Genomic DNA, 54002 nt, shown 5'->3' with positions numbered 1-54002 from the left:
CTTGCAGCAATTGGACAAGTTTCATCTTTCATAGCTCATGAGCTAAAAAATCCTCTTTCAGCTGCAGGTAATGCTTTATTTTTACTGGAGAAAAAAACACATATGTTACCAGAACTCCAAAAATATATTCATATTGCCCGTGATGAATTGCAATCTTGTTTTGCTGTAATCAACAGTGTTTTGCAACTTAATCGTGTTCGAGATCCTGTTATGAGTCAATTTGACTTGGCTCTTTTATTGAACAATATTTTGGAGAGATATTTTAAGCATTTACCTGTTGAACTCTCGTATGAGTTTAATCCTGATCCATTTTTTATTCAAGCCGATCAGGAACAATTTAATATGGTTTTTCAAAACCTTATCAAAAATAGCATTGAAAGCAACCCTTCAGGCGTACGAATTACGGTCAAAGGTTGGGTGGAAGAGGGAAAGTATAAAGTTTTATTTTGTGATGATGGGGTAGGTATCCCGGAAGAATATCACTCCCATATATTTGACCCACTTTTTACTTCCAAAGGTTTCGGTACTGGCTTGGGGCTGACTCTTTGCAAAGCTATCTTACAAAGGCATGATGGAGATATTCGATTGTTGCCTCAGGTAAAAGGATGTTGCTTTGAATTGGTGTGGACAGTAAAAAAAATTAAAATATGACGTCATATATTCTTATTGTCGATGATGAGCCCAATTTAAGTGAAACGCTTAAAGACATCCTCATGGAAGAAGGCTATCATTGTTTGATTGCTCCCAATGGTACTACTGCAATAGAACTTGTTAAAAAACATGATGTAAGAGTTATCCTATTGGATGTTTGCTTGCCTGACATAGATGGAGTAGAAGTTTTTCGGCAACTGCTTGAAATCAAGCCTGGACTTCGCATTATTTTTATGAGTGCCTATACAGTAGAGGATCTTAAGTATAGAGCGCTCGATCAGGGGGCTATTGCCTTTTTTGAAAAACCTATTGATATTCCTCTGGTATTACAAATCGTTCGTGAAAGCTACAACACAGCTATTTTGTTCATAGGAGGCGATGATCCTTTTTATGAAGATCTAATGGAAAATTTGAAAAAAAATAATATTCATGCTGTGTTGGTTCATTCTTCTCATGATGCTATTGAACTTGTGCGTCAAATTCGTTTTGATATTGTTTTTGTTGACTTAACCTTACCACATATGAATGGAATAGATGTGTATCTAGCAATAAAAAAGATTACACCTACTACGGTTGCAATTATGATCGCCGGACAAGAAGAAGAGTTTATTAGAATTGCTCAGGAAGCCGTCAATCGTAATGCATATACATATCTAAAAAAACCACTCGACATTAAGCAAACCATTCGTTTAATTGAACAAGCACTTTGTCGTTTCACAAGCAAAGATTTTAGAAAATGGAAACCTTAATAGATAACACAACTTTTACTATTTTACTCATAGATGATGATCCACACATCAGAGAAACAGTTACAGAAGTTCTCAAAGGTGCTGGTTTTCATCCCATAAGTTTCGATAATTTTAAGGATGCTATCTCATACTTAAGTAATCATCGAGTTGATGTTGTTATAGTTGATTTGTTTTTTTACGGTGTTTTTCAGGAAAGTCTTTTTAAAGAACTTTCCTCGTATGCTATGGAAATTCCTATTATTGTGTACACGGCTTTTTCTTCCTTACAAACTGCAAAACAGGCATTAGAAGCAAGATTTTTTGCTTACGTTGAAAAGGAAGCTAATCCAGACCAATTATTAAAAGAAATCCACCGAGCTATTTATTATAAGCATAAAGTAGAAAAGGATTACCTAGAATCTCTTCTAAAAAAACGTACTCGTGAATTGGAAGTAGAAGTAACCAGAAGAAGAGAAAGTGAAAAAACCCTTCGGCTAAGCGAAGAAAAATACAGATTGATGGTTAAGGCTATGCCAGCCGTTGTTTTCCTGACTGATGCGAAGGGTAATCTACAATACATGTCACCCTATGCAACCATTCTGACAGGCTATTCACTTCAAGATCTGACTTTAGAAAAGATGTTAAAATTATTACCCTCTCATTTATATCATAAAATTTTGTTTCAACTAAAAAAAATGATTTTATGGACCTCAAAAGGTTATTTTTTTGAAATAAAAGAAACCGTTTCTTTTGTCTCGGCCCATGGTGAGAAAAAATATGCTGAATTGGTAGTAAAGCCAATATTTGATAAAGGAAAATGCATTGCTTTTCATGGTATACTCCGGGATATTACTTCGGAAATGGTTTCTAAATTAGGCTTAGAAGAAACGTTGCTAGAACTTTCGACTTTATATGAATCTATTTCAGACTACATATTTATCTTGGATAAAGAATACCGGATTTATCGTTTAAATGCTCCTGCTCTTGAATTTTTAAGAAAACATCATTCAGATTTAGGTGAGGTTTACCAGAAAAAGTGGGGAGAGGTTATTCGATGCATCAATGATTTATTATCTTCAGAGGGGTGTGGCACCCATGAAGAATGTGAAAATTGTTCCATCCGTAATTTTCTGAATAGAGTTGACAATGCAGGAATTAGGGAAAAGATAGAATTTGTTTTTTCATCAGAAAAGCAACATTATCTATTTTATTTTATTGCTTTTGGACGTCTCATAAGGATTAAGGAAAAAGAGTTTATTTTTCTAAGTTTAACGGATATCACTGAACTTCAAAAAACGAACGATCAATTACAGCGACTACATCAACAGTTTCAATCTTTAGTGGACAACATCCAGGAAGGTCTACTGCTTCTGGATCTGAATACGAACCAAGTGTTGTTCTCCAACGAAAAGTTATATGAGCTTTTTGAGATAAATAGAAAGAAAATACACTTAGACCCTTTCACTTGGTTGACCAAAGTTCGAGGAAAACCAAACTTAAAAGATGAAATAAAGATTTTTTTCGAAAATCATGAAATAACATTGCAATCAACTTTTGAATACTTAAATAAAAATTGTTTAAAATCTATTTTACTCACTGCAATCAAAATGACTTTCGAAGAGAGAAAACAGGTCATGTTCATTTTCTCCGATGTATCACATATTAAAAAAGATGTTATTAAGGACATGAGAATATGGGCAGAGGCAGAATTAGCAGAGCGAAAAAAACTTGCAAGAAAAATACACGACGAAATTAGTCCTATAGTAGGGCTATTAACTTCCAGTTGTTCGGTTATAGAAGGTTCCATCCAGGAGAAACACAAAGAACTGTTCTTACGATTTAAAAGAAACCTACAAGTATTGCATAAAAGCTTATACGATATTTCCCATCAACTTGAGGAACAATGGGAAGCATTCTCATTAAAAGAAGCTTTAGATCAATATGTAGACGAATTGACACAAACTAAAGCTATTAGAGTGCATATTGACATAAAGACAGACATTGATTCTCTTTTGTATAAAAAGAATCTATATGCTCTTACCCTGGAATTAATACACAATACCCTAAAACATGCTCAAGCAGGAAATATTTATATTGAATTGTTACCTTTCGAAAATTTTATCTTATATCGTTATCGAGATGATGGTATAGGTTTTGAGTTTGATAAGGTTAAGAAATCTGGAAAAGGTCTTGGCCTAAAACATATAGAGGAACGTGTTCGAGAAATGGGGGGAACACTAGAGTTCGTTACTTCGCCAGGTCAAGGCATAGAATTGAATGTTTATTTACTTAAGGATACATAATCATCCAAATTATCTAAAAGTCGTAGTTTTGTTAATGATATGCTGTTTGATGCTATTGTTTTGATCGTTGTAGGCATGGTGGTTAGTTTTGTGAATACCATAGCAGGAAGTGGTTCTTTTTTGTCGTTACCTGTATTAATGATGTTGGGTCTTTCTCCTCAGGAAGCTAATGCAACCAATCGTCTTGGCATTTTTTTTCAAACTCTCGTAGGTGTTATTGGTTACGATAGAGCACAACAATTAGACAGAAAACTATCACTTCGTTATGGTCTGGTAGTCATTCCTGGAGCCATCCTAGGAAGCTTCCTCATTATAAAAGTACCAGAACATTTGTTAAATGCTCTGCTTGCAGCTTTTATGTTATTTTTTGCTTTTTTATCTGTCTATAAGCCCGATTTTGGAAAAGGTGAAGGAACCCTAAAACCTCATTTTATTCATGATATTCTTTTTTTTCTCATGGGCGTGTATGGAGGTGCTATTCAAGCAGGTGTTGGTATCTTTTTTCTTTTTGGTGCTACTCTTCTTTTAAAAATGCCTTTGTTCAAAGCTAATGCTTTGAAGCTTGTGTTGACTTTTCTTTTCACTCCTTTTTCTATACTGATTTTTATGTGGAATCATCAAATAGATTGGTTGTATGGTTTATTTTTGGCCGTAGGATCAGTTTTGGGAGCCTGGTTTTCTGTTCGCATTTCTCTCAACAAAGGCGAAAAATTTTTTCGCTGGTTTTTGTTTGCCATTCTTGTAATATCTTCAGGAGTTATGATTTATAAAATATTTGCATGATTGAGTTAGGTGGGTCGAAGATTTAGAAGAAATTTATGATTTTCAAATTCTCAAAAACTTAATTTTTTTAAAAACGATATAGTTTTTTGTGATATAAATGATTTGAGAAAAAATTTGAAAAAAATTTCGTGATTTTTTTTTGCATTTTAAAAAATACGTGTATTATTGCACACAGCAATGATAAGTAAGTTCGTATTTTGGTGGGTAGGTGTGATTTTTCGCTTTTTAAATATAAAAGAGCGGGACAGGTATTGATTTTTTCGAAAATTTTATAAAACAACTAGCATATGAAACCATTACCATTTGCGGAAATGTATAAGATTAAAATGGTTGAACTTATTCGACCCTCCACTCGAGAGGAGAGGGAACAATGGATAAAAGAAGCTCATTATAATCTTTTTAATCTCTCAGCAGATAAGGTCTTTATCGATTTACTCACCGACAGTGGAACTGGAGCCATGAGTGATAGACAATGGGCAGCCCTCATGTTGGGTGATGAAAGCTATGCCGGAAGCAGATCTTATTACCGTCTCAAGGATACTATTGAAGACATTTTCGGATTTCCTTATTTTATGCCTACCCATCAGGGTCGTGCAGCAGAAAACGTACTTTTCTCCACACTCATTAAACCTGGAGATATCATTCCTGGCAATTCTCATTTCGACACAACCAAAGGGCATATTATGTTTCGTAAAGCTAGAGCAATTGATTGTACGATAGACGAAGCTTTCGATACTGATTCACTTCATCCGTTCAAGGGAAATGTTGACATAAATAAACTGGAAAAGGTATTTCGGGATTATCCCCACGATCGCATTCCATTTATTATTGTAACTATTACGAACAACACTGCAGGAGGTCAACCTGTTAGCATGGAAAACATCAAGCAAATTAGTGATTTTGCTAAAGAAGTGCGAAAACCTCTTTTAATTGATAGTGCTCGTTTTGCAGAGAACGCTTATTTTATTAAACAACGTGAGCCTGGCTATGAAGATTGGAGTATCAAGGATATTGTAAGAGAAATTTATAGTCATGCCAATATGATGACTATGAGCTCTAAAAAAGATGGGCATGTGAACATAGGTGGTTTTATAGCCATGCGAGACGAAAAACTATGGCGAGATGTGAGTTTTTACAATATTATGTTTGAAGGTTTCGTAACGTATGGAGGTATGGCAGGTCGTGATATGGAAGCTTTAGCTGTTGGACTTCAGGAAGCAATCGATTATAACTACCTCCAGACTCGAATTGCACAAGTACGGTACCTTGGTCAAAAACTCATTGATGCAGGTATTCCTGTGCAAAAACCTATTGGAGGGCATGCTGTTTTTGTAGATGCATTGAAATTTTTACCACACATACCGCGCGAACAATTTGTAGCTCAAACTTTAGCTGTGGAGTTATACTTGGAAGCAGGAGTTCGTGGTGTGGAAATCGGTACTCTCTTAGCTGATCGAGATCCTGATACGAGAGAAAACATTTATCCGAACTTGGAACTTGTTCGTCTTTCTATACCAAGACGGGTCTACACGAATAACCACATGGATGTAGTTGCTGTGGCATTGGAAAATCTCTATGAACGACGCAATGAGATACGTAAAGGATTCGAAATTATTTGGGAAGCTCCTTTGATGCGACATTTCACCGTGAAATTGAAACGATCTGAATAATAAGCATACACAAAATTTTAATTAGTTTATTATTTTACGTTATTAGTAGGAATTAGCATATTGTTAAGGCTAGGATTTGCCAAAAGAAGATACGGTTTTTCTGTTTATTTTTGAAAAAACACCATGAAGGCAATTTTTCTTTTTCTGTTGACGTTTTTATTCTACTTTGTTCATAGTCAGGATACGATATCCATTATGACCTACAACGTCCTGCAATATGGCGTAAGTTATGGAGGGTGCAATTCAACCAACAACAACATAGATAACAAAGACAATTACCTCAAACAAATCATGGCTTTTACTCTCCCAGATATTTTGAGTGTCAATGAGCTTTCAAGCAACGTAAGCTACCATGATCGTTTTCTTTCTCAGGTGATGAACGCAGACGGGAGAAATTATTATGCTCGGGGTGGATGGTCGAATCTTTCTGGAAGCGACATTACTAGCAATGTATTTTACAATACTCAAAAATTAGGCCTTAAAGGTCAAACATCATTGGCCACGGATTACAGGGATATTGTTTTATTTACTTTTTATGTAAAAAATACAGCACTTCAACTGGGCGATACAATTTTTTTGACGATCATTTCCATGCATCTAAAGGCTGGGAGTTATGCTTCTGACATCACAGATCGAGAAAACATGGTAAATATTCTAATGAATTATCTCAATGCACGCAATATTCCAGGAAATTATTTCGTTTTAGGAGACTTTAATTTTTATAATGCTAGCGAGGCTGGTTTTCAAAAGCTTATCAACCATCCCAATACCAACATTCGCTTTTATGATCCAGTTAATAAGATAGGTGACTGGCACGATAATAGCTTGTATGCTCCCTATCACACACAATCGACTCATGCAAGTGACAACAACTGTCATGCACCGGGAGGAATGGATGATAGATTTGATTTTATTCTTTTTACGTTACCTGTGTTTTCGGGGTCTAAAAAGGTAAAATACATTCCAGGTTCATATGAAACGATAGCTCAGGATGGAAATCATTTTAATAAATCCCTCTTGGATGCACCAAATCCACCGGGAATACCATTGAATGTGTTGAATGCTCTTTACAACAATAGTGATCATTTGCCTGTCCGACTTAAGGTAATTGCAGGTAATGATGTTTCCACTGAAGAACTTAAAAATATTTCCTTCAACTGCTGGTATGATCATCAAACAGCATCATTTTACTTAAGTACTGAGAAAGAAGGGATTTATACATTTATTCTTTATTCTCTAACAGGACAGAAAATATTTGAAAAGACCGATTTTTATTCTCCTGGGATCTATCGTTTGTCACTTTCATTCCCTGTAGAAAAAGGTTTCTTTATTTTGGGTGTTTTCGATCAGGATGCTCACTCATTATGGCTGAAATTTTTTAAATAAAAAAACCTCCCCACATGGGAAGGTTGTTGAAAAATCAAGCAATGAACTTAATTATTTTTTAAACCTTTAAAATAAGTAGGTTCGCCAGCTTCTTTTTGAGAGCCTTTGCATTTTTCATGTTTAAAAGGAGGTTTGTGCGTGGAAAACCACCAATCTTTTTGTTCGTTATTGAGCAGATTAGCAATGGCAAAATGATGAGAGATGCGTTCTTTTTCCATGTTTAGCTCAATAGCATGCATTTCTTCTGCTAGTTTTAATGCTTTCTTTTCATCAGCAGTACTTCCCGACATAGCTGAATGAAGCTGGGCTTTTTTTTCAAACAATGAGTTTCTAAGGTCGGTCATGATTTTTTCATGTTTAATTTGAAGCTGTTGGAGTTTGGACCGTTGTTCTTCTGTGAGATTGGGAATTTTTTCCCACCGATACCCGGCTTTCTCAGGGTTTACCTGTGATTTTAACAACCCTGTTGCCAACAGGATGATGGATACGACAATGATTGATTTTTTCATTTTCATATGGTTTTGAGATTTAGAATTTTCGACCATGGTAATGTAATCCGCATCCTTTACCAGGTTTTAATGCCCACCGATTTCGGAAATGGTCAAAAAATATTTTTTGTTGTTCGGGGGTTAGAATTTTTTTCACTTGAAGGGCATGATTGATAAAAGCAAACTGAAGTTTATATTCAAAAAGATTGATCTTTTGTACTAGTCTATGGACAGTTGAACTGTCGGGTTGTTTTTTCTCGAGTTCATCTAGTAAAATGAGCCGATAATGGTAAAGTGAATCATGTAGAATTTCGACTTCTTGCCAGTGAATACTTCTTAATTTTTCAAAAGTTGAGATCTGTTCGGAGGTCAACTGCAATTTTTCGTACAGCATATTCTTTTTGAAAGGTGAGTGAGTGCAACACTGTTTACGATACCAAAAATCCCAGTCTGGCCTTATCAGAAAAAAAGTAATGATGGCAGTCAGAAGTATGGTCACAAGGATACTTAAAATCCAAATGATGACATTTTTATTCATGATGGGCAGTATTTGCATGATACGATTCAATTAACAAAACATCGGTAAATTGATATGTCTTTTCAGATAAATCGTTGTTTGAGTTTACAAAATAATATTGCAATAAAAGTCCGAAAAAGAGACCCAATAATATGGATGCTGCAATACTAACGATTTTCATGATACGAGTTTTTATTTTGTTTTTTTCTAATTGGTATAAAATTTCATGTTTTAAGTCTACTGGGGGAAAGAGCTCAAGCTGGGAAGGGTGATCTGTAAAATAATAAAAGCTAGCGAAGGATGAGCAGACTTGGCAGGTAGAAAGATGTTCTTTAACCTTTTGAGGTAACTCATTGGGTGAATTTTGCTTGAGGATTTGTTGAATTTCATCACAACTCATGAAGTGCATTTTATTATTTTGATTCATTTGATTGAATTTTCTTGCTTTTCTTTTGAATTTCTTCGATATAGGGCATAAGTTTTTTCTTTAAGTTTTGTTTAGCTCTGAAAATCAGTGATTCAATGCTCGAGAAAGATTTGTTCATGATATGAGCAATTTCCTGATAGGAAAAACCTTCATAGTGGTGAAGTAGAAAAGCAGTGCGCTGAGGAATAGGTATACTGTCCAATGCATGCCAGAGTAAGTCTCTTATTTCTTTTTGTTCTATTCTGAATTCGGAAGCATATTCTTGGGGGGAAATCAAAGATATTCCCATGTTTTTTTCTGTTTCTTCTGTGGTTACTTCATATTCTTCAGCAAGGACAGAGATGTTCAAACGTTTATGCTTTTTGAGTACATTCAGGGCATGATTGTAAGTTATCCGATAAATCCAGGTAGACATCTCTGCTTCACCACGGAAGTCATCCAGATGAGCGTAAGATTTCAGAAAAACATCCTGGGTTACATCTTTTGCTTCTTCAACGTTTCGTAAAATGGAATACGCCAAATTGAACACCTTTTGTTGGTGAGTTTCTATGAGGCGTGTAAAAGCATCATCTTTTAGAAGGAATTTCGTTGCCAAGTTTTTTTGTTTTTGACAAGCCAATGTTAAAAATCTTGCTGCGATGATAGTTCAACATGATGTAATTTAATCTGAATTTTGTCCTGAAACGAGTCTTTTAGTTTTTTAGCCATAACGGAAGCACAATACACACTACGATGTTTGCCACCGGTGCAGCCAAAGCCGGCACTAAGATAAGTAAACCCCCTCGAGAGGTAGTTTGAAACAGCATGACTTAACATATCATATGCGTAATGGATAAAATCGGTTACTTCAGGTATTTGCTGGAGGTATTCGATAACAGGTTCATCAGCACCAGTATATTTTTCAAGTTCGGGTATTTGCCCAGGGTTAGGCAGGGAACGGCAATCAAAAACAAAGCCCCCTCCGTGTTCAGGGTGGGGTAAAGGATAACCCTTCTTGAGTGAAAAACTGAAAATTTTCACTTGCAATTTATCAGGCTTTTCAGACTTTTCAGAATATGAATGCACATATTTATCAATAATTTCCTGAAAAACATTTTGTAGGGAGGGAAAGTTCTTTTTGAGAAAGGGTGTTTCAATAAAATGAGTAAGGTTCTGAGCTGCAAACTGAATGGATTCAATAAAATGGATTTTTCTTTCATATAAACCACGGAATCCATAGGCACCAAAGGCTTGCATAATACGTGTAAGTGCAACGTATGGAAAATAGTGGAAAAAATCTTTTTTTGATAATAGTCCTTTACTTTCAAGTTTTTTAGCATAGAGTTCACAAAGTTCTTGCCTCTGATATTCAGTCAAATTGAGCTTTGCATCGTATAACAGAGAAGCTACATCGTACAAAAGGTTACCGCGTCGACCTCCTTGGTAATCAATGTAATAGAACTGATCTTCATGAAGCATGATATTTCTGCTTTGAAAATCACGATACATAAAATAATGACGCGGAAGTTTGTTTATTTCTCTGATCCAGGAAGAAAATTCTTTTTCTAATTCATATTCATCAAAGGTTATATGAGCAAGCTTTAAAAATAGATATTTAAAATAGTTTAAATCCCACCTGATACTTTGTTCGTCGAATTCAGCTATGGGATATGCATACTCATAAGGTATATCAGGACAAGTCTGAAAACAAAAAAGATCACTTAATGCTTGCCATATAAGATCTTTAATGGCATTTTGGTCCAAATTATTCTGTCGAATCCACTGAAAAAGTGTGGTGTCGCCAAGATCAGATTGAAAGTAGATTTTTTCATCTTTGGAGACATGCAAGATATTGGGTACGGGCAATGAAAATTTCCTGAAAGTCAAGGTGAAATGAATAAAGGCTCGGTTTTCTTTGATATCGTCGTTATGACAAGCAATGAAGCTTGTTCCATCTGTAAGACTAATTCTGTAATATCTTCGCTGCGATCCTGAAAATGGTAATAAAAAGATCTGAAAATGATCAGTATTAATGAATCGTTTTATTTCTTCGAACAATTGATTGATTGGATCAGAATATAGATTTATCATGAGGATGTACGCTCAGAACTGGTATGGGGCTTGTGTTAACCACCTGTTGAGCAGATTCACCAAGCATTATAAGAGTCTGCTGATTGTATTGTTCGGTACTGATAGATAAAAAATCGCATTTTTCTTCTTCGATAACGCGAAGGATATCGGCGGTCAAATTTGTCACAATTAGCTCTCGGATACTATAACTTAAATTTGTTTTTTCGATGTCTTTGATGACACTTTCGGCTGTGGTGTTGACTCTTTTTTTCAATGTTGAAAGATTGGTCGTAAACAGTTTTAGAAGAACGATGTGGGAATTAAATTTTTGTGCAAGAGGTAAAACGATGGGCACTTTAAGAGTTGTATCAGGAGTTCTATCGATGGGAAGTAAAATTCTTTGGACGATTGAGTCGTTGAAGGTAAAAGTTTGACGAATAGTAATGACGGGGCATGGAGCGGTAGAAACGATCCGATTGGCGTTGCTCCCTATCCAGAGTTCTTCGAAACCACTAATACCATGAGTGCCAACCACTATTAGAGAAGCATTTTGTAATCTGGCCTGAACAGCTATTTCTTCATAAACTTTACCAGTTCGGACCTTATATTTAATGTGATCCCCTATCATTGGTCTATAGTAAGACATTAGTTCCTCAAAGCGAGAATGAATCTCGTCACGATAAGATGAGTCTTCACGGTATATGCTTTGAGGGTTATGTGGTTTATCAACATAAAGCATAGTTATCCCTGTACCAATTTTTTCAGCAATGTACACAGCATATTTTAGAGCATTCAACGAACCATCAGAAAAATCAACTCCTACAATGATATCTGCCATAGGTTATTTGTTTAAAAGCAAAAATACAATTTTTTTGTATGCTAGTTTAAGAATAGTTTTCATTCAAACCTGAATTCTTTAAATGTTTTTATAATGTCATCTCTTACACTTCTATAGATATGGAGAATTTCTTCATGTGATCCTGTAGCTTCGGCAGGATCTGGAAAACCAATATGTAAACGTTTACGAATTTTACCTTGAATTACGGGACATTTTTCTTTAGCACTATCGCATACGGTGATGACATAGTCAAAACTCTCGTGGATGAATTTTTCAACTGATTTAGGAAATTGGTGTGAGATGTCGATACCAATCTCTTTCATAACTTCGACGGCGTAAGGATTAACTTCTTTCTCGGGATTCGTGCCAGCAGACAAAACGTCCACATGGGGGTGGAATAAGCGAATAATGGCTTCAGCCATCTGACTTCGACAACTGTTACCCGTGCATACTATGAGAACTTTCATTTTTTGGTCTGAAATTATAAAAACTTTTATTTTTGATTGACTATTGGTGCAGAATGAGTAAAAAAGTACTTTTTATCACCACTCATCGCTTGAACAGGGCTCCTAATCAACGGTTTCGTTTTGAACAATATCTATCTTACCTCCAATCCAATGGTTTTGAATGGACGATTTCGAATCTTTTAAATGAAAATGATGATAGAATTTTTTATTCAAAAGGCAGGTTTTTATCAAAGCTATGGATTCTGATCAAGGCTTTTTGTAAAAGATGGCGTGATATACGACGCATTAAGAATCGAGAATATGATTTAATCTTTATCAGTCGTGAAGCTTTTTTCATCGGACCTCCTTTTTTTGAAAGGCTCATTGCACGTTTTGGAGTACCCTACGTTTATGATTTTGACGACGCCGTTTGGTTGGAAAATGTTTCAGACAGCAATCGAATCTTTAAGCGATTGAAATATTTTTCTAAAGTAGGCGAAATTATTCAAAAAGCAAAGCTTGTTCTAGCAGGTAATGAATATTTAGCAAATTATGCTCGACAGTTTAATTCTCAGACCAGAGTTGTTCCAACCACCATTGATACTTCATATCACATTCCGAAAGTAGAGACAAAAGAAAAAAAAACAATAACCATTGGTTGGACTGGTAGTTCAACTACGTTACCGTATTTACAAGAATTAGATTCTGTTTTATGTGACCTATGGCTCTTGTATGGTAACAGGATCGAGATCGTTGTTATTGGAGCGACTGATTTTAAACTTGACGGCTGTCAAGTCCGAGCATTACCATGGAGAAAGGAAACTGAAATTATAGATCTCCATCAGTTGGATATTGGAATTATGCCTTTACCAGATAATGAATGGACTCGTGGTAAATGTGGTCTAAAACTATTGCAATATATGGCTCTTGGCTTGCCTGTAGTGGCTTCTCCTGTCGGAGTTAATACGGACATAGTAGATCATGGGAAAAACGGTTTTTTTGCTTCTACTCCAGAAGAATGGAAAAAATATTTATCTATATTAATTGAAGATCCGATCCTTAGGCGACGTTTCGGTCAAGAAGGTAGAAAAAAAATTGAACAATTCTACTCTGTTGAAGCTTGGAAAGACACCTATCTTGAAGTTTTTCGTTTGTGTACGAGAAAATAAACAACGAGAAAGTTAAATAAGAGATACATTATCTCATTCTACTTTTTATGTTTCACTCAAATGATGTAATATTTCCCTTAGAAGAAAAGATTTTTTCAGGAACGTAATGAAGAAGATCCATATAAACCCCCATTGAATATTTTCTCTTTTTAAAGTAGTGTCGCAAGACAGTATCATCGTAAATGTTTTTAATGAGAAATTCTTAGAGAGTTCGGTCAAGCTTTTCCAGTGGTTTGGATCTTTTTCAATTGGGGGGATTATTTCTTGGATTACGAGTACGATTCCATCATGAAGTTTTCTTTAAAATGGACATTCACGATTCTCCCAGAACATTGTAAGGAAATAAAGAAATATTTATTTATCGCTCAATACGATAAGAGGAAGTGTACGATGTTTTGAAGTACTTTGTAAAACGACAAAGTAATTACCTGCTGGGATATGATCTAGATAAAGTTTGAATTCATTCATGCCTTCGGAAGCATGAACAGTTTTCTCGAAAATACTAATTCCGTTGATAGAATATAATTTAATGTTAACTTTAGTTTCTGCTAAAACATTGAAAACAAGAGAGAGATCACTTTTTGATGGAACAGGACATGGAAATAGAAAGCATGTCTGAAAATCATCTTTAGAGCAAGTTACATCGTTCTGTTTGTTGAGATAAAATGGTATGGATAAGAAGTAATTACCATTGTAATCGATTTGCTTAAGGCGATAGATAAATATATTTTCATTGCTGTTTAGAAGATCTTTATCAAAAAAATGATATGTTCGGATTTCGCGAGAATTTCCAGAACCTTGTACGAATCCAATTTCAGTAAATTTGCCATCGATCATTCTTTCAATAAAAAAACCTTGATTGTTGTTTTCCGTTGCAGTGACCCATTCGATTACGCCAGTTTGATTATCCCAGTATGCATGTATATTAAGATAAACCACGGGTAATAAATCTATAGTTGTATATTTGATAACGAAAACATCACCATTCCCACTGTATAAGGAATGAAAGCTGTTCTCAGGTAAACTAAAATCTTCTGAATACGTAAAACCTGTAACGTAAATTTCGTTGTTGTTATCGATAGCAAGAGCATGACACCATTCATCATCCGAGCCACCTATAAATGTAGAGTAAATTATTAAAGATCCAGATGAATTAATCATGGACAAAAATGCATCACAATATCCTCCACCAAATATGAGTTGAATCGTGTCTCCGAGTGTTGGAAAGTCGGTTGAAGATGTCATGCCCGTGATAACAATATTCTTTGATTTGTCGAGAGCAATATCCTGTGCACATTCAAATCCATTTCCTCCTAGAAGTGTTGAAAAGATAAGGAAGTTGCCTTCAGGATTAAGTTTTAGTATGAATGCATCCCCATTGCCATCATATGTGGGCTGGATTGTGCTTGATGTTGTCGGAAAATCGACGGAGTAGGTGTAACCCACTACATATGCATTTCCTTCCTCATCTGTAGCAATTTTTTTTGCATAATCATCGTTTTCAGATCCAACATAAGTAGAGTAAATTAACTGTGATCCTGTTGGATCTATTTTTGTTATGAACCCATCCATCATTCCACCATAAGAAGTTTGAAAAGTATTGGTTGTGATATCAAAATCATGCGAAAAAGTGATACCGGTGATATATATAAAACGATTATTATCTATAGCTATGCCGTTTGGAATATCATCAGCACATCCTCCAAGCAGAGTAGAAAAATCCATTTTCATTTCATGAGCGCTGAACCTAATGACAAATACATCCGATCCACCGTCGTTTGTTTGTTGAAAAGCATTTTCAGTAATGGGAAAATTATCTGAAAAGGTAAAACCTGTAACGTATACATTATATTTGTTGTCGATGGCAAGGTCTGTTGCAATATCATTACCTGTTCCACCCGTAAAAGTCGAATAAATTAAGGAATTTCCAAGCATATTTAATTTGACCATAAAGAGATTAATGTTGCCCGTAAGGTTGTTTTGAAAAGCATGAGATGTAGAAGGAAAATCTTCTGAAGAAGTTTCTCCTACTATAAAAATATTATGGTCTGCATCGACACAAAGTCCATATGCACTTTCGCATTTACTTCCACCAATGTAAGTACTAAAGATCATTTCAGTTCCAGTAGAATTAAATTTGGTAACAAAAGCATTAGCATCATCTTGAGAATTTATTTGAAATACACCAGGTGTAATATCGTAATTTGGAGAACAAGTTTGACCTGTAATGTAAACGTTTTTCATCTCATCAACGGCAATGTCATAACTTTCGTCGTAACCACTTCCACCAACATAGGCAGAAAAAATAACTGGATCTATGATTAAAGTCCTAGTTTTATCATATGGACCTGTTTTAATAAAAAATAAATTATTTTCTTTAACAAATTTTGATGAGATGGTTTCTTCTTCTTGGTAAGATCTTAAATCATTGATTGAACATTCTCCGAGGATGGTTGAAAATGTAATTTGATTATTTACAAAGACCAATTTATCATGACCTTCTAGTGTAAAACAAATCTGATCTAGGTTGGCCCCGGCATGGACTATAAAATCAAAACGCAAAAAACCGCGATCAAAATAATATCGAATGTCAATACCTTGGTATATCTCTTTCATGACGATTTCTCTGTATAGTGCAATCTGGCTTTTGTGTTTTTGTGGATCATTTCCAAGAAAATAATTATGATAACTTTGAAGTTTGAGTTTCCCTGTATGGTGAATTTCTGAGTTTTGGTGAAGGAATTTCAAGATAACCCTTTGCCCTTTAAGATGACCTTCTCCTGATGGTTTTTGAAAAGAAAGTGAATTTTTTCTTATTATGGCCTGGTTGTTTCGAGCTTCTATAAACGTTAGAACCATTCCATCCTTGGTTATCCAAACATCCATTTCTTTTGTCCGGCATAGATAAAGGACGTTTTCATCCCATTGCCCCTTATTCTCAATAAAGTAAGGCTCTTTTAATGAAAATTTTTTCAGGAAATTTTTTTCGATTCCATTCAAAGGAAGTATTACGAAAATTAAGAATATTATGGATATCTTCATAAACTTCGTTTGAATAGAATAAAATTAGATATTGATCGTCGCAACAGTAACAGTGAAATTAGATAATTTTATTTGATGATTTTATCTAATTTTTCACGGGAAAAATCTACATTCTAATTTGAAGATATATAAAGCTAACTAAGGGTTTTCTCATAGGTTAATGTTTGAGAAAATAATGTGTTTTATGGTAGGAAAATGACTGATAATTTTACCGAAGAACAATCGATCATTTTATAAATGTCCTGGATTAATTTATAATGAGTCATTTTTTTGTTAAAAATAGCATGGTAGAAAAAAATTCATGTGTAACAAAGTCATATCATAATTCGAGATAGTTGTAATTTTAAAAAAAATGAAAAAAACAACATTATTTTTCCTGTTTGTTGTTGTGTGGCTTGGTCTGAAAGCTCAAGTTTGCCTGAATGGTCAACTCGATAATACTGATGAGATGCGCGAAATTAGAACCATACAGATACCTACGAAGGATGGAATTTTGTTGTCAACAGATATCTATTTGCCCATATTGCAAGATTGTGTTTTGGTACCTGTAGATATAAATGGACAGAGCTACATGATCGAGCTGATTGCAAGAGGAACCCAGTACGTTGTTTATGATACGGTAACTGAAATTTCATCTTTTCAGCTTCCTGTCATTTTAAGTCGAACGCCATATGATAAATCTTCCGACAAGGTGATGGGAAGCATTTTTTCCATCTTTGGCTATGCTTTTATTTATCAAGATATGCGAGGAAGGTATGCAAGTGAGGGTATGTATTTTCCTATGTATAGCGATGGATGGGAGAAATATTCTTACCATCCTCAGCTAACTTTACCCATGGATCCATATCCAATTTCTGATCCATCCAATACCTTGCATCATACTGATGGTCGTGATGTGTTGTTTTACATTCGAGATAGCCTTAAAAGAGAATATGATATAAACAACGATGGTCTTAAAGAATCTTTTCTAATCAGCAATGGGAAGATCGGAATGTTTGGTGCATCGGCTTTGGGTAATTCACAGTTTCAGGCGGCTGCATCTATTCCATTTACTCAACAAAACCCATTATCTTGTCTGATGCCCCTTGTTGCAACGGGTGAACATTTTAATACGACTTTGTTTAATAATGGAGTGTTTAGATATTCTTTAGTGGATGGTTGGCTTCGTGGTCAATTGTCGGTCCTAGATGAAAGCATGAATGATCTTGATACTTCTTATAGTAATACTATTCATACACCAAAGGATTATGGTTATCAGAATTTCCAAGAATTAACTGACAGTTTGCTTTCTTTTATGTTGGAGAAAAAAAACGGATTTATGTTTTCAGGATCATATCCAACAAGTTTTCTCGCAAAAGACTTGGATATTTCAAAGGCACCAATTAATAATAATGGAGAAAGTGACTCTTCTGGTACTATTAGTCGTTATTATAATATGAATGTACCTGTTTACCACCTGACAGGATGGTGGGATATTTTTATAGATGGGCAAATAGAAACGTTTAACCGTATAAGGGCTACTTATCCTCATTTAAAGCATGTTCTTGTTATTGGTCCATGGGCTCATCAGACCATTACTACTAGAAAAACTGGTGATATTACCTATCCTGAAAACGTAACTTATTTGCTCAAAGTAAGTTTCGATGAATTTGAGCAAGGACAACTGCCATTGGATCGGATTTATAGTTCTGAGCTTTTGGGGTGGTTTCGCACACACTTGGGGGGTGAACCTTATTTCTTTATTCCAGCATCGACTCGATGGCAAGATCTTGGAGGTATCCTGATCAGAATACCATCAAGAAATTATTATACGCCGTATTATCGCTTTTTGAATTTTCTTGGAGGTAAGGAAGCTTTGCCGAATATTCCTTGTGAATTGAAGTTAGGAAGTAATATCATTGAGACATATGTTCCTATAAATCAGCTTGAAAATCCTATTTTTCAGTTCGATCATTCTATTGTTCCGTTCAATCCTACACGTTTTGATTCATTACCTCCAGTGCGTTTATATATTACGGGACCAGATAATGATCCATATAATCAAAAAGTCGGAAATTATTGGGTTGGAGTTGATTCCTTTCCTTTAAAGCAGGGTGTTAGTTTTATGTATTTATATTTACATGGTAATCGATATATATCGACATTACCTCCTTTCGCAGAGGAGGGTGTGTTGAGTTATAATAGCAATCCTCATGATCCTGTAATTACCGTAGGTGGAAATAACATGATTCCAGAAGTGCCAGGAGGCGGAAAAAAATCTCAAGGCTCCATCAATCTAGCAAATCCACAATATGCTCCTTATACCATGAATCGAAACGATGTTCTAGCTTTTGAAACATCTCCATTGCTTGATACCTTGGTGGTCGTAGGTTTTCCTGAGGCTGCAGTCTATGTTAAAGGTTATCATGGAGTTTCATCCTATATTAATTTCGATGTCATGATGCGAATTATTGATGTTTATCCAGATGGTAGAGAGATGTTTGTTACAGAAGGAACTGTTAACGTTAGAGCAAGGGATTATGCTCAGGCAATAGTAGATCATGGTGATCCGGATCAAGCAGTTTTTTCCAATGCCCTGCAAGATACTTATTATTACTTAAAATTTAGACTTCTCCCGATGGGACATATTTTTGGGAGAAATCACAAAATCAAAATATTGCTCAGTAGCAGTAATTATCCTAGATATCAGTCCAATCCACACATTCCCCTTAATTCGGGAGAATTTTTTCTTTGGAAACCTGGTGATACATCAGGTTATGTGTTTCAAGGAATACGTTACCACGCTTTGCCAGCACAAATAACATATCGATTTTCACCTGATTACCCATCCTACATCCGTTTGCCTATAGTGAATAATTTTACCACCATCTTGTCTCAGCGAAACGATCAAAGTCTTAGGCGTGTTCAGGTATACCCTAATCCTGTTAAAGATAAGTTATTTGTCATAGCTGAACAATCTGAAGTCGAACTTCAGTCAATTGATGGAAAATTGATTTATCGAAGTTTTTCAGAGGATAAAGTTGAGCTTTCTCTGGCAGGCCTGAGTAAAGGTGTCTATGTTTTGAAAATAAAAAAATTACCCACCTCCGCCATAGAAGTTTTTAAAATTATTAAAAACTAAAGAATTACCTAGTCGACGTTGTTGTGTAGGAAAGAATTATTTTCTTTGAGAGTTATGTTCTTGTTTTCGTCTATGTTTAGAGTGAAACTACTTATGGATACCATATCCGAAGGTATTTCTTTGTTAAGAGTGATACCTTTTCTCAGATATGCAGGAACATCTTCAAGCTCAGATATGTTTATATTTTTAAGAAGTGGTGAATTGAAATTTTTCAATCTTTTTTCTATGGTTTTTTCCTTGAGTAGTTTTTCTTCCTCTTTGGTTTGATTCTGAATTGGAGTATTAGATAATGGAGCAGGGGGTAAGGTAACATCGATTGAGGTTTTGTTGGAGGTATGTGAGGTTGAATTTAGATTTTCACTTTCTGAATGAGTCGATTGTTGATTTTTAGTGGTTATGACAAATGGTTCTTGTTCAGTTTGCTCTAAATTATTCCTTTCGTTAAGAGATATAATTTGAGAAGATGCAGAGGAATACAGCTGTTCATGTTGAAATTGGGTAGCTATGATGGTTACTGATAGAGCTTTGCCAAGAGAGGAGTCATAACCGTTACCCCAAATGATGTCGGCAATATTGCCTGTTGCGTACTGAATATAGTCTGTAATGTCTTTAATTTCGTCCATGGTAAGCTCTTCTTCACTGGTCGAGATATAGAGAAGAATCTTTTGAGCTCCTTGTAAATCGATGTCGTCCAGAAGTGGTGAGTGAATTGCAGCTTCTACAGCTTTTTGAGCTCTATTTTGGCCTTCTGCGATACCGGTTCCCATAATAGCCATGCCACTTCCTTTCATGACGGTTTTAACATCTTCAAAGTCCACGTTAACGTAGCCTGGTACGGTAATAATTTCTGCTATGCCTTTGGCAGCTATAGTGAGAATATTATCGGCATTTGCAAAGGCTTCTGAAAACTTAAGATTACCAAAATGATCTCTAATTTTATCGTTGCTGATGATAATTAACGAGTCGCAATGTTTTTTCAGTTCTTCAATGCCTTCTTCGGCGTGTTTTTTTCTTAGTTTGCCTTCAAACGAAAATGGACGAGTTACGATCCCAACCGTAAGTATTCCCATTTCTTGTGCAAGTTTTGCAATAACAGGAGCAGCGCCTGTGCCGGTTCCACCACCCATACCTGCAGCAATAAAAAGCATTTGCGTGTTTCGTTCGAGCACGGCCCGAATTTCGTCCAAGTTTTCCATGGCTGCTTCGCGACCTTTCATGGGGTCATTTCCTGCTCCCCTACCACGTGTGAGTTTTTTGCCAATTTGGATTTTAATGGGTACAGGGCTAATACTTAAAGCTTGATTATCAGTATTTACCACGACAAATTCAACTCCATAGATTCCTTGTTTGAACATGTGATTAACGGCATTACTACCACCTCCTCCCACGCCCATTACTTTAATAATGGGGTTGGTTGCATCTTCATCTACAATCTGAATATTCGTCAACATATTTTCCATATTTTTCATTTTTAATTATTCAATGTCATCTTCAAAAAATTTTGAACTTTTTTGAATGAGTTTTCTGAAAAATCCTTTTACTTCACGACCGCCTTGATTGGGAGTGTTCTCATTGACGGAAACATTTTCTTCCATATAAACTTCATGCAGGATAAGTCCTATGGATGTAGAATACATGGGCTGATGTAGCTCTTTAGATACGGAATTACCCAAATGTTCGGTAGGGTAACCTATGCGAGTTTCCATTCCGGTAACGAATTGACACAATTGAGCAATATTTTTCAACTGAGATCCACCTCCTGTTAAAACAATACCTGCGATGAGTTTCCTATGAAAACCAGCATTTTTGATTTCGTTATATATAAATTCTAGAATTTCTTCAGTTCTTGCATGAATTATTAGTGAAAGGTTTTTCATGGATATTTCTTTAGGAGATCTTCCTTTTAATCCAGGTATGGAAATGTAGACATCATCTTTTACTTCGTCTGGAAGTGCATTTCCGAATTTTATTTTAAGTGCTTCAGCGTGATTTCGCAAAATAGAAAGTCCCACCTTGATATCTTCAGTGATAATATCACCACCGAAGGGAATCACTGCAGAATGGACGAGAATACCATCTACAAATATGGCTAGATCTGTAGTGCCTCCACCAATGTCGATCAATGCAACACCAGCTTCTTTCTCTTCTTCACTCAAGACTGCATAACTGCTAGCCAATGGTTCTAGAATCAGATCGTTGATGTGAAGTCCGGCTTTATTGACAGATTTCTGAATGTTAGCAATGGCAGACATGGAACCAGTAATGATATGAAATTTTACGTCCATCGATGAACCGATCATACCTACTGGATCTTTGATATCATGTTCGCCGTTTACTATATATTCTTCAGGAATGACATGAATAATTTCTTCACCCGGATTGAGGTTGAGTCTATACATGTTTTTAATCAGATCATTGATTTCTTGTTGTGAAATTTCTTCTTCTGGATTATTCCTTATGACACTTTGAATCTGATGTAAACTACGAATATGTTGGCCAGCTATACCAACATTGACTTGATGGATTTCTGTTCTGCTTTGTCGTTCTGCTATCTCAACTGCTGTCCTAATAGCTTCAACGGTCTTATCAATGTTGTGTATGACTCCTCTCTTTACTCCGGGCGATTCTACGACGGCATGCCCTAATACGTTGAGCTTTTTGAAATCATTTAATTGACCAACTATGACAGCGATTTTGGTTGTTCCGATATCAAGCCCTACTAAAAAATCATTTTTATTTTTCATATGACTATTATTTTCTAATTCCAACGACTTGGTTTATATATTGAAAATGAAAACTTGCATATTTCTCTATGTCAATTTGGGGAATACCATATTTGAAAAAGTAGCGAATGTTGGTAAACTTTGTTTTCAGATCATCGATATCCCCTAACATCAAAGGTTGTTGGGTTATAAAAGTGATGAGTTCAAATTGATTCGGACTTTTGATGTACACTTGTGAAATGAGTTCACGCATGAGAGTGTCATTTTCGATATGATATGTAAGCGTGTATAATTTAGATAAAACACTAAGTTTTTGCAAGCTGTCGTAAGGAATATGATCGATCAAACTTAATTTTAGACCAGGAATGTAAGATGGTATGTTTTTACCATTAACAACAAGTGTTTTAAAGACAGGTTTGTCGGGACTAGGTAATACGTAACCTTCATCGTCTAGAAAATAAAATCTTCCCTGACTATCGAATAGCCTTGCTATTGGATTTCTAATGCCTAGTTCGATGTATAATGTTTGGTTTTTAAGGTAAATTTTAATGTTTTTAAACCATGGATGTTTACTTAATGTTGACAATAAATCCATGGTATTGATTTCTTTAATTTTTCTCGTAAGTAGATTGCCGTGTTTCTGGGTGAGAATGCTAAGAATGTCTTCCTCCTGATACGTGATTTTTTGAGAAGGATTTTGAATACTGACGTGAATGTTTTGAATATATTCATTGGAGTAGGTTTGATTAACAAACCACATGAGCCATCCTGATAAAATAGCAAGAATGAGAGCTATCATTAAAAATAGTTTTTTCTTCCTCATTTTTCAATGATTTTTTTTACAATATCAGGGATGAGCAAATCCACATTGCCAGCTCCTATAGTAAGCAAAATTCCTGAGATATTTCTTGCTTCTTGAGGGATAGAACCGTAAGGGACATAGCGTTTAAGTGGGTTTTTCATAAGAGAAAGCAAAAATTCATGGTCGATACCGGGTATTGGTTTTTCTCGTGCTGGGTAAATATCTGTGATAAGAGGTTCGTCAATCAAATCTAGTACGGCAGCAAAATCTTGTGCCAGATCTCTCGTTCTGGAGTAGAGATGAGGTTGAAAAATACCTTTTATATATTTTCTAGGATATGATGTACGAATAGCTTCGATCAATGATTTGATTTCTGTTGGATGGTGTGCGTAGTCGTCGATGTAAACTACATGTTCGGTTTCTATAATTATATCGAAACGTCGCTTGATACCCGGAAATGTTTCTATACCATTTTTGATTTGTGAAGCAGAAAGCCCAATTTTTGATAACATAATAGTAGCTGCAAGGGCATTTTTTATTTGGTAGGTGCCAGGAAATGGTAATTGAATGCTTTTTATAAAAGGTTGTTCATTCATGTAGACGTCAAATTCTGTTTTACCATTATTTATGGAGATGTTTCTAGCTTGAACATGTCCTTGTTCTATGCCATATGTGCAAAATGATCGAGATACGTCTAGCTTGTTTAAGCGTACATCATGTGAGATACATACTTCCCCTTGCGGATGAGTTTTGTTAATGAATGTAGAAAAAGCTGAAAAAAGTTTTTCTTCATTTTCGTAAACATCTAAGTGATCTGCTTCAATGGCATTGATGATAGCATGGCGTGGGGATAATTTAAGGAAAGAACGATCATACTCATCAGCTTCAACGACAGCCCATTGTGGCATTTTGTCGTAGAACAGGTTGGTGTCATATTTTTTGACTATACCTCCGATGAAACTAAGTTGGGGTATGCGAACTTGTTTTAATGTATGTGCTATGAGGGCAGAAACGGTTGTTTTTCCGTGAGTACCAGCTACTGCAATAACTGGTATATCGGCTACAAGCTGGCCAATGAAGTCAATACGTTTTAAAATGGGAATTTGTAATTTTTTTATTGTAGTCCACTCTTCAAAATCGTCAGGAATAGCAGGAGTAAAGATGACCACGTCAATATTTTGAGGGATGGATTCTGGATCTGGTTCATAGTGTATTTTTGCACCCATTTGCTGAAGTTTTTCAGTCAAAGGGGTGCATGCAGCGTCGAAGCCATAAACCTCATGTCCCTCAAGCAGCAAAAATTCAGCAATAGCACTCATACCTATACCGCCAATTCCAAGTAAGTAATACGTTTTACTCATGCTTACTTATTTTTTTTAGTTCAGCGATTTCCATGATGAGATGTGCAATTTTATTTGTTGCATCGGGATTGGCCATTTTTTTAAGTTCGCTTGCAAGTCTTTGCCTCAGTTCAGCATTGTTGAGAAGTTCTTCAATGGTTGGTAATAGTTTGTTATTTATTTCGCTATCATGGAGAAGAATGATAGCATTTCGTTGATAGAGTTTACGTGCATTTTTAGTTTGGTGATCATTGGTAACGTGAGGGGAAGGAATTACAATCGAAGGTTTCCCCACCACTTGCAGTTCAGCTAATGTTAAGGCGCCAGCTCTAGCAATGATAATATCTGCTGCTGCATAGGCTCGTGGCATATCTTCGATGAACTCTTCTACGATACATCCTTTCAATTCACGAGAAATGACGAAATTTCTAGCACTCACATAATAATGTTTACCAGTTTGCCATATAACCTGAATATTCTTTCTATTGAGTTCGCAAAGAATCTGTAACATGGCATGATTGATACTTCTTGAACCTAAAGTACCACCAAGAACGAGAAGAACTGGTAATTCATGATTAAGTCCAAGTTGACGAATGGCTTCTTCTCTGGAGTATACGTTATTGATGATATCTTCCCTAACTGGATTTCCTGTATGTATGATTTTGCTTGCATCGAAATATTTATCCATCCCATCAAAACCGGTGAAAATAAAGTTGGCTTTATGTGCAAGAAGCCTGTTTGTTAAACCAGGTATGGCATTTTGCTCTTGAATAACAACTGGTATATTAAAACAGATAGCTTTTTTGAGTACAGGCCCTGTGATGTAGCCACCAAAACCCACCACAATATCAGGTTTATATTCTTTAAGAATTTTTTTCATTTCTCTCAAGCTCTGAAAAGTTTGTCGGAGAACTTTAAAGTTGTGTAAGGATAGATTTCTTTTTAGACCGCTTCGAAGGCTTAAACCCACAATTGGAAAACCATGATGGGGAACGATTTCCATCTCTTTTCGTTCTTTAGAGCCAACAAAAAGTATCTCTGTTTCAGGAAAATGATTTTTGATATACTTAGCAACGGCAAGAGCTGGGAAAATATGTCCACCAGTGCCTCCTGCAGAAAAAAGAAGCTTAGTTTTGCGATGATGGGATTTCATAATGTTCTTCATTTTGTTGTTCTTGTTGATTTTGTTGACTAATGTTAAGGATAATTCCAAGAGAAAGACAGGTGAACCAAATAGACGTTCCACCCATACTGACAAGGGGTAAAGGTTGTCCAGTCACAGGGAAAATTCCTACCGAGACTCCCATGTTAATCATAGCTTGAAGGAACAACATGAAACCTATACCCAATGACATATAAATTCCAAAACGTCCTTCATTTTTTCTAGCAATTACGATAGTTCTGTATAGCAAAATAAGATAAAGAACAAGAATAATCATAGGTCCCCAAATGCCATATTCTTCTGCAATGAATGCGTAGATGAAGTCAGAAAAAGGATTAGGAAGAAAGCTTTTCTGAGAAGAATTACCAGGCATTTTTCCAAACATGCCCCCAGAGGCAATAGCTATTTTAGCCTGTAAGGACTGGTAGTTTTTCTCAAGGTCATCTTTGTACTTAACGAACGATTCAATTCTGCTTTTCCAAGTTTCTACACGACCTTTATTAGGCAAAGCATATAGAATAAGGATAGCTATTAAAAGAGTTGCAAGAAGCAGACCTGACGTATAAAAAAAGTTTTTGAGCGGTATGGTAGATGTGAAAATAACTAACATACACACTACAAGGATGAGAGCAGCTGTGGAAAAATTACTAGGCAAAATGAGCAATGAAACAACAACGACAGGAAGAATAAACTTTTTTAAGAAAAATTGATAATTTGTAATCTGATTTTCATACACAGCAAGATTTTTTGCAAGATATACGATGAGTGAAAATTTGGCTACATCTGAAGCTTGAAAACTGATATTTATTCCAGGAATGGTAAGCCATCGTAAGGCTTCATTATAAGAAGTACCTCTAAAAATTGTTATAACAAGAAGGACGATGGAGGTATAAAATAGCAGGTTGCTTATGCGTGAGAAAAAACTATAAGGAATGTTGTGAACAACATACATAATAATAAAGCCACTGAGAAGAATGAGGACATGTTTTATTACAAAATATTCAGTATTACCACCTTTGTATTTGAAAGCTAAAGTTCCGGTAGAACTATAAACAGCTAAAATAGAAATAAGGGATAACAAGATACTGATTATCCACAAAACACGGTCACCTTTCAAAAAGCCAGGCCATCCTCTCATAGTTCAAGTACAATTTTCTTAAATAAAGTACCTCTTTCCTTGTAATTTTTAAATAAATCGAAACTTGGGCAAGCAGGAGAAAGCAATACTATTTCTCCAGGTGAAGCCAACTTATAAGCCAACAAGACTGCTTCTTTCATTTCAGAGGTTTCATAAGTAGTTATTGAGATATCCTTAATTGCATCTTTCAGAAGATGATTGTTTTTTCCGAGCAAAATGATGGTCTTTACCTTTTTTCTAATGGGTTGAACAAGGATGTCGTAGTTTTGCCGAATATTGACACCACCAGCAATCCAGATGATACCAGGTGGTAAAGATTCCAGGGCATACCATGTAGCATGTACATTGGTAGCCAGGCTATCATTGATGTAGGATACATTTTTAATTTTTACCACATATTCTATTCGATGTTCTGTAAATGAAAGAGGAGAGAAATTAAGTTTTAAAAATTCCTTTCTGCTGTGTTCGAGAATTTCGTTAATAATGCTAGCCAAACTATGTGCTGAATTTTGATGTGACCATGTTTTTGACGGGATGTTCATGTTTATCGAAGTTTTAATGTAACAATGGTTAAAATGCCTAAAATGATGGAAACAATCACAAACCGATTAACAATTTTTACTTCGTGAAACCCTTTTTTCTGATAGTGATGATGAAGAGGTGTCATTAGAAAAACACGATGTGAAGATGCATAATCGTATCCATAACGTTTTTTTCGATACTTAAAAACAGACACTTGAATCATAACCGAGAGAGATTCGATAAGGAAAATGCCACAAAGGATAGGAATAAGCAGCTCTTTACGAATCAGTACTGCGAACGTTGCTATAATACCACCTATAGTTAAACTTCCCGTATCTCCCATAAAGACTTGAGCTGGATAGGAGTTGTACCAAAGGAAACCAATAAGAGCACCCACAAATGCTGCAATAAAGATGGTCAGTTCGCCAGATCCTGGAATGTACATAATGTTAAGATAATTAGCCATAATGAAATTACCCGATACCCAAGCAAAAAGCCCTAAAACTAATCCTATTACTGAAGAGGTACCTGCTGCCAGCCCATCGAGACCATCAGTCAGATTAGCACCATTTGACACGGCAACAATGATAAACGTAACTATTATGGCAAATACCAACCACTCAAAGTATTTCTGAAATTTTCCCATCCACGAGGTAAGGACACCATAGTTGAACTCATTGTTTTTCAAAAAAGGAATGGTTGTTTTCAAAGATCTGCTTTCTTCTTTGTAGAAATCCGAAGCTTCCTTTAGGCATTTTTTCTGATATTGAATGGCAATTTCCTGACTGCTATATTTTTCTCGAATAACAATTTGAGGATGAAAGTACATCATTAGGCCTACGAATAATCCAATAGCGATTTGGCCAAATATTTTAAAAAGAGGTTTGAGTCCTTTTTTATTTTTTCTAAATATTTTGATATAGTCATCTATAAAGCCAATCATGCCTAACCATACTGTGGCAACTGTCATAATAATCACATAAATATTATCGAGTTTTGAAAACAATAAGGTGGGAACAATGGTGGAAATGATAATGATAATACCACCCATGGTAGGAGTATTCCTTTTTTGTTCCTCTCCATTTAACCCTAGGTTTCTTATTTCTTCGCCAATCTGATGCTTTTTGAGCCATTTAATAATTCTTTTTCCTATGAGTAATGCAATAAGTAAGGAGGTAATGGCAGACATAGCAGCTCTGAACGAGATGTACTGAAATACGCCAGTACCAGGTATATCGTAAGTTTTGTCAAGAAATTCGAAAACATAATAAAACATACCTATGTTCTTTTGCTTAAATTTTCTGCTATAATTTCATAATCGTTGAAAGGATACTTTATTCCTTGGATTTCCTGGTAAGGCTCGTGACCTTTTCCGACGATCAGAATTACATCGTTGGGTTTTGCCATTCGGCAAGCAAATTCTATAGCTTGTCTCCGGTCAATCATCTGGAAAATTTTTTTTCTATTGTCTGAACTGACACCTTCAAACATGTCTTGGATAATTCTTTCAGGATTTTCAAAACGAGGATTATCGCTAGTTAAGATAACTTTGTCGGCGTAGCTAGCCATGATTTCTCCCATGATGGGTCGTTTCGTTTTGTCTCTGTTTCCGCCAGCTCCTCCAACCACCCATAGTTCTCCAGAAATGTTCAATTCTTTGATCGTTGTAAGTAGTTTTTCTAATGCATCAGGTGTGTGGGCGTAATCCACAATAGCATAAACACCGTCCGCAGATTTTTGAACTTCAAACCTCCCTTTAGGCGCTTGAATTTGACTGAGAGAAATCAGAATGTCGTTTTCATCTAATCCAAGAAGAGTTCCCACTCCATATGTGGCCAGTATGTTATAAGCATTATATTTTCCAGGTACTTGAACCCATACTTGTTTTCCTTGGATGGAGAGTAAACTTCCTTCCATACTTTTTTCAAGGATTTCTGCTTTGAAGTCTGCAAACGAATTGATACCGTAGGAGAATTTCTTTGCTTTAGTGTTTTGAGTGATGATTAAACCATTTCGATCGTCGGAGTTATAAAGAGCAAAAGCATCTGGAGGAAGATTATCAAAAAAACTTTGCTTTGCTCGCAGATAATTGGCAAAAGTTCCATGATAATCCAGATGATCGTGCGTTATATTGGTAAATACACCGCCAGCAAAGTATATGCCTTGGATTCGTTTCTGATGAGCAGCATGTGAGCTTACTTCCATAAATACAAAACGACAATCATTTTTAACCATTTCATGTAATAAAGCTTGCAGCACGTATGCATCGGGTGTTGTATGTGATGCAGGTAAATATTTTATTCCATCGAAATAATGGATGGTAGAAATAAGTCCAGATCGGTATCCCATATTTTGCATCAATTGGTATAAAAAAGTTACCGTTGAAGTTTTACCGTTTGTTCCTGTTACACCTACGACTTTCATGGATTTCGATGGGTGGTCAAAATATCTTGCACACACTTCTCCGTAATAAAAGGCAGGATCATCTACTTGGACGAAAATAGCTTGAGATCTTTCTTCAGGTAAATGTTTGCAAACGATCACTTGAGCTCCTTTTTCAATAGCTTGTGAGATAAATTGATGTCCGTCAACATTACTTCCGGGTATGGCAAAAAAGATATCTCCAGGTTGTACGTTTCTACTGTCTGAAGTAATATGATGAACTGTGAGATTCTCTTCAGGAATCTTGACGGGTAAATCTTTAAAGAGTTCTTTGAGTGTTTTCATGTCATTTAAGTTTTAAAGTGACTTTCATGTTTTTGTAAACTGTTGTTCCTGCGAAAGGAAATTGTTCCACCACTTCGCCTTTACCTTCTATCACAGGGGTACAGTTGAGTTTTTCAAGTACATCTATAGCATCCTGTGCTTTTAAACCAATGAGAGATGGAAGAATTTTTTTACGAATGGATTGAGTGGGAAGTATGGTTTCGAGAGTTTTAGAATTTACGTTTACGTAATCGTAAATATCTTGAGGAATAGGATAGGAAATTTGCCATCCTAACATAGAAAAAAGATGACTGAGTTTTTTGTAGGATGTAATGGCGCTCACTTTCGGCATTGAAGTGACGGTTGTTTTTTTCACCATAAGCTGATTCATGTATGTGTAGATCTTGTCAGCAATTTCGAGAAAAACGGGGGCTGCAACCGTTCCTCCATAATATTCTCCGGCAGATGGACGATTTACTACGACAATACAAGAATAAATTGGAGTGTCAGCAGGGAAATATCCTACAAAACTTGCATAATACTCAGCACTACCAGCTTCTTTGTACTTTCCACCTCTTGAAATTTGAGCTGTAGCAGTTTTACCGGCAATTTTAAACGTGGCTTTTTTTAGTACCTGAGCAGTTCCTTGTTCGACTACCCCTTCCATAAAACTCCTTAGTATTTCAACTGTGGCAGGTTTGCAAAGGGGTGATTTTAGTATCACAGGTTGAAATTTTTTAATGGTATCTTCGCGCGAGAGAAAAGCTTTTACGAATCGTGGTTTTACCATTACACCATCGTTGGCTATGGCATTGTAAAATGTGAGCAGATGTATGGGGCTTAATTTCACTCCATATCCAATAGAAAGCCATGGAAGACTTATGAGGTTGGACCATCCACTTTTACCCGGTTCGACCATATAAGGTTTTGCTTCGCCCAAGATTTCAAGATTCAGCGGGGAAAGCAAATCATATTTTTTAGCTATTTTCTCGACGAATTCAGAGGGATTTTTTCCATAAGCTTTCATTATAGCCATGGCAATTCCTACGTTGGAAGAAAGCTCAAAAGCTTGTTTGATGGTAATATTTCCATATCCACCTTCGTGAGCATCTTTTAGAATTGAAACGATGTTTCCCTTTTTATCACGAAATACAATTTGCCCATTTCCAGTTGGAAGAATATCTTCTGGCTTAATTTTTTGATCATCAAGAGCTACCATCAGGGATATGAGTTTAAATGTAGATCCAGGTTCATAGCCCTCACCAATAGCATAGTTATATGTTTCTGCATATGAGCTGTCGGGCATTCTAGTAAGATTAACTATGGCTTTGATTTCCCCGGTTTTAACTTCCATGACTACTGCACAACCGTGATGAGCTTTTTGTTTTTTTAAATGATTGTATAAAGCGTTATGTGTTATTTCCTGTAAATTAATATCGATGGTCGTCAGGATATCTTTTCCGTCAATGGGTTTGATTTCGGTATTTTCCGAAAGGGGCAACCATGTATTTGGAGCAACTCGTTTAATGAGTCTCTTGCCCTCAATTCCTCGAAGTACTTCATCAAAGGCACCTTCCAAGCCGACATAATATTTATCGATCTTATATCCAATAGTTCTTTTAGCAAGTTCTCCAAACATAAGCTCGCGGGAACTCTTGTTTTCAACGATAAAACCTCCTTTAAACTTGCCTTTGTTAAAAATGGGGAAACGACTTAGGCGCCTCATCTCGTAAAAAGAAACATTGTCGGCCAGTTTGTAGTATCGATTACCTTTTTTTTTCTGTACTGATAAATCTTGAAAAAGTTTTTTGCTATCGTATCTTTTTTTGAAAAACTTTGCGAGGCTGTCGCACAAGATGGAAATACTATCTTTCCATAATGAAGAATCGATGGCTTTAAAATCTATGTAAATGTCGTAGCGAGGAGAAGAAGTAGCAAGCAAAGTTCCATCGGAGGCATATATATTTCCTCTCATAGCTGGCACGGTTTCTTCTCGAACTGTGAAAAACAATTTACTTTTCTCAATGTATGTATGTTTTTCGAAAAATTTGATCTTGATGAGCGAATAAAAAATCAAGAGAGATAATACAACTCCCCCTAGCCATACCAAAAAGGCTTTACTAAAAATAGTTTGTTGATCATTCCGAGGAGTTGCTTTTTCTTTCATGGTTATTTTTTTTGCAAACTCGTGTCAGGTACGAAAATTTTAAAAGGAAGTTGATCAGTTGGCTTAAGATCGTAAGCTTGAGCAGATTTAAGTGCCTGACCATATTTAGTATAACTGATTAAAAGAGTTTTAGCAGCAATGTTTTCACTTTTTAATAGCAAAATTTGACGCTTGCGGTTTTCTAACTCGAGTCTTTTTTTATCACCTTTATATGAATTGTATATGTATATAACAAAAAGCAAAGTTATGAATAGAATGAAAGGTAAATTTTTTCGAATGGATTCGGATTCGAGAAAACGTCCACTAACAAAATATTTGATATTTCGTCTTAAGGGAGGGTGTTCTTTTTCTTTTTGGTTCTTAGGATAACTGCTAAAAAAGTTTTTAATTTTTTTCATATCTTTTCAGCTGCTCGTAATTTTGCACTTCTACTTCTGGGATTTAATTGCATTTCACTTTCGGATGGCCTAATGGGTTTTTTCGTAAGTATTTTCCATGTAGCTTGATTCTTCTTTCCATAGAGATAATATTCAGTATCCATAGTTTGAAGAGTTGTTTCTGTTTCTAAAAAAAATTTTTTTACCATCCTATCTTCAATAGAATGATAGCTGATGATGACCAACCTACCACCTTTTTTGAGCCATGTTTTACTTTGTTCCAATAAAGATTGAAGTTCTTCAAGCTCTTGATTGACTTCTATCCTTATGGCTTGAAAAACTTTCGATAAGAAGGAATATGACTTGGGAGGCATCACGGGTTTTAATATCTCCACCAATTCAAGGGTTGTGCGAATAGGTTTTACCGTGCGAGCATTAACAATAAGTTCTGCTACCTGATTAGCATTAGATAGTTCGCCGTAATTTCTGAAGATATCGGTAAGTTTTTGATAGCTGTAAGTATTAATAACATCATAGGCGCTGAATTTACTTCGTGGATTCATTCGCATGTCCAGAGGACCATCTTTTAAGTATGAAAATCCTCTTAGGGGTGAATCTACTTGGTGACTTGAGATGCCTAAGTCGGCTAGCAATCCGTCAATTTCGTTTGTGTCTGTATAAAGTAGAAAGTGTTGAATAAAAGAAAAAGTTGAATGAAATAAAAACAAATTCTGTGGAAGTTCATTTGAAAATTGGTCAATCACTTCTGCATCTCTGTCGAATGCAATAACTTTTCCTTTTGGGGACAAATGTTTGTAAATTTCAAAGGCATGGCCACCTGTTCCGAAGGTTGCATCGACGTAAATACCATCAGGATCGATGGCAAGATAGTCAAGAACTTGGGTCAGCAAGACAGGTTGATGTTTGATCATCATGATTCTATGTTTTGGATGTTGCCCATTACTTCTTCGCTTAGTGATCCAAAATCAGAGCTTTTTTGGTAAAGGAAGTTTTCATATTCGTCTTTATTCCAGATTTCAATTCTGTCCAAACTACTAGCCAATACAATGTCTCGATTCAAGTGGGCATATTGAATCAGATCGCGAGGAATAAGCAGACGACCATTGTCGTCCAGTATAACCTGACGAGATCCAGCCAAAAATAGACGAATAAAATCATTGTTTTTCTTAACAAAACGATTGAGTTTTGAAAGTAATTGCATTTCCTTTTCCCAAGTAAGCATCAGATAAAGTTCAAGACATGGATAAAAAATACTACGTTTAATGATAAAACCTTGAGCAATATGCTGTTCTAGCTGCTTTTTCAAAGCAGCAGGAAAACTGAAACGACCCTTTTCGTCCAGTCTTGCTTCGTGTACTCCAATAATTAAAATATTGTTGTTCATTTTCGACTGTAAAGTAAATAAATTTTTTTACAAATTATCCACTTTTTGCCACAATGTTAAAAACTTTTTTTAAAAAAAATATCTTTTTTTTATAAATCACTGATTTTCAGGTAATTTTAGAGTGGCAAAAAGTGGTAAATAATGCCACTAAATTACTATCATTGCTCAGATCTTGCAATTAGTTTCAAGAAGTTACTTTAATTAAATTGTGGTTTAATTGTGTAATTTTGCATGTAAGCACTAGAGGAATGAGTAATCTTATTAAAAATGGTAGTCTCCTGATCACGGAAAAGACCATTGATGTCCGTCAATTGATAGTCGATAGAAATCCCCGCCTTTTAAAAATTATACCTGGATTTGTTTTAAGATACTTAGAAAAAATTTTGCATGTTGATGAAGTCAACGATTTTCTGTGGAAAAACAAAGATCTTATTGGATTGGATTTTGTTCGAGCTGTCATGGATTATTTCCATATTCAACTAGATGTTATTGGAGAAGAACATATTGCTCACAATAAACGTTTCATTGTAGCTGCAAATCATCCTATGGGAGGCTTGGATGGTCTGGCTTTGATGATGGTTGTGGGTAAGTATCATCCCAATATTGTATTCCCAGTCAATGATTTTTTGCTTTATCTTCCCCAACTGAAGCCTCTTTTTATACCCATTAATAAAATTGGTAGTCAATCTATTGAAAATGTTCGAAAACTAGAAGAAGTTTTTCAGTCGGATAAGGAAATTTTGTATTTTCCTTCTGGCCTTGCTTCGAGAAAAATAAAAGGGGAAATTGTGGATCTTGAATGGAAAAAAACTTTTATTCAAAAAGCCCGAAAATTCAATCGCAAAATTATACCTACTTTTATAACTGGTAGAAATTCCAATCGTTTTTATCGATTAGCTAACTGGAGAAAGCGTTTAGGAATCAAATTTAACATTGAAATGATCTATTTGCCAGACGAGATGTTTCGCCAGAAAGAAAAGCATTTTACCCTCATCTTTGGAAAACCCATTCATCCCGAATTTTTTGATGAATCTCGTTCTGATAAAGAATGGGCAGCATACGTTAAACAGATAGTGTATCAATTGAAGCAATAAAATTATGAAAAACACAAATATTCAAATTGATTATCAACCAATAGCAGAGCCAGTTCCTCGAGAAGAGTTAAAAAAAGAATTAACACGTGATATTTTTGTTCGATATACAAATTTTGGTAAAAATGAAATTTATATTTTCAATGGACCTCAGCGTCCAGCTCTTATGCACGAAGTTGGAAGGCTCCGAGAAATAGCATTTAGAGAGGCTGGTGGTGGAACTGGCAAACCCGTTGATATTGATGAATTTGATATGGGACCAAATTTGTATTCTCAACTGATTGTTTGGAATCCCGAAGAAGAAGAAATTGTTGGAGGCTATCGTTTTATAAAGCTTGCTAATGTACCTGTCGACGAACGAGGAAATTACCATCTTGCAACAACGCATATTTTTAGATTCTCTCGCATATTTCAAGTATATTACATGCCCAAAACCATTGAGTTAGGACGAAGCTTTGTTCAACCTAAATATCAACCGTCTAAAGATCCACGCAAAGGTATTTTTTCGCTCGATAATCTTTGGGATGGCTTGGGATCATTGATCATCAAGAATCCAGATGTGAAGTATTTTTTTGGTAAGATGACCATGTATCTGAAGTTTGATCAGTTAGCAAGAGATTTAATCCTGTATTTTCTTTTCAAATATTTTCCTGATCCAGATAAGTTGGTCTATCCTATCGAGCCACGTCCTGTTTTTAGTCCTGCCGAGGAAATGGAAGCAATTTTACAAGGTGCTAGTTATAAAGAAAATCATACCATTCTTCATCGATTTGTCCGGCAGCGTGGAATGATATTTCCTCCGCTTATTAATGCTTATATGAATCTTTCAGCCACCATGAAAACTTTTGGTTCAGCTTTGAATCCAGAGTTTGGTCCAGTGGAAGAAATTGGTATACTCATTACCATACCCGATATTTATCCTTCCAAGAAACATCGTCACCTTGAGTCGTATTATAAAAAGCGTCCTAAAATAGTCAATGAATAAAGTACAGTTCATTGGTAGTTACCTTTCTTGGAAAGATATTCCCCAGATAGGACTCCCTGAAATTGCTTTTGCCGGTAGATCAAACGTTGGAAAGTCTTCTTTAATCAATGCCCTTGCTGGTACTAAGCTAGCATATGTCAGTTCTACCCCCGGAAAAACTCAAACATTAAATGTATACCGATGGGAAAACAAGTGTTTATGGGTTGATTTACCAGGACTAGGTTATGCAAAGGTTAGCAAGAAAACAAGATTTCAATGGGAAAAAATAATCTATGACTATTTATCATATTCTTCGCATTTATCACATGTTTTTTACCTCGTAGATATTGTGATACCTCCGCAGTCTTTAGATGGAATAATTATTCAATGGCTTCAAAAAGCAAAATTGCCTTTTATGATTGTTTTCACCAAAAAAGACAAAATTTCATCCAATCAGTTAGTTAGAAACATAGAAACGTACGATCGATGGCTACGCGACCACTTTGAAATCGATCTACCCCCTCACATAGCTGTTTCGAGTCTCAAAAAAAATAACATTTCGGAAATACTTGATTACATAGAACAAATAGTAAGACAACAAATTTAGTTTCTTTTCAAAATCTCCAGTGCTTTTTGGATACTTTGATCAATTGTTGAAATGACTTTGAAAAAACTTTCATTACCATAAATTTCTCTAGCCATATATGCTTTAAAAAAAAAGCCAACTTCTTCTCTTTCTTTGGGGTTTAGATGTAGTAGTTTTTTATAAAAGGAAGTATCAGTAAATGTATTCTTTAACCATAGATCGTTGGGGTTGAAATGTTGAAGAAAATCTTTTTCATTAGGATAAGAACGAAGGAATGTAGATCGGTTATTTTCTATGAATGTATATAAATGACTGAAAAAAGCCTGGTCAAAAAAGGTTTCGAAAAGTTCTGGTTGGATATTAAAGTCATGTAGTATAACATAATCCGGGTATATTCCTCCACCACCGTAAACTTTTCTACCTGAGACGGTGAAATAAGGGGTAGAATCCTGTGGATAAGTATTGTATTTGAATAGTAAAGAATCATCTGCAGAAATTTGCTTATAAAAGTCAAGGTAATAGTCCTCCGTATTTTGATTATATGGTCGCTGAATGCATCTACCTGAAGGTGTATAGTATCGAGCCACAGTCAATCGAATAGCTGAGCCATCTTTGAGTTTAAATTGTTCTTGGACCAAACCTTTTCCGAATGACCGTCTTCCTACTATCCATCCTCTGTCATTGTCTTGTATGGCTCCTGCCACTATTTCGCTAGCTGATGCTGAAAATTCATTGATGAGCACAACCAATTTTTCATGAGCAAAGACGTCATAGTTTGTACTTTTCTCAAAGATTTCCTTTCGGTTTAATCCTTTTGTGTAAACAATAGTTTTTCCTATTGGTAAAAGCATATCTGCGATTTCAATTGCAACGTGAAGTAAGCCACCACCGTTATTTCGTAGATCCAAAATAAGTTGCTGCATACCCTGTTTTTTTAATATCTGTATGGCTTTTTCTGTTTCTTCAGCAGCATTGGCATTAAAGGTTGTTAATTTAATATATCCGGTGGTTGCATTGAGCATAAAAGAGGCATCTACGGAGTGAAGTGGAATAACGTTTCGGGTTATGGTGTATGTTATATTTTTTCTTTGATTTTTACGATAAACTTTAACTTGGACTTGAGTGCCTTTAGGTCCTTTTAGCATTTTGAGTACCTGTTCGTTGGTGATGTTGATTCCTGCTACTTTTTTTCCGTCTACCTCAATAATTCTGTCTCCGCGTCGTAGACCAGCTTTTTCACTAGGACCATTGGGAATTACGTCAATGACAAAAATCGTATCATCCTGAATACGAAATTGTATTCCAATACCTTCAAAAGATCCCTCGATGTCTTCATTAATCTTTTTAAACTGTTCTGCACTGATGTAACTGGAGTGAGGATCAAGCTTTTCAAGCATGCCTTCAATGGCATATTGTTTTAATATGCTATCAGAGACTGAATCGACATAATTTTCAGTAATCAGCTTAATCGTTTGTTCTATTTGACTTGTATTGGATTCGTTCGAAGAAGTTCGATGTAAAGTATAACCTAACCAAAGACCAAAAGCAAATAAAATACTTCCCAAAAAGGGAATGAATACAGTTTTTCTCATTGAAAAACGGTTATTTCTTAAGAGGTTCCCAATAACAACGTTTAGGAGATATGATTTTGTTTTGTTTTTTTAGTTCTTGCATGGCTTTTTCTACAGCTTTTTTATCTAACCCAGTCATCTCGGCAATCTGGCCCGAGGTCAATGGTTTACCTGCTTGTTCCATGGTCTGAAGAACTTTTTCAACGATGTTTTCCATAATATATCATGTTTTAGGTTTCAAATGTTCTGTGAAATAATTCAAGAGTTGATCAGCATGGATGCGTATTTGTTCCATAGTATCACGGTTTCGAATTGTAACGGTGGAATCATCAAGGGTTTGATTATCTATTGTTACACAGTAGGGTGTTCCGATAGCATCCTGACGACGATATCGACGGCCGATGGTATCTTTTTCTTCATAAAAACACATAAAATGATGCTTGAGATTCTGATAAATTTTGTATGCAAATTCAGGCATACCATCTTTCTTAACAAGGGGCAGAATAGCTATTTTAATGGGTGCAAGAAATGAGGGAATGCGTAAAACAGTTCTTTCAGAACCATCAGGTAAATTTTCTTCGCAGTAAGCATGGCTCAGTATGGCCAAGACAGTTCTATCAAGACCAATGGAAGTTTCAATCACGTAAGGAATATATGATTCACCCGTTTCAGGATCAAAATAAGTCATTTTTTTTCCAGAATATAACTGATGTTGGCTAAGATCGAAATTAGTACGACTATGGATTCCCTCTATTTCCTTAAAACCAAACGGAAATTCAAATTCTATGTCGACTGCAGCATTGGCGTAGTGGGCAAGTTTCTCGTGAACGTGCCAACGATATTTTTCTGCAGGAATACCCATAGCAAGATGCCATTTCATGCGTTCTTCCTTCCAATATTCGAACCATTCAAGTTCTTCACCGGGTCGAACAAAGAATTGCATCTCCATTTGTTCAAATTCACGCATTCGAAAAATAAACTGCCTAGCTACAATTTCATTGCGAAAAGCTTTTCCAACCTGAGCGATACCAAAAGGTATCTTCATTCGAGCAGTTTTTTGAACATTAAGAAAATTGACAAATATACCTTGAGCTGTTTCTGGTCTAAGATAGACCTTATCAGCTTCATCAGCTGTTGGACCCATGAGAGTTTCAAACATGAGGTTGAATTGTCTTACTTCAGTCCAGTTTCGACTTCCACTGATAGGATCAACTATTTCAAGCTCATCAATGAGTGATTTTAGGCCTTTAAGATCGTTTGCATGTAGTAATTTATTCAGTCTCTCCTGAACATCTTGAGCTTGTGAGACATATTTCAAATAATTGGAATTGGTTTGCTTAAACCATTCTTCATTAAAATCGTCCCCAAATTTTTTTCTTGCCTTTTCAACTTCCTTATTAGCTTTATCGAGTAGCTTTTGAATATAATCTTCAATAAGTTCATCAGCACGATATCTTTTCTTGCTGTCCTTATTATCAATCATGGGATCGTTAAAAGCGTCGACATGTCCTGATGCTTTCCAAACTTGTGGATGCATGAATATAGCAGCATCCAATCCAACAATGTTTTCATGGAGTTGCACCATGCTTTTCCACCAATAAGAGCGTATGTTGTTTTTCAACTCAATGCCGTAAGGACCATAATCGTATATAGCACTTAATCCATCGTAAATTTCGGATGAAGGAAAAATAAAACCATACTCTTTTGCGTGAGCGATAATACTTTTCAACAAATCCTGATTTTTAGGACTGTCAGACATGATCAGATAATTTTTAAACTGTTGTTAGATTCTTTTCAAAATTTCTTGTACCCATTTATAAACGCGTTCGACGGTGGGAATAAGTAGTTTTTCTTCAGGGCTATGAACGCCTCGCATGGTGGGCCCTATGGATATCATATCCATACCAGGGATTTTTTCACTAAACAAGCCACATTCAAGTCCTGCATGGATAGCACGAACGTTTGCTTTTTGTTGGTAAAGTTCTTCGTAAATTTCCACAGCTTTTTTAAGTAATGGACTGTTGGGATTAGGGTTCCAACCTGGATAACCATCACTGTGGGTGTACGAAAATTGAGCCAAAGCGAAAACAGATGCAACCATTTGGTTGGCAAATAGTTTAGCTGATTCAAGAGAACTACGTTGACTTGTGGCAATGACTATTTCATCTTCTTTAATTTTGATAGAAGCTAGATTGGTACTTGTTTCTACAAAGTCTGGAATATCCTGAGAGTAGGCAAGAACTCCGTGGGGTAAACCAAGAAGTAGACGTATAATAGTATCTTTCAAAGATGATTCTAATGCTTTATCAGGTAAAGACACCTCAGATAAAGATACTTTAACTTCGGGGTCAGTAACCTTGTATTCGTTGGCAAAATAATGTTGGTAAGTATTGATGATGGATACTATGTTTTCTTTTTCAGTTGGAGGAAAAGCAATAATAGCTTTGGCATCCCTAGGAATGGCATTACGAAGATTTCCACCATCGATATGACAAAGGTACATGGTTGTCGATTCGTTGATAGCAGCTAAAATACGTGCCAGTAATTTATTGGCATTGGCTCTACCTTTGTTAATATCATCGCCGCTGTGTCCTCCTTTTAAACCACCTATGGTGATTTCAAAAGCAGCTAAGCCAGCAGGAATAGACGTATAAGAGATCTTAGTTTTGCCTGTCGTATCACGTCCCCCTGCACATCCAATGAAAATGACTCCTTCATCTTCGCTGTCGAGGTTGATAAGTATTTTGCTTTTTAATAAAGAGGGATCGAGGGCAAAAGCACCTGTGAGACCTGTTTCTTCGTCTACTGTAAAGAGGCATTCAATAGGCCCATGTTGTAAGCTTTTGTCTTCCAATATGGCAAGACTCATAGCCACTCCAATGCCATTATCTGCTCCAAGGGTTGTTCCTGTAGCCATCACCCATTGGTCCACAATCTTTAATTGAAGAGGATCCTTCTCAAAATCATGATTGGAATCAGGATTTTTTTCACAAACCATATCTACATGTGACTGTAGACATACCCAGGGTTTGTTTTCAAAACCTGCTGTTGCTGGCTTGCGTATGACGATGTTGCCAACTTTATCTTTGATGGTTTCAAGTTCATGTTTTTTACCAAATTCCTCGAGATAAGCTATGATTTTATCTTCCTTTTTCGAAGGGCGGGGGATTTTTGAGATCTCGTAAAAATAATACCAAACTCGCTCAGGCTCAACACCTTTGAAAATGAAATTTTCCATGACTTTAAATTTGCTTCAAATATGCACGTTTTTTTTAAAATATTAATCATGTTTGTTTCAACAAAAAACAGCATATTTGCAAAAAAGTCATGAGATTTTTTCTTGTTATTTTCTTTATTTTTCATCTCATTTACGGAAAATCACAAGCGAAATATGAAGTAGTCACTATCGGTTTTTACAATCTAGAAAATTTATTTGATACCATTAATGATCCTCGTTTTGACGATGAAGAATATTTGCCCACTTCAGCTTTAAAATGGAATACAGAGAAATATTTGTTGAAATTACGTAACATGGCAGAAGTCATTTCTCGAATTGGTGAAAGCTATTTGCCAGGAGGTCCGGCAATTCTGGGTGTATGCGAAGCAGAAAACATACATGTTTTAAATGACTTGTGCAAAAAAACTGTTTTGTCCAAAAGTAATTATGATGCAATTTTATTTGATAGTTGGTATTCGCGCGGAGTAGATGTAGGTTTGTTATATCGAAAAGATTTTTTTAAACCTCTAGTTGCAAAACCTTATCGATTGATTATCCCTAATGACACTTCATATAAAACCAGAGATCAGTTATTGGTAAAAGGAATACTTCTGGGTGATACCATGTTTTTTATAGTTAATCACTGGCCCTCAAGGAGGGGAGGAGAGAAAAAAAGTCGTCCTTACAGACTTGCGGCAGCTGCTCTTACTCGCCATATTGTAGATTCCATATTGCAAACGGATAGCTTGGCAAAAATTTTTATCATGGGCGATTTCAACGATGATCCCACAGACCAAAGTGTTTTAAACGTACTAAAAGCCGCAGGAAAAAAAGAATTGGCTCATCAGACCTTTTTATACAATCCGTATTATGCTCTTTATAAATACGAAGGAATAGGTTCTCATGCTTATCGAGACAAATGGAGCCTTTTCGATCAGATTATAGTATCGAAAGGGCTATTATGCACAGAAAAAGGATGGCAATACTTTAAAGCTTTTGTTTTCAATGAAGAATTCTTAAAGCAAAAGGAAGGAACATTTAAAGGTTATCCATTTAGGACAGCCATTGGAGGTAATTTTATGGGTGGATATAGTGATCATTTTCCTTCGTTTGTTGTCATAAAAAGGGGAAAAAATGATCATTGATTGTTTTGTTGTTGAATGGGTTGAATTCCTTCAGGAACATGAGTGGGTTGGATATTAGCTTCTTCAATATATTTTTTAACTCGACTATGCTCTTCGGTAACTTTTTGAGGTTTGAAAGCTAGCGTTAGCATACTAAGAAATAAAATCGCAATAGCAAGTGTCCACGTAGCTTTTTCAAGAAAATCTGCTGCTTGTCTAACTCCCATAAATTGAGTGGATTGAATACCAGCAGCAAATCCTCCGCCTTTTGGGTTTTGAATCAAAACAACAAATCCCAGAAGTATACTTGCAATTACTATTAAGACAATTAGAAAGGAAAACATACTTACAATTTTAATTGTTTAATTTGACTTGCAAAATAACTACTTTTTTCCGGATTGAGCAACATCAATTTTTCGTAGATAGCAATAGCCTTATCTTTTCTGCCTTTGAGAAGATAGATCTGAGCTAGAGTTTCACTAACGATGTCTAATCTTTCAGTTGTGCTAGGTAGGGATAAGTCGTGTTCACCATTTTCATTGGTGGTTTTATTTTTATCTATGGTAATGGTAGGTTCAAGCATTAAAAACCGATCAATAAGTTCTTCTTGTTTCATGGCAGGTGTAGGTTTTAAATAAATGCTAGAACTCTCGTTACTAGATTCAAAAGATTTTTTCTTGAGTTCGGGTATTTCGTTTGACTGAAGATGTATGAATAATTTAACTGTATCCAGAGCTCTAAATCTAAGATGGTTCAGTAATTTGGCATACTGAAGTGGGTTTTCAGTTTTCCATTTTTTTAAAAGAAAAAAATACCCATGAAATGAATAAGGATGTTCTTCTATTATTTTTTCCCAATCCATGGTTTACCAATTTACAAATGTTTTGCGATAAATGTCATCAACCAGTTCGTCGGTAATAGCATCGATGAGGTCATTTTCGATGGACGAAAAGTTTTGATTAGAAGGAAATTGCTGAAAACGAGAAAAACGTGTTTCATAGTTTTGTGTTTCATCTTTTTTGTTATAACATCGGACAAAAATAGTAATGGTGAGTTGCGTCAGCTGAGCAGTTTCATTTGACTGTATTGCCACAGGTTGAAGTGAATAAGAAACAATTTCACCTTCAAAATGAATATCTCCTCCTGAATTGACTAATTTTAGTCTCGTTTGAGAACTGATTTTATTTCTAAGCTTTTCGGTTAATATCTGAGCAAGAATGGGATTAACAAGAGAAGCGTTATTCTGAAAATTTGTTACAGAGAAAGTTAATAGTTCTGGTGAAATGGATGCTCCTGTAAAGGTAAATTTTACTTTGCATGCTGATGAAAAAATAGCAATAAAAATAAAAGACATTAAAGATATATAACGCATCATTACATGTTGAGGTTGTATTGCTTAATTTTTCGGTATAAAGTTCTTTCTGATATGCCAAGTTCTTTTGCAGCAAGTTTACGTTTACCTTTATATTTCTCGAGTGCTTTTTTGATGGTTTCCATTTCTTTTTTTTCGAGACTTAGAGGTTCATCATCTTTGATGATTTCTGCGGGAACATCTTTAATTGAAGTTATATGTTCTGAAGCATTGTCAACAATTGAAAAAGATATATCAGGTGTAGTATTTGTCAAATCTGTAAAATGTTCAACTTGTTTGAAAGTTGGACTTGGGTTCACGCCTGTTACAGCAATAATGTGCGATACTACCCGTTTGAGTTCTTGGATATCTTTTTTCATGTCAGCCAGGAATTTAAAGACGATTTCGCGGTCGGTGGTATATTGTTCTAGCATGTCGCTATCCTTTTTTAAAGCAGGTAATGAAGTTGTAGTAATATCCTGTATGTATTTTCTGAGTATTTCGGGGGTAATAACTCTTTCTTTTTCGATGATAGAGATCTGCTCGGCTACATTTTTAAGTTGCCTAACGTTTCCATGCCAATATGCTTGGGTTAGTAATTGAGTAGCTTCTTGGGTAAGCTCGATAGGAGGAATGCGATATTTTTCGGCAAAATCAAGTGCGAATTTGTTAAAAAGTAGCACAATATCTCCTCGCCGCTCTCTAAGAGGGGGGATATGAATGGGTACGGTATTTAATCTATAAAATAGATCTTCTCTAAATTTTCCTTGTTTTATAGCCTCGACAAGATTAACGTTGGTGGCAGCAACAACACGGACATCAGTTTTTAATACTTTAGACGAACCAACACGAATGAATTCGCCAGTTTCAAGTACGCGAAGTAATCTAACCTGAGTTCCTAATGGCAAATCTCCAACTTCGTCAAGGAAAATAGTCCCACCATTGACGACTTCAAAATAGCCTTTTCTTGCCTCATAGGCGCCAGTGAATGACCCCTTCTCATGGCCGAAAAGTTCGCTGTCGATAGTTCCTTCTGGAATGGCTCCACAGTTTACAGCTATGAACGGCCCATGCTTTCGGTGACTATAGTGATGGATAATTTTTGGAAAAAATTCTTTACCCGTTCCACTTTCTCCTGTGATGAGTACAGTCAAGTCTGTTGGTGCAACCTGTCTTGCAATGTCTATGGCATGATCTAAAAGTGGAGAATTCCCGATAATTCCAAAGCGTTGTTTAATAGATTGAATTTCTGCTTTATTCATAAATTTTAAAACAACATAATACTCATCAAAGCAAAATTAGTATTTTGTAAGAAAAGGAAGTAATTATGAATTTAATTTTTTTTTGATGTAAAGAGTTTCAAGTAGCAATAAAAGTGCATAATAAAAAAGTGTATATGCAACGGTAAATATAGTAGGTTCTGAAGTAAGTTTCAAAATAAATAAATACACGATAGTGATAAAAAATTTACCTCCTGTCAGAGCAAGCAATTCTACTACCATGTTTTGTTTAGTTTTGTGCCAAAGGTCAAATAAGAAAATTGACAAAAGATAAATACCCGTAATGAGAAAATAACTTAGGAAAACAATAATGTTTTTTTCAATGATGAAGTAAATGAGAACTGTTATCACTAAAACCAGTAAAATCGTTGATAAAAATAGCAATCGCATCGATTTAATCTTGCTTTAATTGCCTGAAAATCGTATAAAAAGAAATGAACATTCCAAGTAACAAGCCAATTAAAGTTACCCATTTTGTTTCGTGATCATAATAATCATCGATATAATATCCTATAGCTCCTGCAACAAGCATGATAGCCAACATTTCAAATCCAATGGATGAGAAATAAATAAATTTTTTCCATGGATCATCGTTTTTTTTCATGCTAGTGGGATTTCGAACTAGGAGTATCGGAGCTCATGATACATGAACCGTTGAAAATAGCACCGGGTTCAATGCTGATTTTCTGAGTTTGTATGTCACCATAAATTCTGGCTGTGTTTCTTAGCATGATAAGTTCATGAACGTGTAACTTTCCTTTTATCACTCCGCCTATATCTGCATGATGGCAGACAATTTCTCCTTCAATATGAGCAGTTGAGCCGATGATGATTTTTCCCTTAACATGAATTTTTCCATTGACATTACCATCAATACGGATGTCCCCTTCTACTTTAATATCTCCTATCACAATTGTTCCGTTCGACAGAATGTTAATGTTTTGAATGGATTGTTCTTCGGCTTGATTTCTTCCCATAACACAAATGATTTTATGGAGAAAAGTAATGATCTTTGAAAAATTTTAGGTATTCATTTTCGTTCTTGTTTTTATAAAAAATTGGATAATTGGGTGCGCTGATGATAAACATGATGGGATTGGCAGGTAGAAGTTGATTCAGTAGGGCAGAATTAGAGGTTACGTGTTGATAGTATTTCATGGCGTCGATTTTGGTTTTAAACTGACTTATGCTGTACATCACACGCTCATTATTCAAAATAACGTTGCCGACAGAGAGGTTGAGGTCAGGATAATTTTGTTTGTTAAAGTCTGAGAATAAAGCTTTAATGGTGTTGCTTGAAGATTTTTTGGCATCTAAAATGCAAACGAAAATATGTATGTCATTTTCATTAGGTTTCATAAATAGGGCAGGGGGATTAATATTTTCGGAAGTTGGATTAAAAGACTGAGAGGATGATGATTCTTTTTGGTAAAAAGCTAGCAATTGCTCAGCTTCTTTTTTGATTGGTTGTTGAAAAGATTTAATTTCTTTTTTTAACAAAGATATAAGGGTATCTTTTCCATATAATTTTCCCATACATAAGATACGTAAATAAGAAAAACGGGATAGCAATACAGGATCGACAAATGATTTCAAAGCAGAATCAGCCATGTAGACAACTTTATCACATTGACCTTTTTGAAAAGCATTATAAGTGTTTTCATAATAAATTTCAGAAACTTTCTGTTGGTTTTTCAATTTTGTCCAGTAATTACTGTCGAGCAATATTCTGGCATATTCACTTTCTGGATAGTTGCTCAGAAGAAGATTTTTGTAATAATTGGCTTTATTGTTATCCTTCAGGTTATCATGATAGCAGGTATAAAGTACATATAAAGACGTTGGTCGATTACTAGATTCTACGAAGTCGTTAACGTGCCTTTCAAGGTATGGAATGGCTTGTGTACACTCTTGTAGCTCAGTTTTGTAAATATATCCAACCTGAAAAAGGGCATTTTCTAAACGTTGGTTAGACTGATTCAACTTCTCAGGGGTTAAAGGTAGATCTTTGAGGTAAAAGAGTCTGTCGCGCGGATTTTTACTTGCTTTGTTAGTGTCTTCTTCTATGGTATCAGCTTGATGGCTAATATCTTCGAAGGTCAAGGTGGGTTGTTTGTTGGAAAGTCTCCATAAGTCTTCAAGTGGACGTGACCCCCATCGCTTTCGAAACTCTATTTTGCCGAAATTAACTGTTTGAGGATTGTAAAAATACCATGAAGAGGAAGCGTTGGTAAGATTTTGAGAATTATCCTGAAAAAGTGTAGAAAGCCTTTGTCGTTCTTCTTGTTTTTTTCTCTCTTCATCGATAATATATTGCTGAATTAACTTATCAATTAAGGCAAGCCTTTCTTGTTCGGGCATTCGAGCTATTCGTTGCAAAGAATCTTCACGGTCAATGGTTACGAGATAATTTACGAGTTTAGATAATATTTTCTGCCGTTGTTGGATGGTTTCCAAATCTGGATAGTCTTTTGGAATGATGGTAATAAGCGTATCATAATATGCTTGAGCTTCTCTGTATTTTTTTCTTTCATACAGATAATTAGCGAGAGTTAAATAGGTTAACGTTTTCTGGTAAATATTTTTACTACTTTTTCGAGCAGATTGCTTCAGATAATCTAAAGCTTTTTGTTCGTTGTTAAGTTTAAATTCGTAAATAGCTAAAGCATAGTAGATTTCGTCTAAGTACTCTTCGTTTTTTTTGTCTTTTGCCATTTTAAGAAGAGTCGAATTCAAGTCTATCTTTTTTCGTGTGGAAATACTTTGGTCATAAGTTAGAGCAAGATTAATTTTAGCGTGAAAAGCTAAGTTGTAAGGTGGATTTTTTTGAAGAACCTTCTGATAAGTTTCAAAAGCATTCTGTTTGTCTCCTTTTGCTTGATAAACTTGAGCAAGGATAAAGAGTAACCTGGCTTTAAATCGTGACGAGTGAACAAGAGGTAAAACCTTCTGTAGGCATTGAATGGATTCATCATAGTTTTTTGTAAGGTTATAATAGTCTATTGATGTTAAGTAGTAAAATTTCACAAGTTTTCTGTTTAAAATTTTATCTTCAAATGCTTTTTTTACGGTAGTTAGGTGATTAAATGCTTCTGGATAGTTCTTGGTTTTTAAAGCGATTTTGACCAGCCATAAGTGTGCTTCGTACCTTTCGAGGTTTTTTTTATATTTTGTGGTTACGAATTCAAAAATGTTTTTGGCTTTGATAAAATCACCCTTGTAATAATTTGCTTTAGCTATAAGCAAGTAACTGTCATCGATCCATTTATTATATTCAATTCCACCAAATTCCATGCTATGGAGTGAAATAGTCTTATAACCTTTTTCTTCTGCACGGTTCATTTGGGGCAGAATACTTTGATGATCTTTTTCAGAACCCTCTTTCCACACACTAAGTATTTGCTGAAAATTATCTTGGTGATTGTTTTCAAGTGTCAGTATACCTTCTTTTAAAGCCTCGTTTCCATTAAAGAATACGTTATAATGAGCAGTTAGGGTGTGATATTGTCTTGCAATAAAAGTATTTTTTTTGGTAGAACAATTCCAAAAAACAATAGTCATTGGGAAAAAAAGAGTAAATAAAGCATTAGAACAAGTAGAACTTATTTTCATAAAACAAAAGTATGGAATTTTGATGAATAACGTTTCTGGAAAATAATTTATTTTTGCCTATGAGGAGAGGTGCCAGAGTGGTCGAATGGGGCGGTCTCGAAAACCGTTGTTCCACGTAAGTGGAACCCAGGGTTCGAATCCCTGTCTCTCCGCTAATTTTAAATAAAAATTAAATGAAAAAACTTTTTTTAATTTTAAGTTTGTTTTCTTTGGCGCTTTTTTCTCAGATTAGTGAGGATGAAAAAGAAGAAATGGAAAGAAAATTTGGTGGGTTTGGGAAAGCCGATCGTCTTCACATTCAGTTTTTTAATGACATATGGATGAAATTACCCGATTCGGGTGATTACAAAACTTATAATCCTGGTTTTAACACTTATATTTTGTTGGAAAAAAAATTTGGAAGTTCACCTTTCTCTGTGGCAGGTGGCTTAGGTGTTTCTGCTCATAATTTTAATTTTCAAGCTGAAATGAGAAAGGATTCCAATGATGTAGTTGAATTTCATCCTTTTGCCGAAAAGAAGGATAAATATAAGCTAGTACTCTCTTACGTTGATATCCCTGTAGAATTTAGGTATCGGAGCAAAGGTAAAAACGTTTTCAGATTTTATATTGGAGGAAAATTTGGTCTCATGGTAGGGAACCATACCAAAATGATAGATGAAGGTTTAAAAATCAAGTCATATAATATTTCTAATTTATTGCCTTTCAGGTATGGGCTTACGATGACGGTAGGTTATAAGCTATTCAATGTTTTTGCATTTTACAGCTTGAGCCCCCTATTCGAAAAAAATAAAGGACCCCAGATGTATCCTATTTCAATTGGTATTTCTATTATACCATTTTAGTTCTTATTGGATGAATGTGGCACAGAAGTGCATAGTGTGATAGCAACTTTGATATAGTACTTCTTAATTATTTTTTCCAGAAAGAGCGATGAAAGAGTGCAATTACACTGATAAACTCTAAACGACCAAGTATCATCAGAATAGTAAGTAAAACTTTAGTAACATCATGTAAATGAGAAAAATTGTAAATGGGACCGATAGATCCTAACCCAGGACCAGAGTTAGATAGAACCGTAATAGGAGCGGATATAGCAACGAAGAAATCTTTTTCAATCAGCAATATTATCAGAACACCGAGAAGATAGGCCAAAATATAAAGCACAGTAATAGAAATAACATTTAAAACACTTATTTGGTCTACTGGCTTTTGGTTGAAAAAAATTGGAATAACTGCTCGTTGGTGAATAAGTTTTCGGAGATAATTGCGAATGGCTTTAAAAATAAGGACAAATCGAATCATTTTAATGCCACCACTGGTTGAACCAGCCATTCCACCAGCGAAAAGAAGAAATAGAAGCCAACTATAAGAGGCTACAGGCCACGAAAAATAATCTGCCGTAACTAGTCCCGTGGTGGTAATGATACTTACCACTTGGAATGCTCCATGGCGCAGGGCATATTCAAGTTCATATCCTCCTTTAAAGAAAAGGATAAGAAAAACTAGAAGAATTGATCCTAAAACAAGTATATTATAAAAAATCCATTCTTCATCGCGAATTATATCTTTAAATTTTTTTTGATAAAATTTATAAAACAACACCATGTTAGTTCCAGCGAAATACATAAAAAGTATCGTAACCCACTGATGATAGGGTGAAAAAAAAGCCATACTAGCATTTTTTGTAGAAAAGCCACCAGATGGTAAGGTGGTAAATGCATGACAGATGGCATCAAAAGTAGGCATTCCCCCAAGAACATAAAGAATAATGAGTAAAAAAGTAAGAAAGACATAAACCAACCAAATAGTTTTTGCTGTGTCCTTTATTCGAGGATGAAGTTTGTCTTTGAATGGGCCAGTGGTTTCAGCAGCAAAAAGATGCATGCCTCCAAAACCAAATGCAGGTAAAATAGCAACAGCTAGCACAACTACGCCCAATCCACCTAACCATTGGGTCATGCTTCTCCATAAAAGTATGCCATAGGGTAAAATTTCAACATCAGTCAAAATGCTTGACCCCGTTGTGGTAAAGCCAGAGATAGTTTCAAAAACAGCATCGATGTAAGAGGGTATATAGCCTGTTAAACAATAGGGTAAGGCTCCAATCATGCCTAAGATAATCCAGGTAAAAGTGACAATGAAATAACCATCTCTTTTACTCATTTCCTCAATAGGAGATTTTCTGAAAAAAAACCATAAACTCGCACCAAGAAAAAAAGAAAATAAGATCGATGAGAGCCAACCTTCTAAATAAGCTAATGGTGTGTTATCTACTAAGCAACTATAAACGAAAGCAACCGACATTGCTCCAGATTCTAGAGTGATAAGCATTCCTAAAACTTTCAAAATCAACTTATGATGTAGTGCTTTCATTTTTTCCAAAAAACTGGTGAAACAATAATAAGCAAAGGTATTATTTGCATTTTACCCGCAAACATGAGAAGGCTAAATAAAATTTTTTGATATGCAGTAATGGAGGAAAAATCATATGAAATCATCATGGTTTTTAAGATATTACCTGTATTTGAAATAAACCCCACGGAAAGAGTAATAGCATCTTGGAGCTCGATATCGCTCAGAGTCAGTAAAATGATAGAAACACATACTAAAATAAGATATATAGTTGAAAAGGTTAAAATCTGAAATAACGTTTGTGTAGGTAATACTTTTTTGTTGAATGAAACTTTCAAAATAGAGGAAGGATGAAACACACTGGTCACATAAGAACGAATCGTACGAAAAAGAACGATAAATCTATATAGGCTAATTCCACCAGCTGTGCTTGCTGAAGTTGAACCGATAGCCATCAAGATGACAAACACAAACCACATAAATAAATCATAGCGAAGAGATATATCTGGGATATAGAAACCTGTCGTTGAAATGACTGAAAAAAGATTAAAAACTACTTTAAAAGCATCTTCGAGATGTAAATGTTCGTTGGAGATGAATCTATAGGATAAGGTACTTGCAATAGCTAAAGCAGCTATTAAAAAATACCATTTAATTTCGTCGTTCTCAATAAAGAGTTTCCATCTCATTTTTAAAACAAAATACAGAAGGTAGATGTTCGAACTAGAAATAATCATAAAAAAAAGTAACGTGAGCTGTATGAAAAAAGAATAAGAACTAACATCACCCTGATGAAAATTTAAACCCGCCGTACTGATCGTAGACAACGTCAGTAGAATAGCTTCTTGCATAGGAATATGTTGCAAGAGCAAAAGGAAGAAAAGAGAAACGGTTAAACCTGAATAAATAATAAAAAGTCTTAATGCAGTTCCTTGAGTTGACGGGTTAATTTGCTGAACATTGGATGAGTTCTTATCGAAAAAAAAGATATTGGAAGCTTTGGGAACAAGCGATGGAACAAAAGAAATAATAAGCAGAATAATTCCGAATCCTCCCATCCATTGTAACGATGCCCTCCAAAGAAGCAAAGAAAAGGATAATTGCTCCGATCCGTAAAGGGTAATTCCATTGGTTGACCATGAGGCAGTAGATTCAAAAATGGCATCGATAAAGTAAAAGCCTTCAATGCCTATGAAAAAAGGAATAGATCCTAAAAAAATTGCACTTCCCCATACGAGCAAAATAGTCAGAAAACCGTCTCTGATAGAAAAAAAATCGTTTTCTGGTAAATGTTTTAATAAAAATTGGCAAAGTCCAATGAATAGAAGTGCAATCCCCTCAAGAAATAAAAAACCATAAAAAGCTTGTCTGTTATCAAAGAAAGATATGATACAAATGGGAATACAGACAAGCAAAATCAATATCAAAGCATATTTGAAAATAAGTAAGATACTTTTGAAATTAAAAGGAAAGTGATTTTTCATAATTAGTTAAAGAACTCCTGTACGTCTTCAATGGCGTCGGGTAATGCAAGAACTATCACTTGATCGTTGGGTAAAATTTGCATATCATTTCTGGCAATCAAAGGAATTTCATCCCTTACCATGCCTCCTACAATGCAATTTTTAGGTAATCCAAGTTGTTCGATTCTTTTATGGGCTGCTTTAGAGTTGGGTTGTACGATGAATTCCATCACTTCAGCATCGATACCGACAAGACATTTAATCGTACTTAGAGAGCGTCCCATAGTGTACTTGACAATTTGGCCTGCAGTAATAAGTTTTTTGTTGATAACACTGTGAATGCCAATATTTTGAGCAATGTTAATATAATCTACACTTTCTAAGAGGGGTATGTATTTTTTAGCACCATATTCTCTTGCTAACAAGCATGTTAGGATATTGGTTTCACTGCTGTCAGTTACTGCTATAAAGGCATCCATATCCTGAATATTTTCTTCTTTCAGCAAATTTACATCTCGAGCATCTCCGTTGATAATAAGTGTGTGTTGAAGCATTTGAGAAAGGATAGAACACCTGTCTTCATCTATATCAATAAGTTTTGTGTTGATTTTATCTTGAATGTTCATCGCAACTTTTCGACCGATTCTTCCTCCACCGACAATCATAACATTCTTAATAGAGTAGTTTTCTTGACCAAGTAAAGAAAGAAAATCATCAATTTTAGATGGAATCACAAGAAAATACACTAAATCGTTAGCTTCCAAGATAGTTTTACTTTGAGGTATAAACGTTTTACCTTTTCTAAAAACGGCAAGAGGTAAAAAAGAAATTTTATTGGGGTCCAGCTCGTCTATTCTTTTACCCACCATCGGTGAATCAATATCAACCGTTTGAAAAACTACCCATAATTTACCATTAGCAAACTCATAAATTTCATGTGCCGAAGTTTGTAACAAAAGTTTAGATATTTCTTCAACAGCTAAAGCTTCAGGACATACAAGGTAATTAATCCCCATGTCGTGAAAATAAACAGAATATTCTTTTTTCAAGTAATCTTCGGTGCTAATGCGAGCTATGGTGGTTTTTGCTCCAAGATGGCTAGCTAGTGACGCGGATATAATATTTGGTTCTTCATTATGCATAACAGCAATGAATAAATCGGCTTTTTTTATTCGTGCTTCAATCAGAGTTCCTGGAAGCGTAGGGTTAGCATTAATGATAAAGAAATTCTTTTCTTGGGCTTGATTGTAATACTTAATATTTTCTGTTGGATCGATAACGGTGATGGTATGGTTACTTCTAGCAAGTAGTTCAGCTACGTATAAACCCACTTCACCATCACCCGCTATGACAATTTGCATAAAAAATGATTTTTACACTATTTGGTGTGCAATTTTAAGTATTTTTTTGATTCTATTCCTGTTTATT

The 54002-nt window shown here is 35.4% G+C and carries 49 protein-coding genes and 1 tRNA gene; 14 read left to right on the top strand and 36 right to left on the bottom strand.

Annotated features, from left to right (window positions below):
• The 6 genes from N2Z72_01195 to N2Z72_01170 form a co-directional block, all read left to right on the top strand.
• The coding region (locus tag N2Z72_01195; GenBank protein MCX7696292.1) for a HAMP domain-containing histidine kinase at positions 1 to 651 on the top strand (651 nt) is incomplete at its 5' end.
• A complete protein-coding gene (locus N2Z72_01190; protein ID MCX7696291.1) occupies positions 648 to 1400 on the top strand; it encodes a response regulator in 753 nt (250 codons plus the stop codon). The genes N2Z72_01195 and N2Z72_01190, both read left to right, overlap by 4 nt.
• On the top strand, positions 1388 to 3682 hold the full coding sequence (locus N2Z72_01185; GenBank protein ID MCX7696290.1) for a PAS domain S-box protein: 2295 nt from the start codon (positions 1388 to 1390) through the stop codon (positions 3680 to 3682). Before N2Z72_01190 ends, N2Z72_01185 begins: the two co-directional genes overlap by 13 nt.
• A 39-nt stretch (positions 3683 to 3721) precedes the next feature.
• Entirely contained in the window at positions 3722 to 4465 is a 744-nt protein-coding gene (locus tag N2Z72_01180; protein ID MCX7696289.1) for a sulfite exporter TauE/SafE family protein, read from the top strand.
• A 287-nt stretch (positions 4466 to 4752) separates the two neighbouring features.
• Positions 4753 to 6135 (top strand): tryptophanase, encoded by a 1383-nt coding sequence (locus N2Z72_01175; protein ID MCX7696288.1) that lies wholly within the window; start codon positions 4753 to 4755, stop codon positions 6133 to 6135.
• Positions 6136 to 6258: 123 nt separating this feature from the next.
• On the top strand, positions 6259 to 7521 hold the full coding sequence (locus N2Z72_01170) for a hypothetical protein (GenBank protein MCX7696287.1): 1263 nt from the start codon (positions 6259 to 6261) through the stop codon (positions 7519 to 7521).
• A gap of 47 nt (positions 7522 to 7568) precedes the next feature.
• Here the strand turns inward: N2Z72_01170 and N2Z72_01165 are convergent, their stop codons facing one another.
• Genes N2Z72_01165 through N2Z72_01135 form a run of 7 tightly spaced genes read right to left on the bottom strand, consistent with a single transcriptional unit; the run spans position 7569 to position 12307 of the window.
• On the bottom strand, positions 7569 to 8030 hold the full coding sequence (locus tag N2Z72_01165; protein ID MCX7696286.1) for a Spy/CpxP family protein refolding chaperone: 462 nt from the start codon (positions 8028 to 8030) through the stop codon (positions 7569 to 7571).
• Positions 8031 to 8049: 19 nt separating this feature from the next.
• Positions 8050 to 8547, bottom strand: coding sequence for a periplasmic heavy metal sensor (locus N2Z72_01160; protein MCX7696285.1), 498 nt, complete (start codon positions 8545 to 8547; stop codon positions 8050 to 8052).
• Entirely contained in the window at positions 8540 to 8926 is a 387-nt protein-coding gene (locus N2Z72_01155) for a hypothetical protein (protein ID MCX7696284.1), read from the bottom strand. The genes N2Z72_01160 and N2Z72_01155 overlap by 8 nt, the downstream gene beginning before the upstream one ends.
• Positions 8927 to 8939: 13 nt before the next feature.
• A complete protein-coding gene (locus N2Z72_01150) occupies positions 8940 to 9548 on the bottom strand; it encodes an RNA polymerase sigma factor (GenBank protein ID MCX7696283.1) in 609 nt (202 codons plus the stop codon).
• A gap of 26 nt (positions 9549 to 9574) precedes the next feature.
• Complete coding sequence (locus N2Z72_01145; protein ID MCX7696282.1) at positions 9575 to 11023, bottom strand: phosphotransferase; 1449 nt, start codon at positions 11021 to 11023, stop codon at positions 9575 to 9577.
• Positions 11004 to 11840 carry a universal stress protein gene (locus tag N2Z72_01140; GenBank protein MCX7696281.1) on the bottom strand — a complete coding sequence of 279 codons (837 nt, stop codon included), beginning with the start codon at positions 11838 to 11840 and terminating at the stop codon, positions 11004 to 11006. Before N2Z72_01140 ends, N2Z72_01145 begins: the two co-directional genes overlap by 20 nt.
• A gap of 59 nt (positions 11841 to 11899) precedes the next feature.
• A complete protein-coding gene (locus N2Z72_01135) occupies positions 11900 to 12307 on the bottom strand; it encodes an arsenate reductase ArsC (protein MCX7696280.1) in 408 nt (135 codons plus the stop codon).
• 53 nt (positions 12308 to 12360) lie between these two features.
• Here N2Z72_01135 and N2Z72_01130 point away from each other — a divergent pair, with 53 nt between their 5' ends.
• Positions 12361 to 13455 (top strand): glycosyltransferase family 4 protein, encoded by a 1095-nt coding sequence (locus N2Z72_01130; GenBank protein ID MCX7696279.1) that lies wholly within the window; start codon positions 12361 to 12363, stop codon positions 13453 to 13455.
• A gap of 354 nt (positions 13456 to 13809) precedes the next feature.
• Here the strand turns inward: N2Z72_01130 and N2Z72_01125 are convergent, their stop codons facing one another.
• The gene (locus N2Z72_01125; GenBank protein ID MCX7696278.1) at positions 13810 to 16341 is read right to left on the bottom strand and encodes an SBBP repeat-containing protein; all 2532 of its coding nucleotides are present in this window, start codon (positions 16339 to 16341) and stop codon (positions 13810 to 13812) included.
• A gap of 508 nt (positions 16342 to 16849) precedes the next feature.
• Between N2Z72_01125 and N2Z72_01120 the strand changes: the two genes are divergently transcribed.
• Entirely contained in the window at positions 16850 to 19618 is a 2769-nt protein-coding gene (locus N2Z72_01120) for a T9SS type A sorting domain-containing protein (protein MCX7696277.1), read from the top strand.
• Positions 19619 to 19626: 8 nt separating this feature from the next.
• On the opposite strand, the gene ftsZ is transcribed toward N2Z72_01120, so the two are convergent.
• From ftsZ to mraZ, 13 genes are read right to left on the bottom strand one after another with little or no spacing between them, the layout of a single operon-like run.
• Positions 19627 to 21078, bottom strand: a complete 1452-nt coding sequence (ftsZ, locus tag N2Z72_01115) for a cell division protein FtsZ (GenBank protein ID MCX7696276.1) — start codon at positions 21076 to 21078, stop codon at positions 19627 to 19629.
• 15 nt (positions 21079 to 21093) lie between these two features.
• Positions 21094 to 22362, bottom strand: a complete 1269-nt coding sequence (gene ftsA, locus N2Z72_01110; GenBank protein ID MCX7696275.1) for a cell division protein FtsA — start codon at positions 22360 to 22362, stop codon at positions 21094 to 21096.
• A gap of 7 nt (positions 22363 to 22369) precedes the next feature.
• Positions 22370 to 23164, bottom strand: coding sequence for a hypothetical protein (locus tag N2Z72_01105; protein MCX7696274.1), 795 nt, complete (start codon positions 23162 to 23164; stop codon positions 22370 to 22372).
• Positions 23161 to 24504, bottom strand: coding sequence for a UDP-N-acetylmuramate--L-alanine ligase (murC, locus tag N2Z72_01100; GenBank protein ID MCX7696273.1), 1344 nt, complete (start codon positions 24502 to 24504; stop codon positions 23161 to 23163). The genes N2Z72_01105 and murC overlap by 4 nt, the downstream gene beginning before the upstream one ends.
• Positions 24497 to 25648 (bottom strand): undecaprenyldiphospho-muramoylpentapeptide beta-N-acetylglucosaminyltransferase, encoded by a 1152-nt coding sequence (murG, locus tag N2Z72_01095; GenBank protein ID MCX7696272.1) that lies wholly within the window; start codon positions 25646 to 25648, stop codon positions 24497 to 24499. Before murG ends, murC begins: the two co-directional genes overlap by 8 nt.
• Positions 25611 to 26783, bottom strand: a complete 1173-nt coding sequence (locus N2Z72_01090) for an FtsW/RodA/SpoVE family cell cycle protein (GenBank protein MCX7696271.1) — start codon at positions 26781 to 26783, stop codon at positions 25611 to 25613. Before N2Z72_01090 ends, murG begins: the two co-directional genes overlap by 38 nt.
• Positions 26780 to 27325 (bottom strand): hypothetical protein, encoded by a 546-nt coding sequence (locus N2Z72_01085; GenBank protein MCX7696270.1) that lies wholly within the window; start codon positions 27323 to 27325, stop codon positions 26780 to 26782. The genes N2Z72_01090 and N2Z72_01085 overlap by 4 nt, the downstream gene beginning before the upstream one ends.
• Before the next feature lie 2 nt (positions 27326 to 27327).
• On the bottom strand, positions 27328 to 28581 hold the full coding sequence (gene mraY, locus N2Z72_01080) for a phospho-N-acetylmuramoyl-pentapeptide-transferase (GenBank protein ID MCX7696269.1): 1254 nt from the start codon (positions 28579 to 28581) through the stop codon (positions 27328 to 27330).
• A 2-nt stretch (positions 28582 to 28583) separates the two neighbouring features.
• The gene (locus N2Z72_01075) at positions 28584 to 30032 is read right to left on the bottom strand and encodes a UDP-N-acetylmuramoyl-L-alanyl-D-glutamate--2,6-diaminopimelate ligase (GenBank protein MCX7696268.1); all 1449 of its coding nucleotides are present in this window, start codon (positions 30030 to 30032) and stop codon (positions 28584 to 28586) included.
• Position 30033: 1 nt separating this feature from the next.
• Positions 30034 to 32178: a transpeptidase family protein gene (locus N2Z72_01070; GenBank protein ID MCX7696267.1), complete on the bottom strand. Its 2145-nt coding sequence runs from the start codon at positions 32176 to 32178 to the stop codon at positions 30034 to 30036.
• A gap of 2 nt (positions 32179 to 32180) precedes the next feature.
• Positions 32181 to 32576 carry an FtsL-like putative cell division protein gene (locus tag N2Z72_01065; GenBank protein MCX7696266.1) on the bottom strand — a complete coding sequence of 132 codons (396 nt, stop codon included), beginning with the start codon at positions 32574 to 32576 and terminating at the stop codon, positions 32181 to 32183.
• Positions 32573 to 33490 carry a 16S rRNA (cytosine(1402)-N(4))-methyltransferase RsmH gene (rsmH, locus tag N2Z72_01060; GenBank protein MCX7696265.1) on the bottom strand — a complete coding sequence of 306 codons (918 nt, stop codon included), beginning with the start codon at positions 33488 to 33490 and terminating at the stop codon, positions 32573 to 32575. The genes N2Z72_01065 and rsmH overlap by 4 nt, the downstream gene beginning before the upstream one ends.
• A complete protein-coding gene (mraZ, locus tag N2Z72_01055; protein MCX7696264.1) occupies positions 33487 to 33960 on the bottom strand; it encodes a division/cell wall cluster transcriptional repressor MraZ in 474 nt (157 codons plus the stop codon). The genes rsmH and mraZ overlap by 4 nt, the downstream gene beginning before the upstream one ends.
• Positions 33961 to 34208: 248 nt before the next feature.
• On the opposite strand from mraZ, the gene N2Z72_01050 reads away from it, so the two are divergent.
• The 3 genes from N2Z72_01050 to yihA are packed head-to-tail and all read left to right on the top strand — an operon-like array spanning position 34209 to position 36622.
• Positions 34209 to 35054 carry a 1-acyl-sn-glycerol-3-phosphate acyltransferase gene (locus tag N2Z72_01050; protein MCX7696263.1) on the top strand — a complete coding sequence of 282 codons (846 nt, stop codon included), beginning with the start codon at positions 34209 to 34211 and terminating at the stop codon, positions 35052 to 35054.
• 4 nt (positions 35055 to 35058) lie between these two features.
• Positions 35059 to 36036 carry a GNAT family N-acetyltransferase gene (locus tag N2Z72_01045; protein MCX7696262.1) on the top strand — a complete coding sequence of 326 codons (978 nt, stop codon included), beginning with the start codon at positions 35059 to 35061 and terminating at the stop codon, positions 36034 to 36036.
• A complete protein-coding gene (gene yihA, locus N2Z72_01040; protein ID MCX7696261.1) occupies positions 36029 to 36622 on the top strand; it encodes a ribosome biogenesis GTP-binding protein YihA/YsxC in 594 nt (197 codons plus the stop codon). The genes N2Z72_01045 and yihA overlap by 8 nt, the downstream gene beginning before the upstream one ends.
• On the opposite strand, the gene N2Z72_01035 is transcribed toward yihA, so the two are convergent.
• From N2Z72_01035 to N2Z72_01020, 4 genes are read right to left on the bottom strand one after another with little or no spacing between them, the layout of a single operon-like run.
• Positions 36619 to 38193, bottom strand: coding sequence for a S41 family peptidase (locus tag N2Z72_01035; GenBank protein ID MCX7696260.1), 1575 nt, complete (start codon positions 38191 to 38193; stop codon positions 36619 to 36621). The two genes, yihA and N2Z72_01035, sit on opposite strands and share 4 nt — an antisense overlap.
• A gap of 10 nt (positions 38194 to 38203) precedes the next feature.
• Positions 38204 to 38389 (bottom strand): HTH domain-containing protein, encoded by a 186-nt coding sequence (locus tag N2Z72_01030; GenBank protein ID MCX7696259.1) that lies wholly within the window; start codon positions 38387 to 38389, stop codon positions 38204 to 38206.
• A 6-nt stretch (positions 38390 to 38395) separates the two neighbouring features.
• Positions 38396 to 39931: a glycine--tRNA ligase gene (locus tag N2Z72_01025; GenBank protein MCX7696258.1), complete on the bottom strand. Its 1536-nt coding sequence runs from the start codon at positions 39929 to 39931 to the stop codon at positions 38396 to 38398.
• Positions 39932 to 39955: 24 nt separating this feature from the next.
• The gene (locus N2Z72_01020; GenBank protein ID MCX7696257.1) at positions 39956 to 41410 is read right to left on the bottom strand and encodes an aminoacyl-histidine dipeptidase; all 1455 of its coding nucleotides are present in this window, start codon (positions 41408 to 41410) and stop codon (positions 39956 to 39958) included.
• An 89-nt stretch (positions 41411 to 41499) separates the two neighbouring features.
• Here N2Z72_01020 and N2Z72_01015 point away from each other — a divergent pair, with 89 nt between their 5' ends.
• Entirely contained in the window at positions 41500 to 42534 is a 1035-nt protein-coding gene (locus N2Z72_01015; GenBank protein MCX7696256.1) for an endonuclease/exonuclease/phosphatase family protein, read from the top strand.
• On the opposite strand, the gene secG is transcribed toward N2Z72_01015, so the two are convergent.
• From secG to N2Z72_00975, 8 genes are all read right to left on the bottom strand, one after another.
• Positions 42528 to 42857, bottom strand: a complete 330-nt coding sequence (secG, locus tag N2Z72_01010; protein ID MCX7696255.1) for a preprotein translocase subunit SecG — start codon at positions 42855 to 42857, stop codon at positions 42528 to 42530. The two genes, N2Z72_01015 and secG, sit on opposite strands and share 7 nt — an antisense overlap.
• Before the next feature lie 2 nt (positions 42858 to 42859).
• A complete protein-coding gene (locus N2Z72_01005) occupies positions 42860 to 43375 on the bottom strand; it encodes a hypothetical protein (GenBank protein ID MCX7696254.1) in 516 nt (171 codons plus the stop codon).
• Positions 43376 to 43378: 3 nt separating this feature from the next.
• Positions 43379 to 43885, bottom strand: coding sequence for an LPS assembly lipoprotein LptE (gene lptE, locus N2Z72_01000; protein MCX7696253.1), 507 nt, complete (start codon positions 43883 to 43885; stop codon positions 43379 to 43381).
• Between the two features lie 2 nt (positions 43886 to 43887).
• Complete coding sequence (locus tag N2Z72_00995; GenBank protein MCX7696252.1) at positions 43888 to 45126, bottom strand: sigma-54 dependent transcriptional regulator; 1239 nt, start codon at positions 45124 to 45126, stop codon at positions 43888 to 43890.
• A gap of 63 nt (positions 45127 to 45189) precedes the next feature.
• Positions 45190 to 45534 carry a hypothetical protein gene (locus N2Z72_00990; GenBank protein MCX7696251.1) on the bottom strand — a complete coding sequence of 115 codons (345 nt, stop codon included), beginning with the start codon at positions 45532 to 45534 and terminating at the stop codon, positions 45190 to 45192.
• Between the two features lie 4 nt (positions 45535 to 45538).
• Entirely contained in the window at positions 45539 to 45748 is a 210-nt protein-coding gene (locus N2Z72_00985) for an AtpZ/AtpI family protein (GenBank protein ID MCX7696250.1), read from the bottom strand.
• 1 nt (position 45749) lies between these two features.
• Entirely contained in the window at positions 45750 to 46121 is a 372-nt protein-coding gene (locus tag N2Z72_00980) for a polymer-forming cytoskeletal protein (GenBank protein MCX7696249.1), read from the bottom strand.
• Positions 46122 to 46134: 13 nt separating this feature from the next.
• Entirely contained in the window at positions 46135 to 48756 is a 2622-nt protein-coding gene (locus N2Z72_00975) for a tetratricopeptide repeat protein (protein ID MCX7696248.1), read from the bottom strand.
• A 63-nt stretch (positions 48757 to 48819) separates the two neighbouring features.
• On the opposite strand from N2Z72_00975, the gene N2Z72_00970 reads away from it, so the two are divergent.
• Both N2Z72_00970 and N2Z72_00965 read left to right on the top strand, forming a co-directional pair.
• Positions 48820 to 48908, top strand: a tRNA-Ser gene (locus N2Z72_00970).
• 21 nt (positions 48909 to 48929) lie between these two features.
• On the top strand, positions 48930 to 49601 hold the full coding sequence (locus tag N2Z72_00965; protein ID MCX7696247.1) for a PorT family protein: 672 nt from the start codon (positions 48930 to 48932) through the stop codon (positions 49599 to 49601).
• A gap of 67 nt (positions 49602 to 49668) precedes the next feature.
• Here N2Z72_00965 and N2Z72_00960 read toward each other — a convergent pair whose 3' ends face one another.
• The 3 genes from N2Z72_00960 to trkA are packed head-to-tail and all read right to left on the bottom strand — an operon-like array spanning position 49669 to position 53935.
• Positions 49669 to 51132, bottom strand: coding sequence for a TrkH family potassium uptake protein (locus tag N2Z72_00960; protein ID MCX7696246.1), 1464 nt, complete (start codon positions 51130 to 51132; stop codon positions 49669 to 49671).
• On the bottom strand, positions 51129 to 52595 hold the full coding sequence (locus tag N2Z72_00955; protein ID MCX7696245.1) for a hypothetical protein: 1467 nt from the start codon (positions 52593 to 52595) through the stop codon (positions 51129 to 51131). The genes N2Z72_00960 and N2Z72_00955 overlap by 4 nt, the downstream gene beginning before the upstream one ends.
• A 2-nt stretch (positions 52596 to 52597) precedes the next feature.
• Complete coding sequence (trkA, locus tag N2Z72_00950) at positions 52598 to 53935, bottom strand: Trk system potassium transporter TrkA (GenBank protein ID MCX7696244.1); 1338 nt, start codon at positions 53933 to 53935, stop codon at positions 52598 to 52600.
• Between the last annotated feature and the right edge of the window lie 67 nt (positions 53936 to 54002).

Source organism: Bacteroidales bacterium (genome assembly GCA_026418905.1).
GTDB lineage: Bacteria > Bacteroidota > Bacteroidia > Bacteroidales > DTU049 > JAOAAK01.
Note: the sequence above shows the minus strand (reverse complement) of the source record. Positions and strands in the feature narration are given on the sequence as shown.

Coding starts and splice junctions, on each gene's coding strand:
- N2Z72_01190 (MCX7696291.1), top strand. CDS start 648: ATGACGTCATATATTCTTATTGTCGATGATGAGCCCAATTTAAGTGAA.
- N2Z72_01185 (MCX7696290.1), top strand. CDS start 1,388: ATGGAAACCTTAATAGATAACACAACTTTTACTATTTTACTCATAGAT.
- N2Z72_01180 (MCX7696289.1), top strand. CDS start 3,722: ATGCTGTTTGATGCTATTGTTTTGATCGTTGTAGGCATGGTGGTTAGT.
- N2Z72_01175 (MCX7696288.1), top strand. CDS start 4,753: ATGAAACCATTACCATTTGCGGAAATGTATAAGATTAAAATGGTTGAA.
- N2Z72_01170 (MCX7696287.1), top strand. CDS start 6,259: ATGAAGGCAATTTTTCTTTTTCTGTTGACGTTTTTATTCTACTTTGTT.
- N2Z72_01165 (MCX7696286.1), bottom strand. CDS start 8,030: ATGAAAAAATCAATCATTGTCGTATCCATCATCCTGTTGGCAACAGGG.
- N2Z72_01160 (MCX7696285.1), bottom strand. CDS start 8,547: ATGAATAAAAATGTCATCATTTGGATTTTAAGTATCCTTGTGACCATA.
- N2Z72_01155 (MCX7696284.1), bottom strand. CDS start 8,926: ATGAGTTGTGATGAAATTCAACAAATCCTCAAGCAAAATTCACCCAAT.
- N2Z72_01145 (MCX7696282.1), bottom strand. CDS start 11,023: ATGATAAATCTATATTCTGATCCAATCAATCAATTGTTCGAAGAAATA.
- N2Z72_01140 (MCX7696281.1), bottom strand. CDS start 11,840: ATGGCAGATATCATTGTAGGAGTTGATTTTTCTGATGGTTCGTTGAAT.
- N2Z72_01135 (MCX7696280.1), bottom strand. CDS start 12,307: ATGAAAGTTCTCATAGTATGCACGGGTAACAGTTGTCGAAGTCAGATG.
- N2Z72_01130 (MCX7696279.1), top strand. CDS start 12,361: ATGAGTAAAAAAGTACTTTTTATCACCACTCATCGCTTGAACAGGGCT.
- N2Z72_01125 (MCX7696278.1), bottom strand. CDS start 16,341: ATGGATGTTTGGATAACCAAGGATGGAATGGTTCTAACGTTTATAGAA.
- N2Z72_01120 (MCX7696277.1), top strand. CDS start 16,850: ATGAAAAAAACAACATTATTTTTCCTGTTTGTTGTTGTGTGGCTTGGT.
- ftsZ (MCX7696276.1), bottom strand. CDS start 21,078: ATGGAAAATATGTTGACGAATATTCAGATTGTAGATGAAGATGCAACC.
- ftsA (MCX7696275.1), bottom strand. CDS start 22,362: ATGAAAAATAAAAATGATTTTTTAGTAGGGCTTGATATCGGAACAACC.
- N2Z72_01105 (MCX7696274.1), bottom strand. CDS start 23,164: ATGAGGAAGAAAAAACTATTTTTAATGATAGCTCTCATTCTTGCTATT.
- murC (MCX7696273.1), bottom strand. CDS start 24,504: ATGAGTAAAACGTATTACTTACTTGGAATTGGCGGTATAGGTATGAGT.
- murG (MCX7696272.1), bottom strand. CDS start 25,648: ATGAAGAACATTATGAAATCCCATCATCGCAAAACTAAGCTTCTTTTT.
- N2Z72_01090 (MCX7696271.1), bottom strand. CDS start 26,783: ATGAGAGGATGGCCTGGCTTTTTGAAAGGTGACCGTGTTTTGTGGATA.
- N2Z72_01085 (MCX7696270.1), bottom strand. CDS start 27,325: ATGAACATCCCGTCAAAAACATGGTCACATCAAAATTCAGCACATAGT.
- mraY (MCX7696269.1), bottom strand. CDS start 28,581: ATGTTTTATTATGTTTTCGAATTTCTTGACAAAACTTACGATATACCT.
- N2Z72_01075 (MCX7696268.1), bottom strand. CDS start 30,032: ATGAAAACACTCAAAGAACTCTTTAAAGATTTACCCGTCAAGATTCCT.
- N2Z72_01070 (MCX7696267.1), bottom strand. CDS start 32,178: ATGAAAGAAAAAGCAACTCCTCGGAATGATCAACAAACTATTTTTAGT.
- N2Z72_01065 (MCX7696266.1), bottom strand. CDS start 32,576: ATGAAAAAAATTAAAAACTTTTTTAGCAGTTATCCTAAGAACCAAAAA.
- rsmH (MCX7696265.1), bottom strand. CDS start 33,490: ATGATGATCAAACATCAACCTGTCTTGCTGACCCAAGTTCTTGACTAT.
- mraZ (MCX7696264.1), bottom strand. CDS start 33,960: ATGAACAACAATATTTTAATTATTGGAGTACACGAAGCAAGACTGGAC.
- N2Z72_01050 (MCX7696263.1), top strand. CDS start 34,209: ATGAGTAATCTTATTAAAAATGGTAGTCTCCTGATCACGGAAAAGACC.
- N2Z72_01045 (MCX7696262.1), top strand. CDS start 35,059: ATGAAAAACACAAATATTCAAATTGATTATCAACCAATAGCAGAGCCA.
- yihA (MCX7696261.1), top strand. CDS start 36,029: ATGAATAAAGTACAGTTCATTGGTAGTTACCTTTCTTGGAAAGATATT.
- N2Z72_01035 (MCX7696260.1), bottom strand. CDS start 38,193: ATGAGAAAAACTGTATTCATTCCCTTTTTGGGAAGTATTTTATTTGCT.
- N2Z72_01030 (MCX7696259.1), bottom strand. CDS start 38,389: ATGGAAAACATCGTTGAAAAAGTTCTTCAGACCATGGAACAAGCAGGT.
- N2Z72_01025 (MCX7696258.1), bottom strand. CDS start 39,931: ATGTCTGACAGTCCTAAAAATCAGGATTTGTTGAAAAGTATTATCGCT.
- N2Z72_01020 (MCX7696257.1), bottom strand. CDS start 41,410: ATGGAAAATTTCATTTTCAAAGGTGTTGAGCCTGAGCGAGTTTGGTAT.
- N2Z72_01015 (MCX7696256.1), top strand. CDS start 41,500: ATGAGATTTTTTCTTGTTATTTTCTTTATTTTTCATCTCATTTACGGA.
- secG (MCX7696255.1), bottom strand. CDS start 42,857: ATGTTTTCCTTTCTAATTGTCTTAATAGTAATTGCAAGTATACTTCTG.
- N2Z72_01005 (MCX7696254.1), bottom strand. CDS start 43,375: ATGGATTGGGAAAAAATAATAGAAGAACATCCTTATTCATTTCATGGG.
- lptE (MCX7696253.1), bottom strand. CDS start 43,885: ATGCGTTATATATCTTTAATGTCTTTTATTTTTATTGCTATTTTTTCA.
- N2Z72_00995 (MCX7696252.1), bottom strand. CDS start 45,126: ATGAATAAAGCAGAAATTCAATCTATTAAACAACGCTTTGGAATTATC.
- N2Z72_00990 (MCX7696251.1), bottom strand. CDS start 45,534: ATGCGATTGCTATTTTTATCAACGATTTTACTGGTTTTAGTGATAACA.
- N2Z72_00985 (MCX7696250.1), bottom strand. CDS start 45,748: ATGAAAAAAAACGATGATCCATGGAAAAAATTTATTTATTTCTCATCC.
- N2Z72_00980 (MCX7696249.1), bottom strand. CDS start 46,121: ATGGGAAGAAATCAAGCCGAAGAACAATCCATTCAAAACATTAACATT.
- N2Z72_00975 (MCX7696248.1), bottom strand. CDS start 48,756: ATGAAAATAAGTTCTACTTGTTCTAATGCTTTATTTACTCTTTTTTTC.
- N2Z72_00965 (MCX7696247.1), top strand. CDS start 48,930: ATGAAAAAACTTTTTTTAATTTTAAGTTTGTTTTCTTTGGCGCTTTTT.
- N2Z72_00960 (MCX7696246.1), bottom strand. CDS start 51,132: ATGAAAGCACTACATCATAAGTTGATTTTGAAAGTTTTAGGAATGCTT.
- N2Z72_00955 (MCX7696245.1), bottom strand. CDS start 52,595: ATGAAAAATCACTTTCCTTTTAATTTCAAAAGTATCTTACTTATTTTC.
- trkA (MCX7696244.1), bottom strand. CDS start 53,935: ATGCAAATTGTCATAGCGGGTGATGGTGAAGTGGGTTTATACGTAGCT.